49 protein-coding genes, 1 tRNA gene and 1 pseudogene are annotated in these 54,119 nt (G+C 63.0%); 39 read left to right on the top strand and 12 right to left on the bottom strand.

From position 1 onward, the window contains the following. Together FAS41_RS27740 and FAS41_RS31235 are read left to right on the top strand one after the other, a co-directional pair. Positions 1-94 (top strand): annotated as a pseudogene (locus FAS41_RS27740) (SCO family protein); the annotation flags it as partial. Positions 95-2,368: 2,274 nt separating this feature from the next. After that, positions 2,369-2,665, top strand: coding sequence for a site-specific integrase (locus tag FAS41_RS31235; protein WP_246084953.1), 297 nt, complete (start codon positions 2,369-2,371; stop codon positions 2,663-2,665). Positions 2,666-2,745: 80 nt separating this feature from the next. On the opposite strand, the gene FAS41_RS27725 is transcribed toward FAS41_RS31235, so the two are convergent. Next, a tRNA-Ser gene (locus FAS41_RS27725) sits at positions 2,746-2,833 on the bottom strand. A 134-nt stretch (positions 2,834-2,967) separates the two neighbouring features. On the opposite strand from FAS41_RS27725, the gene FAS41_RS27720 reads away from it, so the two are divergent. The 7 genes from FAS41_RS27720 to FAS41_RS27690 all read left to right on the top strand — a co-directional run bounded on the left by FAS41_RS27720 (position 2,968) and on the right by FAS41_RS27690 (position 7,220). Then, a complete protein-coding gene (locus tag FAS41_RS27720; protein WP_138526535.1) occupies positions 2,968-3,633 on the top strand; it encodes a Bax inhibitor-1/YccA family protein in 666 nt (221 codons plus the stop codon). A 115-nt stretch (positions 3,634-3,748) separates the two neighbouring features. Beyond that, entirely contained in the window at positions 3,749-4,141 is a 393-nt protein-coding gene (gene tusD / locus FAS41_RS27715; protein WP_138526534.1) for a sulfurtransferase complex subunit TusD, read from the top strand. Continuing rightward, positions 4,141-4,500, top strand: a complete 360-nt coding sequence (tusC, locus tag FAS41_RS27710; RefSeq protein WP_138526533.1) for a sulfurtransferase complex subunit TusC — start codon at positions 4,141-4,143, stop codon at positions 4,498-4,500. The genes tusD and tusC overlap by 1 nt, the downstream gene beginning before the upstream one ends. Beyond that, on the top strand, positions 4,500-4,802 hold the full coding sequence (tusB, locus tag FAS41_RS27705) for a sulfurtransferase complex subunit TusB (RefSeq protein ID WP_138526532.1): 303 nt from the start codon (positions 4,500-4,502) through the stop codon (positions 4,800-4,802). The genes tusC and tusB overlap by 1 nt, the downstream gene beginning before the upstream one ends. After that, on the top strand, positions 4,799-5,134 hold the full coding sequence (locus FAS41_RS27700; protein WP_138526531.1) for a TusE/DsrC/DsvC family sulfur relay protein: 336 nt from the start codon (positions 4,799-4,801) through the stop codon (positions 5,132-5,134). Before tusB ends, FAS41_RS27700 begins: the two co-directional genes overlap by 4 nt. Beyond that, positions 5,131-6,129 (top strand): glycosyl transferase family protein, encoded by a 999-nt coding sequence (locus FAS41_RS27695; protein ID WP_138526530.1) that lies wholly within the window; start codon positions 5,131-5,133, stop codon positions 6,127-6,129. The genes FAS41_RS27700 and FAS41_RS27695 overlap by 4 nt, the downstream gene beginning before the upstream one ends. 89 nt (positions 6,130-6,218) lie before the next feature. Continuing rightward, complete coding sequence (locus tag FAS41_RS27690; protein ID WP_138526529.1) at positions 6,219-7,220, top strand: glutathione S-transferase family protein; 1,002 nt, start codon at positions 6,219-6,221, stop codon at positions 7,218-7,220. A 40-nt stretch (positions 7,221-7,260) separates the two neighbouring features. On the opposite strand, the gene FAS41_RS27685 is transcribed toward FAS41_RS27690, so the two are convergent. Genes FAS41_RS27685 through ftsK form a run of 6 tightly spaced genes read right to left on the bottom strand, consistent with a single transcriptional unit; the run spans position 7,261 to position 14,752 of the window. Further along, complete coding sequence (locus FAS41_RS27685; protein WP_138526528.1) at positions 7,261-7,605, bottom strand: lysozyme inhibitor LprI family protein; 345 nt, start codon at positions 7,603-7,605, stop codon at positions 7,261-7,263. Then, positions 7,602-8,987, bottom strand: a complete 1,386-nt coding sequence (gene cysG, locus FAS41_RS27680; protein ID WP_138526527.1) for a siroheme synthase CysG — start codon at positions 8,985-8,987, stop codon at positions 7,602-7,604. The genes FAS41_RS27685 and cysG overlap by 4 nt, the downstream gene beginning before the upstream one ends. A gap of 1 nt (position 8,988) precedes the next feature. Continuing rightward, entirely contained in the window at positions 8,989-10,269 is a 1,281-nt protein-coding gene (gene serS, locus FAS41_RS27675; RefSeq protein WP_138526526.1) for a serine--tRNA ligase, read from the bottom strand. A gap of 46 nt (positions 10,270-10,315) precedes the next feature. Further along, positions 10,316-11,641, bottom strand: a complete 1,326-nt coding sequence (locus tag FAS41_RS27670; protein WP_081520470.1) for a replication-associated recombination protein A — start codon at positions 11,639-11,641, stop codon at positions 10,316-10,318. 56 nt (positions 11,642-11,697) lie between these two features. Further along, positions 11,698-12,321, bottom strand: coding sequence for an outer membrane lipoprotein periplasmic chaperone LolA (gene lolA / locus FAS41_RS27665; protein ID WP_138526525.1), 624 nt, complete (start codon positions 12,319-12,321; stop codon positions 11,698-11,700). A gap of 19 nt (positions 12,322-12,340) precedes the next feature. Continuing rightward, a complete protein-coding gene (gene ftsK / locus FAS41_RS27660; RefSeq protein ID WP_138526524.1) occupies positions 12,341-14,752 on the bottom strand; it encodes a DNA translocase FtsK in 2,412 nt (803 codons plus the stop codon). Positions 14,753-14,973: 221 nt separating this feature from the next. Here ftsK and trxB point away from each other — a divergent pair, with 221 nt between their 5' ends. From trxB to infA, 4 genes are all read left to right on the top strand, one after another. Beyond that, the gene (gene trxB / locus FAS41_RS27655; RefSeq protein ID WP_138526523.1) at positions 14,974-15,924 is read left to right on the top strand and encodes a thioredoxin-disulfide reductase; all 951 of its coding nucleotides are present in this window, start codon (positions 14,974-14,976) and stop codon (positions 15,922-15,924) included. Positions 15,925-15,960: 36 nt separating this feature from the next. Beyond that, positions 15,961-16,665: a leucyl/phenylalanyl-tRNA--protein transferase gene (gene aat, locus FAS41_RS27650; protein WP_138526522.1), complete on the top strand. Its 705-nt coding sequence runs from the start codon at positions 15,961-15,963 to the stop codon at positions 16,663-16,665. A 31-nt stretch (positions 16,666-16,696) separates the two neighbouring features. After that, positions 16,697-17,404, top strand: coding sequence for an arginyltransferase (locus FAS41_RS27645; protein ID WP_138526521.1), 708 nt, complete (start codon positions 16,697-16,699; stop codon positions 17,402-17,404). 104 nt (positions 17,405-17,508) lie between these two features. Beyond that, positions 17,509-17,727: a translation initiation factor IF-1 gene (infA, locus tag FAS41_RS27640; RefSeq protein WP_002553999.1), complete on the top strand. Its 219-nt coding sequence runs from the start codon at positions 17,509-17,511 to the stop codon at positions 17,725-17,727. Between the two features lie 86 nt (positions 17,728-17,813). Here infA and clpA read toward each other — a convergent pair whose 3' ends face one another. Beyond that, positions 17,814-20,087 carry an ATP-dependent Clp protease ATP-binding subunit ClpA gene (gene clpA / locus FAS41_RS27635; protein ID WP_081520476.1) on the bottom strand — a complete coding sequence of 758 codons (2,274 nt, stop codon included), beginning with the start codon at positions 20,085-20,087 and terminating at the stop codon, positions 17,814-17,816. 28 nt (positions 20,088-20,115) lie between these two features. Beyond that, entirely contained in the window at positions 20,116-20,478 is a 363-nt protein-coding gene (gene clpS, locus FAS41_RS27630) for an ATP-dependent Clp protease adapter ClpS (RefSeq protein WP_138526520.1), read from the bottom strand. Positions 20,479-20,706: 228 nt separating this feature from the next. Here clpS and cspD point away from each other — a divergent pair, with 228 nt between their 5' ends. Then, positions 20,707-20,982: a cold shock domain-containing protein CspD gene (gene cspD, locus FAS41_RS27625; protein WP_045214920.1), complete on the top strand. Its 276-nt coding sequence runs from the start codon at positions 20,707-20,709 to the stop codon at positions 20,980-20,982. Positions 20,983-21,055: 73 nt separating this feature from the next. On the opposite strand, the gene icd is transcribed toward cspD, so the two are convergent. Then, a complete protein-coding gene (icd, locus tag FAS41_RS27620) occupies positions 21,056-22,309 on the bottom strand; it encodes an NADP-dependent isocitrate dehydrogenase (RefSeq protein ID WP_138526519.1) in 1,254 nt (417 codons plus the stop codon). Between the two features lie 357 nt (positions 22,310-22,666). Here icd and FAS41_RS27615 point away from each other — a divergent pair, with 357 nt between their 5' ends. From FAS41_RS27615 to nuoN, 24 genes are all read left to right on the top strand, one after another. Continuing rightward, entirely contained in the window at positions 22,667-24,889 is a 2,223-nt protein-coding gene (locus tag FAS41_RS27615; RefSeq protein WP_138526518.1) for an NADP-dependent isocitrate dehydrogenase, read from the top strand. A 111-nt stretch (positions 24,890-25,000) separates the two neighbouring features. Then, complete coding sequence (locus FAS41_RS27610) at positions 25,001-25,444, top strand: NUDIX hydrolase (RefSeq protein ID WP_138526517.1); 444 nt, start codon at positions 25,001-25,003, stop codon at positions 25,442-25,444. A 71-nt stretch (positions 25,445-25,515) separates the two neighbouring features. After that, positions 25,516-26,643: a tRNA 2-thiouridine(34) synthase MnmA gene (gene mnmA, locus FAS41_RS27605; RefSeq protein WP_171049566.1), complete on the top strand. Its 1,128-nt coding sequence runs from the start codon at positions 25,516-25,518 to the stop codon at positions 26,641-26,643. Next, a complete protein-coding gene (gene hflD / locus FAS41_RS27600; RefSeq protein ID WP_138526516.1) occupies positions 26,640-27,260 on the top strand; it encodes a high frequency lysogenization protein HflD in 621 nt (206 codons plus the stop codon). Before mnmA ends, hflD begins: the two co-directional genes overlap by 4 nt. 95 nt (positions 27,261-27,355) lie before the next feature. After that, positions 27,356-28,726 (top strand): adenylosuccinate lyase, encoded by a 1,371-nt coding sequence (gene purB, locus FAS41_RS27595; protein ID WP_138526515.1) that lies wholly within the window; start codon positions 27,356-27,358, stop codon positions 28,724-28,726. Positions 28,727-28,786: 60 nt separating this feature from the next. After that, positions 28,787-29,962 carry a ribosomal protein uL16 3-hydroxylase gene (locus tag FAS41_RS27590; protein WP_138526514.1) on the top strand — a complete coding sequence of 392 codons (1,176 nt, stop codon included), beginning with the start codon at positions 28,787-28,789 and terminating at the stop codon, positions 29,960-29,962. Further along, positions 29,955-30,383, top strand: coding sequence for a GNAT family N-acetyltransferase (locus FAS41_RS27585; protein ID WP_017517103.1), 429 nt, complete (start codon positions 29,955-29,957; stop codon positions 30,381-30,383). The genes FAS41_RS27590 and FAS41_RS27585 overlap by 8 nt, the downstream gene beginning before the upstream one ends. A 22-nt stretch (positions 30,384-30,405) precedes the next feature. Beyond that, on the top strand, positions 30,406-31,032 hold the full coding sequence (locus FAS41_RS27580; protein ID WP_138526513.1) for a DUF7931 domain-containing protein: 627 nt from the start codon (positions 30,406-30,408) through the stop codon (positions 31,030-31,032). Next, on the top strand, positions 31,029-31,844 hold the full coding sequence (locus tag FAS41_RS27575; RefSeq protein WP_171049565.1) for a secretin N-terminal domain-containing protein: 816 nt from the start codon (positions 31,029-31,031) through the stop codon (positions 31,842-31,844). Before FAS41_RS27580 ends, FAS41_RS27575 begins: the two co-directional genes overlap by 4 nt. Positions 31,845-32,354: 510 nt before the next feature. Further along, positions 32,355-33,950 (top strand): isocitrate lyase, encoded by a 1,596-nt coding sequence (locus FAS41_RS27570; protein WP_138526512.1) that lies wholly within the window; start codon positions 32,355-32,357, stop codon positions 33,948-33,950. A gap of 186 nt (positions 33,951-34,136) precedes the next feature. Then, positions 34,137-34,628: a DUF4442 domain-containing protein gene (locus FAS41_RS27565; RefSeq protein ID WP_138526537.1), complete on the top strand. Its 492-nt coding sequence runs from the start codon at positions 34,137-34,139 to the stop codon at positions 34,626-34,628. 441 nt (positions 34,629-35,069) lie between these two features. Then, positions 35,070-35,483, top strand: coding sequence for an NADH-quinone oxidoreductase subunit A (locus FAS41_RS27560; RefSeq protein ID WP_017517108.1), 414 nt, complete (start codon positions 35,070-35,072; stop codon positions 35,481-35,483). A 10-nt stretch (positions 35,484-35,493) separates the two neighbouring features. Further along, positions 35,494-36,171 carry a NuoB/complex I 20 kDa subunit family protein gene (locus FAS41_RS27555; protein WP_045214755.1) on the top strand — a complete coding sequence of 226 codons (678 nt, stop codon included), beginning with the start codon at positions 35,494-35,496 and terminating at the stop codon, positions 36,169-36,171. A gap of 59 nt (positions 36,172-36,230) precedes the next feature. Next, on the top strand, positions 36,231-38,012 hold the full coding sequence (gene nuoC / locus FAS41_RS27550) for an NADH-quinone oxidoreductase subunit C/D (protein WP_138526511.1): 1,782 nt from the start codon (positions 36,231-36,233) through the stop codon (positions 38,010-38,012). After that, the gene (gene nuoE / locus FAS41_RS27545) at positions 38,009-38,509 is read left to right on the top strand and encodes an NADH-quinone oxidoreductase subunit NuoE (RefSeq protein ID WP_169887231.1); all 501 of its coding nucleotides are present in this window, start codon (positions 38,009-38,011) and stop codon (positions 38,507-38,509) included. Before nuoC ends, nuoE begins: the two co-directional genes overlap by 4 nt. Continuing rightward, positions 38,506-39,855 carry an NADH-quinone oxidoreductase subunit NuoF gene (gene nuoF, locus FAS41_RS27540; RefSeq protein ID WP_081520490.1) on the top strand — a complete coding sequence of 450 codons (1,350 nt, stop codon included), beginning with the start codon at positions 38,506-38,508 and terminating at the stop codon, positions 39,853-39,855. The genes nuoE and nuoF overlap by 4 nt, the downstream gene beginning before the upstream one ends. 128 nt (positions 39,856-39,983) lie before the next feature. Next, positions 39,984-42,698: an NADH-quinone oxidoreductase subunit NuoG gene (nuoG, locus tag FAS41_RS27535; protein WP_138526510.1), complete on the top strand. Its 2,715-nt coding sequence runs from the start codon at positions 39,984-39,986 to the stop codon at positions 42,696-42,698. Beyond that, complete coding sequence (gene nuoH / locus FAS41_RS27530; RefSeq protein ID WP_138526509.1) at positions 42,695-43,684, top strand: NADH-quinone oxidoreductase subunit NuoH; 990 nt, start codon at positions 42,695-42,697, stop codon at positions 43,682-43,684. The genes nuoG and nuoH overlap by 4 nt, the downstream gene beginning before the upstream one ends. A gap of 11 nt (positions 43,685-43,695) precedes the next feature. Then, on the top strand, positions 43,696-44,244 hold the full coding sequence (gene nuoI / locus FAS41_RS27525) for an NADH-quinone oxidoreductase subunit NuoI (protein ID WP_138526508.1): 549 nt from the start codon (positions 43,696-43,698) through the stop codon (positions 44,242-44,244). An 11-nt stretch (positions 44,245-44,255) separates the two neighbouring features. Further along, positions 44,256-44,756: an NADH-quinone oxidoreductase subunit J gene (nuoJ, locus tag FAS41_RS27520; protein ID WP_017517115.1), complete on the top strand. Its 501-nt coding sequence runs from the start codon at positions 44,256-44,258 to the stop codon at positions 44,754-44,756. 4 nt (positions 44,757-44,760) lie between these two features. Continuing rightward, on the top strand, positions 44,761-45,069 hold the full coding sequence (nuoK, locus tag FAS41_RS27515; protein WP_017517116.1) for an NADH-quinone oxidoreductase subunit NuoK: 309 nt from the start codon (positions 44,761-44,763) through the stop codon (positions 45,067-45,069). Further along, positions 45,066-46,913, top strand: coding sequence for an NADH-quinone oxidoreductase subunit L (gene nuoL / locus FAS41_RS27510; RefSeq protein ID WP_138526507.1), 1,848 nt, complete (start codon positions 45,066-45,068; stop codon positions 46,911-46,913). Before nuoK ends, nuoL begins: the two co-directional genes overlap by 4 nt. Positions 46,914-46,941: 28 nt before the next feature. Further along, on the top strand, positions 46,942-48,471 hold the full coding sequence (gene nuoM / locus FAS41_RS27505) for an NADH-quinone oxidoreductase subunit M (protein WP_138526506.1): 1,530 nt from the start codon (positions 46,942-46,944) through the stop codon (positions 48,469-48,471). Positions 48,472-48,478: 7 nt separating this feature from the next. Beyond that, positions 48,479-49,942, top strand: coding sequence for an NADH-quinone oxidoreductase subunit NuoN (gene nuoN / locus FAS41_RS27500; protein ID WP_138526505.1), 1,464 nt, complete (start codon positions 48,479-48,481; stop codon positions 49,940-49,942). Positions 49,943-50,109: 167 nt separating this feature from the next. Here the strand turns inward: nuoN and FAS41_RS27495 are convergent, their stop codons facing one another. Both FAS41_RS27495 and FAS41_RS27490 read right to left on the bottom strand, forming a co-directional pair. Then, positions 50,110-51,177, bottom strand: a complete 1,068-nt coding sequence (locus FAS41_RS27495; RefSeq protein WP_138526504.1) for an AI-2E family transporter — start codon at positions 51,175-51,177, stop codon at positions 50,110-50,112. A gap of 90 nt (positions 51,178-51,267) precedes the next feature. After that, a complete protein-coding gene (locus tag FAS41_RS27490; protein ID WP_138526503.1) occupies positions 51,268-52,587 on the bottom strand; it encodes a Na+/H+ antiporter family protein in 1,320 nt (439 codons plus the stop codon). Between the two features lie 281 nt (positions 52,588-52,868). On the opposite strand from FAS41_RS27490, the gene FAS41_RS27485 reads away from it, so the two are divergent. Then, on the top strand, positions 52,869-54,119 hold a 1,251-nt coding region (locus FAS41_RS27485; protein WP_138526502.1), incomplete at its 3' end, for a PDC sensor domain-containing protein.

The following is a 54,119-nucleotide window of genomic DNA, read 5'->3' as shown; positions in this document are numbered from 1 at the left end:
GGAATACCTCGGCTTCTTCAATGCCGGCTTCAAGGGCATCACCGGTTCGGAAGAAAACGTACAGAAGCTGGCCAACGCCATGAGCATCCCCTACAACCGTGCGCTCCCGCGAGCCGCGATACAGAAGCCTCCACCCCATCCGCAACCGTTTTCACAACTCCCAAAGACCATGCCACGCCACCCGGCGTAAGGACCATTCATGACTCATGCCCCAACCATCGTCACCGCCCCTACCGGGCGCCAGATAGGGCGGCGATTGCCCGCAACATCGAGTCTGCCGGCCACCTCGACACCTAGGTGTGCGCTCTGGACTGGCTCCCGATAATACCCCCACATGAATAGGGGCCACATGGAGCAGGCGCTGCCATAGCTGGGCGACGAATTCTGGTTGTGCGGGACTCTGGCCAAGATTGCGCGTGTCAAGGAAAAGCAACTGCCGATCCACCGGGCCGCCCACCTAGTGCCGCTCGCGGAGACGCTCCTGCAATGCCGGCAGGCGAAGGGGGCGCGCAGAGCACGAAAGAGCGCAGATTCCACTCGCGGGTCGATGGTCTGCGCCATCTTGGAAGGCCAGATGACGGTGGCACGGCGAGCTGCAAAACCTCAATCCAGCTCAGGTAATTGGTCCGCTCGAGCCGCTGAAGCGCCGCGGGGCGCTGATCACAACTGGTGGCTGCGAGACGCCATTCGGCCCAATTCAGCTCTGCCCCGTCCGCACCTTTGGGCCACCTGAAGCCAGGCTGCGGGACGCGAGTCCTAGCACGTCGGCAAGCCGCACGACAATACCGCGCCAGCGAAGATACTTCCGCCGCTGTTCGCCGAAGACCGAGGCGTCACCGTTTTTTACGATGCCGGCGGCTGGAAGGGCATGGGACCTGCTGGTCGAGCCGAGCCAATCTACCCCAAAGACCAGCCGCTGCAGGAGCGGTCTGGCAAAGGGTGGCCAGGCATCCACCTACCGCGGCGCCTCAGCCGCATCCTGCTGGAGATAACTGCGGTGCGCACCGAGCGCCTGCAGCACATTAGCGAGGAGCAGGCGATAGACGAGGGCACCCACTACAACAAGCGGCGATGGTTTCACCGATAAGGGTGGTCCCGGTTTCGTATGGCCGCAGCATGCCTTCCGGCATCTACTCCAGTCGGTAACCAGTGGCGATGAGTCCGATGCCAACTCCTGAGTCTAGGTGGTCGAGTTCGAGCGGGTGAAGCCATGGCGTCTTGCTACCCAAGGCCAGCCGCAGTCAGGACCTCAGCCCCTCAGCAATGCCTGCCGAGCGAAAGCTGAGTCCTGAGCACAAGAAAAGGTGGAGGCTGCCTCTGCTTCGCCCGAGCCGTATATCAGCTCGTGGAGGACAAGTTCTTCAGCGTCAGTGAGTTGGCGAGAAAGACTGAGCTCTGTAGCAGAGCGCAGTTCACACAGTTTATTGATTCGGATCATTGCGAGTACCGCAAATTAATGCAGGCGCCGATTCTATTCTCGCAGTCCTACTCCATCATCCGACTCAAGTCGCATTTCTGCGCACTTCTCGCCGATGCGCGATGAACGGCATCGATACACGCCACGTTCACCCCCATCAATCAAGGAAGAGCCGAGTGGCTGGCCGAACATAGCTGGAAGCACGAGTTCAACGTCGCGAGCAAGCCAATTGTCGGTCGTATCTACGCCATGGACCTGCCGTGGACTCTGGACCTGCCGAAGGTGAGCTGAATATGCACACCCCAAGGGACCTGGAAACAGGGATTTGCCGCCGCGTCCGGCGTTTGACGTCCAAGAAGCTCTGGGCCGGCTACTTTCACAACCAGACGACCATAGGGGGGGGACGGAAGCCAAAGCAACGGGACATTCCTCTGGGCAGCGATCTGGACTAGGTGAAGGCGGATGAGCCAGGCTTGAGCGGACTACCGTGCCGAAGTCGACGAAGCTGCTCGGGGGAGGTGTTTGATCGCTACGAAACCGAGATCATCCCTGCCAAGGCCCCGCCCCCCCCCCCCAGAAGGACAACCTTCCATCGCTGAAGTAACTCAGGAAGGCCCTCGCCGCGGTACCGATCGAGGCGATCACCCCGCAAGTCATTGCCCTATACCGCAACAAGCGCACGGCGAAGGTCCGCGCGAATCGGGAATTCGCCCTGCTCTCTCACATCTACAACATCGTCTGGGAGCGGGGGATCACCACCATGAGGCCCCCTGCCGAAGAGCCCGGAAGAACAAGGAGACGCCCCACGACCTCTATAACCTCGATGAAGTCCAGAACGCCGTCCATGCCGTTGCGGAGCCGGCCCTGCCTGATGCAATGGACCCGCCGCGCAACGCCCCAACGACGCACCTATAGCCCGCGAGGCTGACGCTCAAGACGAGCTCTTACAGGTTGCCCAGAAAAACGCCAAAGAAACTGCGCATCCGCTTCGATGAAGCTCGTAAAAATGCGGCGGCCAAGGCTCTGGACGAACAAATGGCCATCGCAGTGCACCAGTTTCAGTCCTATGACATTCGTCCGAAAGCAGCAACGGAAATCAACGACATGAAGGAAGTCAGCCGTTTGCTTAGCCACACCGAAGAGGAGATCACGAAGCGGGTGTATATGCGCGTCGGGGCAATCGCCAAGCCGTCGATTGAGCGAAAGTTTCGGAACGCGTTCCGGATCATTTCAGGACTCTACCCATGAAAGTTTCCCGGTAGAGCAACTCGATCGGATCGCCAGAAACGCGAAAGCCCCGCAGTGCGGGGCTTTCAACGTTGTAATAGTGGCGGAAGCGTAGAGATTCGAACTCTAGGACAGTTGCCCGTCGACGGTTTTCAAGACCGTTGCCTTAAACCACTCGGCCACGCTTCCACATGAGCGGGCGGCAATATTACCGGATCGCAACACACTGTCAAACTCTGATGATTCAGCGCGCTTTTCCCTCTGTTATGATGAGCACCACTACGGTCATGGATCCGTATCCCGCTTAACAGGAGTGTCTCGACATGCAAGAACGGCAATATCTCGACTCCACAGCCGTGGAGCAGAAAGAGGTCAGCGGCGTCCTGCGCAACACCTACGGCCTGCTGGCCCTGACCCTGGCCTTCAGCGGCCTGGTGGCTTTAGCCTCGCAGCAGATGCGTCTGCCCTACCCCAGCTTCTTCGTGGTGCTGCTGGGCTTCTACGGCCTGTTCTTCCTCACCGTGAAGCTGCGCAACAGCGCCTGGGGCCTGGTCAGCACCTTCGCCCTCACCGGCTTCATGGGCTACACCCTCGGTCCGATCCTGAACATGTACCTGGGCATGGCCAATGGCGCGAGCATTATCTCCTCGGCCTTCTTCATGACCGCGCTGGTGTTCTTCGGCCTCTCCGCCTACGTACTGACTACCCGCAAGGACATGAGCTTCCTGTCCGGCTTCATCACCGCAGGCTTCTTCGTGCTGCTGGGCGCCGTACTGGTCTCGTTCTTCTTCCAGATCAGCGGCCTGCAACTGGCCATCAGCGCCGGTTTCGTGCTGTTCTCCTCGGCGATGATCCTGTTCCAGACCAGCGCGATCATCCACGGTGGCGAGCGCAACTACATCATGGCCACCATCAGCCTGTACGTATCGATTTACAACCTGTTCATCAGCCTGTTGCAGATCTTCGGCATCATGGGCAGCGACGACTGATCCTCGCGCCACCCAGAAAAAAGCCCGTCGAGACGGGCTTTTTTCATTTTCGGCGCGGCAAATATCCGCATAGCGCCGTATCATCCTGCGAAAATTCGCCGATCAGGCCCGTTCCATGAAGTTCGTCATCGCCCTTTTCTCCCCGCCGCACTCTCCGGCAGCCCGACGCGCCCTGCGCTTTGTCGAAGCTGCATTGGCCGGCGGTCATGAAATCACTCGGCTGTTCTTCTATCAGGACGGCGTGCACAGCGCTTCGGCGAACACCGTCGCCAGCCAGGATGAGCTGGACGTCGCCGCCGCCTGGACGCGCCTCGTCACCGATCACCAACTGGACGGTGTGGTCTGCATTGCCGCCGCGCTGCGCCGGGGTGTTCTTAATCCAGAGGAAGCCAACCGCTATTCCCGTCCCGCCGCGAACCTGCAGGCGCCCTGGGATCTTTCCGGCCTAGGCCAACTGCATGAGGCGGCGCAACTGGCGGACCGCCTGGTCTGCTTCGGAGGCAACTGATGGCCAAGTCCCTGCTGATCATCAGCCGCCAGGCACCCTGGGCCGGCCCCGCGGCTCGCGAGGCGCTGGATATCGCGCTCGCCGGCGGCGCCTTCGATCTGCCAATCTCGATGCTCTTCCTCGATGACGGCGTATTCCAGCTCGCGCCAGATCAACGTCCCACTGCGGTGGAGCAGAAGGACCTGCAGGCCAATCTGCAAGCCTTGCCACTGTTCGGCGTGGAAGCGCTCTATACCAGCAGTCGCAGCCTTGCCGAGCGCGGCCTGGACAGCACCAGCCTGACGCTGCCCACCCAAGCGCTGGACGATATAGCGCTGCGCAATCTGCTGCAATCTCACGACCAGGTGATCACAATCTGATGGCTACTCTCCACCTGCTCTCGCACTCTCCTTTCAATGACGGCCGCCTCGACAGCTGCCTGCTGCTGCTGAGCGATGATGACGGCATCTTGCTGACGGGCGATGCCACTTATGCCCTGCAGCCAGGCAGCCAGCCGGCGCGAGCGTTGCAAGCGCTGCCCAACAGCAACACGCTGTTTGCGCTGCTGGAAGACCTGCAGGCGCGCGGCCTGGACGATCAGCCCGCCCGCATTGTGGTCGTGGATTACCCCGGTTTCGTCGAGCTCTGCACCCGTTTCGACAAGGTGAACGCCTGGCTATGAGCACCCTACTGGTCAACGGTCACGCCCTGCCGCTGGACAAGGACGGCTACCTCGCCGATCTGAACGACTGGAGCGACGTCGCCGCCGAGGCCCTGGCGCACAACGAGGGCATCCACCTGACACCCGAGCACTGGGAAATCCTCCTGCTGCTGCGCGAGTTCTATGGCGAATTCCAGCTCTCGCCAGCCAACCGTCCGCTGATCAAGTACGTGGCCCAGAAACTGGGCACTGAAAAGGGCAGCAGCCTGCACCTCAACCTCCTGTTCAAGGGCACTCCGGCCAAGCTTGCCGCCAAGCTCGCCGGCCTGCCAAAGCCGACCAATTGCCTATGACCATCGCCCCGCTTGTCCTGCAGACACCCGCCGAACATCCCTTCGCCCAGTTCGTCCGCATCCTGGGCAAAGGCAAGCGCGGCGCGCGCGGCCTGACCCGCGAGGAGGCCCGCGAAGCCCTCGGCATGATCCTCGACGACAAGATCGAGGAAGCCCAGCTGGGCGCCTTCCTGATGCTGCTGCGGCACAAGGAAGAAAGCGCCGAGGAGCTGGCAGGATTCACCGAGGCTGTGCGCGAGCGCCTGCAGACGCCGAAGATCGCCGTGGACCTGGACTGGCCCAGCTATGCCGGCAAGAAGCGCCACTTGCCCTGGTACCTGCTGGCAGCAAAATGCCTGGGCGGCAGCGGCACCCGCATCCTCCTGCATGGCGCCGGCGCGCATACCGCTGGCCGGGTCTACAGCGAACAGCTTCTGGATCAGTTAGGCCTGCCACTGTGCCGCAACTGGAACTCGGTCAGTGAAGCGCTGGATGCCAAGGGCATCGCCTTTGCTCCGCTGGTGGATTGGATGCCGCGCCTGCAGCGCATGATCGACCTGCGCAACACCCTCGGCCTGCGCTCCCCGATCCACTCATCGGTACGCCTGATCAACCCACTGGGCGCCACCTGCGTGCTGCAAAGCATCTTCCACCCCGGCTACCAGGAAGTGCACCGCGAGGGCAGCCGCCTGCTCGGCGACCACGCCATCGTCATCAAGGGCGAAGGCGGCGAGATCGAGATGAACCCCGACGCCACTTCGCACCTCTACGGCTGCCATGACGGCGAGGCCTGGGACGAGGAATGGCCTGCGTTGTCACCGCTGCGCCACGTCAAACCAGAAATGCTGGACCCGGCACATCTGGCCAACTTCTGGCGCGGAACAGCCGAGGACGCGTACGGCGAGCTGGCCGTACGCGCGACCATCGCACTCGCCTTACGCGCCATGGGGCTGCAGCGCGACGAAGCCTTCGCGGAAGCTGATAGACGCTGGGCTGCGCGGGACAAATCGATTTAGTCGATATCTGGGATCCTGTTTTTGCGCTAAACAATCGATCCTGAGCCGATAGACTGGTCCCATCTCCCCCGTTTTCTGGAGCAATCAAGATGGGACAGTTGATCGATGGCCGCTGGCATGACCAGTGGTATGACACCAGCAAAGACGGCCGCTTCCAGCGCGAGAATGCGCAGCGCCGCAATTGGGTCACCGCCGATGGCCAGCCCGGGCCGACTGGCGAGGGAGGCTTCCGAGCCGAAGCCGGCCGCTACCACCTCTACGTATCACTGGCCTGTCCCTGGGCCCACCGCACACTGATCTATCGCCAGCTCAAGGGCCTTGAGTCAGTGATCGACGTTTCGGTCGTCAGCTGGCTGATGCTGGAAAACGGCTGGACCTTCGACAAGGCCCTTGGGTCCACGGGCGATAAGCTCGACGGCCTGACCTTCCTCCATCAACGCTATACCAAGGACGATGCGAATTACACCGGCCGCGTGACCGTTCCGGTGCTGTGGGACAAGCACGAGCAGCGCATTGTCAGTAACGAGTCGGCGGAGATCATCCGCATGTTCAACGTGGCCTTCGACGGGATCACCGGCAACTCGCTGGACCTCTACCCGGAGCCTCTGCGCGCGCAGATCGACGAACTGAACGAACGTATCTACCCAGCCGTGAACAACGGCGTGTACCGCGCCGGCTTCGCCACGACACAGGACGCCTATGAAGAGGCCTTCAAGACGCTATTCAATGAACTCGACTGGCTGGAAGAGCGCCTGGGCCAGCAGCGCTATCTGGCGGGCGAATACCTGACCGAAGCCGATGTGCGCCTGTTCACCACGCTGATTCGCTTCGACGCGGTCTATCATGGCCACTTCAAGTGCAACCTGCGTCGCCTGGCGGACTATCCGAACCTGTCCGGCTGGCTGCGCGAGCTGTATCAGCTGGAGGGCGTTGCCGGAACCGTGGATTTCCAGCACATCAAGAACCACTACTACGCCAGCCACCGCACCATCAACCCGACCGGCGTCGTACCGCTCGGTCCGCTGCAGGATTTCACCGGGCCGCACGGGCGCGAACATCTACCGGGCAAGGGTATTTTCCGTCAGGGCTGAGGCAGTTGCTCGTCAGCAGACCTGTAGGAGCGAGCGGGGGTCAGATGGGCTTGTCGATACCGTCGTAGACCTTCTGCAGCGCGTCCAGGCGTTCCTGGTAGCGCTGCCTGAGGCAGGCCCTGTTGGCGCCGCAGGCGCGGCGCTGCTCCAGCCAAGCGAGCTGGGAGTCACCCAGGTTGCCGCGCATGCCCATGGCGAACAGACCACGCAGCAGGCGATAGGTTGTCGCCACCTGCACATCCATCTCGGAAAGCTGGCGATCTGCGCAGATGGCTTTCTCGTCGGCCTGCCTGGCCTTCTTGCAATCAAAGCTGGCCGCCGAGGCCGGCGCAGTGAACCCCAAGGCACATACTGCGCCCAGGATCACTACGTACAGGCCTTTCATTGCTGCCCTTCGAACCACGCCAGTTTCTCACGCAACTGCACGACTTCCCCCACAATCACCAGGGTCGGCGCATGCACCTCATGCTCCGCCACCAGCTCCGGCAGGTTGGCCAAGGTGCCAGTGAACACGCGCTGATGGACCGTGGTGCCCTGCTGGACGAGCGCTGCCGGCGTGTCGGCAGAACGGCCGTGACGTACCAGCTGCTCGCAGATAACCGGCAAGCCGACCAGCCCCATGTAGAACACCAGGGTCTGCCCGGGGGCGACCAGATCGTTCCACGGCAGGTCGGTGCTGCCGTCCTTCAGATGGCCAGTCACAAAGCGGACGGACTGCGCGTAGTCCCGGTGAGTCAGCGGAATGCCTGCGTAGGCCGCACAACCGCTGGCTGCCGTGATACCCGGCACGACCTGGAACGGGATGCCATTGGCCGCCAGCTCATCAATCTCCTCACCACCACGACCGAAGATGAACGGATCGCCGCCCTTCAGGCGCAGCACACGCTTGCCCTGCTTGGCCAGCTCGACGAGTTGGCGATTGATCTCATCCTGCGGCACGGCGTGATCCGCACGGCGCTTACCGACGTAGAGCCGGTCAGCGTCACGGCGGCACAGCTCGAGGATGGCCGGCGCAACGAGGCGGTCATAGAGCACCACGTCAGCCTGCTGCATCAGGCGAAGGGCGCGGAAGGTCAGCAGGTCGGGATCACCCGGGCCCGCGCCCACCAGATAGACCTCACCGCGAGACTCGGCCTGTGGCGACGCCAGCTTGTCAGCCAGCAGGCGCTCGGCTTCGCTCGGCTGGCCAGCGAGCATGCGCTCGGCGACCGGTCCCTGGAACACGTCTTCCCAGAATTTACGGCGCTGCTGCAGGTCCGGCAGGCGCTGCTTCACGCGCTCGCGGAAGCGGCTGGCCAGACCGGCCAACTGGCCGTAGGTCGCGGGAATCCAGGTTTCCAGCTTGGCGCGCAGCAGTCTTGCCAGTACTGGCGCATCGCCCCCACTGGAAACCGCCACCACCAGCGGCGAACGGTCGACGATGGCCGGGAAGATCACGCTGCAAAGCGACGGCGCATCGACCACATTGACCGGCACGCCACGCTCGTTGGCGTCGCGCGACACCTGGGCATTGAGCGGCTCATCATCCGTCGCAGCGATGACCAGCACGCAGTCCTGCAGGTCGCCTTGGGCGTAGGGACGCAGGAGCAATTCGCCCGCGCCCTCCTCGACTAGCTCACGCAGCTCCGAATGCACTTCCGGTGCCACGACTCGCAGCACCGCGCCGGCGTCGCTCAGCAGGCGCGCCTTGCGCAGTGCGACATCACCGCCGCCGACCAGTAGCGCGCGACGTCCGCGCAGGATGTGGAACAGCGGCAGGAAGTCCATCTCAGCCGATCACCTCGATGCCCGCCATGTACGGCTTGAGCACTTCCGGTACACGGATCGAACCGTCGGCCTGCTGGTAGTTCTCCAGCACGGCGACCAGGGTGCGACCTACCGCCAGACCCGAGCCGTTGAGGGTGTGGACCAGCTCCGGCTTGCCGGTTTCCGGGTTACGGTAGCGCGCCTGCATGCGGCGGGCCTGGAAGTCACCGCAGTTGGAGCAGGAGGAAATCTCGCGGTACTTGTCCTGGCTCGGCACCCAGACTTCCAGGTCGTAGGTCTTGGCCGCGCCGAAGCCCATGTCGCCGGTGCACAGCGCCAGGGCGCGGTACGGCAGTTCCAGGGCCTGAAGAACCTTCTCGGCGTTGCCGACCAGGCTTTCCAGCGCCTCCCAGGACTTCGACGGCTCGACGACCTGCACCATCTCGACCTTGTCGAACTGGTGCTGGCGGATCATGCCACGGGTATCACGACCCGAAGCACCGGCCTCACTGCGGAAGCAGGGAGTGTGGGCGACGAACTTAAGCGGCAATTCCTTCGCATCGAGGATCTGGCCAGCAACGATGTTGGTCAGCGACACTTCGGCGGTCGGGATCAGGTACAGGTCCGCTTCGTCTTCGCGCTGGATCTTGAACAGGTCTTCCTCGAACTTCGGCAGCTGGCCAGTGCCCTGCAGCGCCGGCGCCTGGACCAGGTAAGGGGTGTAGGCCTCTTCGTAACCATGCTCGCGGGTGTGCAGATCGATCATGAACTGCGCCAGGGCACGGTGCAGACGGGCGATCGGACCGCGCATCAGGGCGAAACGGGCACCGGACAGACGCGCGGCGGTCTCGAAGTCCAACCAGCCGTGCTGCTCGCCGAGGGCGACGTGGTCCTTGATCTCGAAATCGAAGGTGCGCGGGGTACCCCAGCGACGGACTTCGACATTGTCGTCTTCATCGGCGCCGACCGGCACGGACTCGTGGGGCAGGTTCGGGATGTTCAGCAGCAGGTTGTCCAGCTCGGCCTGGATGGCGTCCAGTTCGCGCTTGCCGGACTCCAGCTCTTCTGCCATGCGATTGACCTCGGCCTTCAGCGGGGCAACGTCCTCGCCATTCTTCATGGCCTGGCCGATGGCCTTGGAGCGCGAGTTGCGCTCGGCCTGCAGGGCCTCGGTGCGGGTCTGTACGGACTTGCGCTGGCTCTCCAGCGCTTCGATGCGCGCCACGTCCAGGGTGAAGCCACGGGTGGCAAGGCGTTCGGCCACTTCCTGCGGCTGGGTACGAACCAGTTTGGAATCGAGCATGGTGTCTTCTCGTGTCTAGTGTCGGGCGGCGCTCAAGGGCGCCACTTCAGGATTTTCTGCGACGGCGGGAACTGGCCTTGTCGAGGCTGGCCAGGTGGCGCAGCTTTTCGCCGATCTTCAGTTCGAGCCCGCGCGGCACGGGTTGGTAATACTGGCGCGGTTCCATGGACTCGGGGAAGTAGTCTTCTCCGGCCGCATAGGCATCCGGCTCATCATGGGCATAGCGGTACTCGTCGCCATAGCCCAGGTTCTTCATCAGCTTGGTCGGTGCATTGCGCAGATGCAGCGGCACTTCCAGCGAGCCGCTCTCCGCCACGTCCCGGCGCGCCGTGTTGTAGGCGTTGTAAACGGCATTGCTCTTCGGCGCGCAGGCCAGGTAAACAATAGCCTGCGCAATCGCCAGTTCACCTTCGGGACTGCCGAGGCGCTCCTGCACGTCCCAGGCGTGAAGGCACAGGGTCAGGGCGCGTGGATCAGCGTTACCGATGTCCTCGCTGGCCATGCGTACCACGCGGCGGGCGATGTACAGCGGATCGCAGCCGCCATCGAGCATGCGCGAGTACCAGTACAACGCGCCATCGGGACTGGAGCCGCGCACCGACTTGTGCAGCGCGCTGATCTGGTCGTAGAAGGCCTCGCCGCCCTTGTCGAAGCGTCGGCGCGAGTCGCCCAGCAGGTTCTGTAGCAATTCGGCGCTGATCTCGCCGTTGTCTTCGGCGAGGTCCGAAGCATTCTCCAGCAGATTGAGCAGGCGCCGGCCATCGCCATCGGCGGCAGCCATGAGGATGGCGAAGCTGTCGTCGGGTAGGCTGAGATTGCGCTTGCCCAGCCCCTTCTCTTCAGTCAGCGCGCGCTCGACCAGCCGCCGCAGGGCCGCTTCGTCCAGGCTTTTCAGCACATAGACCCGGGCGCGGGACAGCAGCGCGTTATTCAGCTCGAAGGACGGGTTCTCGGTAGTCGCCCCGATGAAAATCAGCGTGCCGTCTTCCACGTAGGGCAAGAAGGCGTCCTGCTGGCTCTTGTTGAAGCGGTGCACCTCGTCGACAAAGAGGATGGTGCGACGGCCGTATTGCGCAGCATGCTGCTTGGCCACTTCGACCGACTGGCGGATCTCCTTCACGCCCGAGAGCACCGCCGAGATGGTCTCGAAGTGGGCGTCGGTGACCTGGGCCAGCAGCTTCGCCAGGGTGGTTTTGCCTACTCCGGGCGGGCCCCAGAAGATCATCGAGTGCAGTGCGCCCTGCTCCAGCGCCTCGCGCAGCGGCTTGCCGCGGGCGAGCAGGTGCTCCTGGCCGACGTACTCGTCCAGGCTGGTCGCACGCAGGCGCGCGGCCAGGGGCTGGGAAACGGGGGCGGAGCGGAACAGATCCAAGGTCTTACCTATTCATTACTCAAAGCAGGGCACTCGACGCAGTCGCGTGGCCCCGGTCACTCCTGGATGACGTCGACGCCCTTGGGCACCTCGAAGACAAACTGCTTGGCATCCATCGGCTCGTTCATCTTCACATCGAAGAACAGAATGTTGGTGCGCTGGCCGACACTGTCGATCAGCTGCATATCGTTCACCACGCCGCTGCGGAAGGAAATCCGCAGGCTGTCGAACAGGGTGTCCTTGGACTTGGGCTTGAGGGTGAAGTCGACCACGTTGCCGCCGTCTTTGGCGGTGATGTCGAAGCTCTGGCCGATCTTCGACACGTCGCCGGAGAGCAGCAGCGCCGGGGTCTGGGTCAGGCGCTGGTCGAGCTTCTGGATAGTGACCTGCTCCAGGTCCGGGTCGTACAGCCAGATTTTCTCACCGTTGGAAATCAGCAGCTGCTCGTTCGGAGCATCGGTGTGCCAGCGGAACAGACCAGGGCGCTTGAGACCCAGGGTGCCAGCGGTTTCCTGCAGGCGGGTGCCACTGCCATCCAGGGTGAGCTGGGAGAAGCGAGCGGTCATTGTCTGGGCCTTGGTGAGCATCCCGCTCAGGCGCTGCGCAGCAGCTTCGTCGGCATGGGCCTGGACGCCGGCAACAGCCAGCGCAGCAACGAACAACAGGCGGATCAGACGCATCGAAATCCTCGAAGTCGAATCAATCACGGATCGGGGCCGGCGCGATGACTTCGCGCGAGCCATTGGTATTCATCGGGGTGACCACGCCGGCCATCTCCATCGCTTCGATCATCCGCGCAGCTCGGTTGTAACCGATCTTCAGCTTGCGCTGTACGGCGGAGATGGAAGCCCGGCGGCTTTCGGTTACAAAGCGCACGGCCTCGTCGTAGAGCGGATCGTCCTCGCTGCCTTCACTGCCTTCACCACCACCGCCACCTTCGAACGAACCGCCACCGCCCTCTTCGGCGCCGGCAAGGATGTCCTCGATGTAGTTAGGCGCGCCACGCAGCTTCCACGCCTCGACGACGCGGTGCACCTCATCGTCAGAGACGAAGGCGCCATGGACACGGATCGGCAGGCCGGTGCCCGGCGGCAGGTAGAGCATGTCGCCGTGGCCCAGCAGCTGCTCGGCGCCGCCCTGGTCGAGGATGGTGCGCGAGTCGATCTTGCTCGAAACCTGGAAGGCGATACGGGTCGGGATGTTCGCCTTGATCAGGCCGGTGATCACGTCCACCGACGGGCGCTGGGTCGCCAGGATCAGGTGAATGCCCGCCGCACGCGCTTTCTGGGCGATACGGGCGATCAGCTCTTCCACCTTCTTGCCGACGATCATCATCATGTCGGCGAATTCGTCGACCACCACCACGATGGTCGGCAGTGTCTGCAGCAGCGGGGCTTCGTCTTCCATGCTCTCGCGGCGGTACAGCGGGTCGGTCAGCGGGGTGCCGGCCTCCTCCGCGTCCTTCACCTTGCGGTTGAAGCCCGCCAAATTACGCACGCCCATGGCCGCCATCAGCTTGTAGCGGCGCTCCATCTCGGCGACGCTCCAACGCAGCGCGTTGGCTGCCTCCTTCATGTCGGTGACCACCGGACAGAGCAGGTGCGGAATGCCTTCGTAGATCGACAGCTCCAGCATCTTCGGGTCGATCATGATCAAGCGCGCCTCTTCGGGCGTGGACTTGAAGAGGATCGACAGCAGCATGGCATTCACGCCCACCGATTTACCGGAACCGGTGGTACCGGCCACCAGCAGGTGAGGCATCTTCGCCAGATCGGTGATGACCGGGTTGCCGCCAATATCGTGCCCCAGGGCGAGCGGCACGGTGGATTTGTGCTCGTCGTATTCCGGCGTCATCAGCACTTCGGAGAAGCGCACCATCTGCCGGTCTTCGTTGGGAATCTCGATACCGACAGTGGTCTTGCCAGGGATGACTTCCACGACGCGCACGCTGATCACGGCCAGCGAGCGCGCTAGGTCCTTGGCCAGGTTGGAGATGCGGCTGACCTTCACACCAGCGGCAGGCTGGATTTCGAAACGAGTGATCACCGGGCCCGGATGCACGGACTCGACGATGACTTCGACGCCGAATTCCTTGAGCTTGATCTCCAGCAGGCGCGACATGGCCTCGAGAGATTCAGGCGAGTAGCTCTGCTTCTTCTCCGAGGCCGGGTCGAGAATCGACAGCGGCGGCAGCGTACCTTCCACGGCGGTATCGACAAACAATGGAGCCTGCTTCTCTTTCAGCACGCGCTTGCTCGGCTCGACCGGTTTGCTGGGTGGCGGCGGGACGTCGATCTTCGGCGCCACGCGCTTCTCGCGCTCCTGCACGCTCTTGACCAGCGCTTCCTCGCGCTCGATCAGGCGCTCCTTGACCTTGGCCTGCTCGCGGCGGTCGGCAACGATCGGCGCGGCAACTTCAGCCACGCGCTCGTCGACTTCACGCAGTTGGGCGACCAGTTGCTTGTGCTCGCTACGGGCGCTCCACCAGCGGTTGGTGGCGTTGTGGATCAGCTCGAAAAGGTCAAGGGTGATCTTGCCGGTGACATCCATCACCTTGAACCAGGACAGGTCGGCGAACACGGTCATGCCGAACAGGAACAGCGCAAGGAACAGCAACGTGCTGCCCTGCACGTTCAGAGCATTGATGCCCAGCTGGCCCAGGCTCTCGCCCAGGGCACCGCCAGCCGTAGCCGGCATATGGGCACCGCTGGTGTGGAAGTGAATGTAGGCCAGCGCGGAACCGGACAGGACCAGGAACACCAGGCCGATCAGGCGCCAGGAGAACAACCAGCCGCTCCACTCCCAGGCCACATGGCGCTTGCGGAAGACCTGGTAGGTCTTCACTGCCAGCAGCAACGGGAACAGGTAGGCAAAGTAGCCCAGTACCATGAACAGGATGTCGGCGCTCAGCGCGCCCAGGCGGCCGGCAGCGTTCTGCACCTGCTCGACGTGACTGGAATGGCTCCAGCCCGGATCGGAGGAATCGTAGGTGAGCAGCGCCATCCACAGGTAAAGGCAGAGCGCGCCGAGCGCGATCAGGGCTCCTTCCTTCAGACGGTAGTGCAGTTGCTGACGCCAGGCGGCGGCATGGCTTGCTGTGGTGTCCTTCAAAACGCTTCTATTCCTGCGCTATGCGCGCTTCCGAGAGTCGTTGGGCCGCGAAACATGCCCATTGTACGGCTTTGGCCGGCCGATGCCAGCGACCCCGGGTGTGCCTGACTGCGCTTTTGCCGGCTTTCCGGGGTTCGGTGTAGCATAGCCCAACACCGATTTTCGGCTGCTCAATTGGAGCATGCATTCTCTTACGTGACAAAGGCTTATGGAGTCTTTTTATGAGTGAAGTCAAGCATTCGCGCCTGATCATCCTGGGCTCCGGCCCCGCGGGCTATACCGCGGCCGTGTACGCCGCGCGCGCCAACCTCAAGCCTGTTGTCATCACCGGCATCCAACCCGGCGGCCAACTCACCACCACCACCGAGGTGGACAACTGGCCCGGCGATGTCGAGGGCCTGACCGGCCCCGCCCTGATGCAGCGCATGGAGCAGCACGCCAAGCGTTTCGATACCGAGATCGTCTACGACCACATCCACACCGCCGAGTTGCAGCAGAAGCCCTTCACCCTCAAGGGTGACAGCGGCACCTATACCTGCGACGCGCTGATTATCGCCACCGGCGCATCCGCCCAGTACCTGGGCATGGCCTCGGAAGAGGCCTTCATGGGCAAGGGTGTTTCCGCCTGCGCTACCTGCGACGGCTTCTTCTATCGCAACCAGGTCGTCTGCGTAGTCGGCGGCGGCAACACCGCCGTGGAAGAGGCGCTATACCTGTCCAACATCGCCAAGGAAGTCCACCTGATCCACCGCCGCGACAAGCTGCGCTCGGAGAAGATTCTGCAGGACAAGCTGTTCGAGAAAGCCAGGAACGGCAACGTACGCCTGCACTGGAACACCACCCTGGACGAAGTCCTGGGCGACAACATGGGCGTCGTCGGCGTGCGTCTGAAGGACGCCGAGAGCGGCGAAACCCGCCAACTGGACCTCTCCGGCGTATTCATCGCCATCGGCCACAAGCCCAATACCGATCTGTTCAAGGGCCAACTGGACATGCATGACGGCTACCTGAAGATCAAGGGCGGCGCCGAAGGCAACGCAACCCTGACCAGCATCGATGGCGTATTCGCTGCCGGTGACGTGGCCGACCACGTCTACCGCCAGGCCATCACCTCCGCCGGCGCCGGCTGCATGGCCGCACTGGACGCCGAAAAGTTCCTCGACGACAACTGATCGGTCCAAGGGGAGGTTCGCCCTCCCCTCCTCCCTATGCTCAAGTGGCTCTCCCGCAGCAATTTTGACTTTCCGCCCCTCGACAAGGCCCTGCATGAGCCCAACGGCCTGCTCGCGGCCGGCGGAGACCTCAACCCGCAGCGCCTGATCCAGGCCTACCGCCATGGCTGCTTCCCCTGGTACCAGGACGGTCAACCGATCCTCTGGTGGTCGCCGGACCCGCGCACCGTACTGTTCCCCGAAGAACTGCACATCTCGCGCAGTCTTGCCAAGTTCATCCGCCAGCAGCAGTACCAGGTCACCATCGACCAGGCCTTCGAACAGGTCATCCGCGGCTGCGCCGGCCCGCGCGATTATGCGGACGGCACCTGGATCACCACGCCGATGCAGGACGCCTATTGCCAGCTGCACCACCTGGGCATCGCCCACTCGGCGGAAGCCTGGCAAGGCGATGAACTGGTTGGCGGACTTTACGGGCTGGCTATCGGCCGACTGTTCTTCGGCGAATCCATGTTCAGCCGCGCTGACAATGCCTCCAAGGTCGCCTTCGTCACCCTGGTGCAGTGCCTGAAGGCCGCCGGTTTTGTGATGATCGACTGCCAGATGCCGACCCAGCACCTGCACAGCTTCGGCGCCCGCGCCATTTCCCGCCGCGAATTCGCCAGCTACCTGCGTCGTCATCTCGACGAAACACCCTCGCAGGACTGGACTTCGCAGGCGGACCCGCTCAGCCTGTCTTAAACTTGCCTGAGGGACCTCGCAGGGGTTGAAGATGACCGAGCTCGCCCGCCTGAAGTTTTACGCCACGCAACCGCATCCATGCAGCTATCTGCCCGAGGAGCAGGCCACCACCCTGTTCCTCGACCCCAGCCAGCCCATGGACGCGCAGTTGTATGCCTCGCTGTCAGAGGTGGGCTTCCGGCGCAGTGGCGAACACCTCTACCGACCGCATTGCCAGCACTGCACCGCGTGCATCCCCGCACGCATCCCGGCCGCCAGCTTCCAGCCAAACCGTCAGCAGAAGCGCATCATCAAGCGCAACGCCGACCTGGAAGTCATCCGCAAGCGCCCCGCCTTCACCGAGGAGTACTACGCCCTCTATATGCGCTACATCGAGCAGCGCCATGCCGATGGGGACATGTACCCACCCAGCCGCGACCAGTTTGCCACCTTCCTGGTGCGCGACTTGCCGTTCAGCTGCTTCTTCGAGTTCCGCCTGCAGGGCCGTCTGCTGGCGGTTGCCGTCACCGACGTGCTGCCCAATGGCCTTTCTGCGGTCTACACCTTCTATGACCCGGACGAGGAGCGCCGCAGCCTGGGCCGATTCGCCATCCTCTGGCAGATCAGCGAAACCGAGCGACTCAACCTGCACGCCGTCTATCTGGGCTACTGGATCAAGAACTGCCGAAAGATGAACTACAAGACCCAGTACCGCCCGATCGAGCTGTTCGTTAACCAGCGCTGGGTGGCGTTGAACTGACGCGAAAACACCCATTGGCGTTGTGGGGCGATTTCAGGCACAATGTGTGCCTTTTTTAATGCCCTGAAACTTCAGGCAACCATAGATACCGAGGGTTCTACTGCATGTCGAAAGAAGACAGCTTCGAAATGGAAGGCACTGTCGTCGACACCCTGCCCAACACCATGTTCCGCGTGGAGTTGGAGAACGGGCACGTCGTTACCGCGCACATCTCCGGGAAGATGCGCAAGAACTACATCCGCATCCTGACCGGCGACAAAGTTCGCGTTGAACTGACGCCCTATGACCTGTCGAAGGGTCGCATCACCTACCGCGCTCGCTGATAGACGGTAGGTGCCGGTAAAAAACCGGCACACAGAAAAACGCCCGGCATTGCCGGGCGTTTTCGTTTGCGTCTGACTGATGCGCGTCAGGCCGGCTCTGCGGCGATCACCTCGAACTCGAAGGCCAGCTCGCCATCCTTCAGGTCCACATGTGCCACACCGCCATGCTCGGCCAGCTCACCGAACAGGATCTCTTCGGCCAGCGGCCGCTTGATCTTGTCCTGGATGAGTCGCGCCATAGGGCGAGCCCCCATCTGCGGGTCATAGCCCTTGTCAGCCAGCCAGCCGCGCGCCGAGTCGCTGACCTCGATCTGCACGTGCTTGTCCTCCAGCTGCGCCTGCAACTCGGTGAGGAACTTGTCGACGATGCTCTTGATGGTCTCGTGGCTCAGGCGGCCGAACTGGATGATGGTGTCCAGGCGGTTGCGGAACTCAGGCGTGAAGCTCTTCTTGATCACTTCCATCGCATCGGTGGAGTGATCCTGCTGCGTGAAGCCAATGGAGGCCCGCGCTGCGGTTTCCGCACCAGCGTTGGTAGTCATGATCAGGATGACGTTGCGGAAGTCCGCCTTGCGCCCGTTGTTGTCGGTCAGAGTGCCGTGGTCCATCACCTGCAGCAGCAGGTTGAAGACTTCCGGGTGCGCCTTCTCGATCTCATCCAGCAGCAGCACGCAGTGCGGCGTCTTGGTGATCGCCTCGGTAAGCAGGCCACCCTGGTCGAAGCCGACATAACCCGGAGGCGCGCCAATCAGACGAGAGACGGTATGCCGCTCCATGTACTCGGACATGTCGAAGCGCACCAACTCTACGCCCAGCGCCTTCGCCAACTGGCGAGCCACCTCGGTCTTGCCCACCCCGGTCGGACCGGAGAACAGGAAGGAGCCGACTGGTTTGTCCGGCGACTTGAGACCGGCGCGTGACAGCTTGATGGCAGTGGACAGCGACTCGATGGCCGCAGCCTGGCCAAACACGGTCAGCTTCAGATCACGCTCAAGGTTGCGCAGCAGCTCTTTATCGGAGCTGGACACGTGCTTGGGCGGAATCCGCGCGATCTTCGCGACGATGTCCTCGACCTGCGGCACCTCGATGCGCTTCACGCGCTTCTCTTCCGGCTGCAGGCGCTGGTAGGCACCGGCCTCGTCGATCACGTCGATGGCCTTGTCCGGCATGTGCCGGTCATTGATGTAGCGGGCAGCCAGCTCGGCGGCGGCACGCAGCGCTTCATCGCTGTACTCGATGTGGTGGTGCTGCTCGAAGCGCGGCTTCAGGCCTTTCAGGATGCCAAAGGTATCCTCGACGGACGGCTCGGTGACGTCGACCTTCTGGAAGCGGCGAGCCAGCGCGCGGTCCTTCTCGAAAATGCCGCGGAATTCCTGGAAGGTGGTCGAGCCGATGCAACGGATCTCACCGGACGACAGCAGCGGCTTCAGCAGGTTGGACGCATCCATCACCCCGCCCGAAGCCGCGCCGGCACCGATGATGGTGTGGATTTCGTCGATGAACAGTACTGCATGCGGGCGCTTGCGCAGTTCGTTGAGCAGCGCCTTGAAGCGCTTCTCGAAATCGCCGCGGTACTTGGTGCCCGCCAGCAGCGCACCCAGGTCCAGGGAGTAGACGACGCTGTCGGACAGCAGGTCCGGCACCTGGCCATCGACGATGCGCTTGGCCAGGCCTTCGGCAATGGCGGTCTTGCCGACACCCGCCTCACCCACCAGCAGAGGGTTGTTCTTGCGGCGACGAGCCAGGATCTGCGCGACGCGCTCGACTTCCGACTCACGCCCGACAAGCGGGTCGATACGCCCCTGGCGCGCCAGGTCGTTCAGATTGCTGGCATAGGCATCCAGTGGATGACTGGAAGTGGAAGACTCGCCGCCCTCCTCGTCCTGCATTTCCTGCTCGCTGTCCTGATGCTCGGCATGCCCCGGCACCTTGGAGATGCCATGGGCGATGTAGTTGACCACGTCGATCCGCGCAACGCTCTGCTGCTTGAGCAGGAACACCGCCTGGCTTTCCTGTTCGCTGAAGATGGCGACCAGCACGTTGGCGCCGGTGACTTCGCGCTTACCGGAACTCTGCACGTGGAATACGGCACGCTGCAGGACACGCTGGAAGCCCAGGGTTGGCTGGGTTTCTCGATCCTCGTCGTGCTGGGGAATCAGCGGCGTGGTGGAATCGATGAACTCCTGCAGGTCTCGCCGCAGCTTGTCCAGATTCGCACCGCACGCTTTCAGAACCGTCGCGGCAGCTTCATTATCCAGAAGCGCCAACAGCAAGTGCTCAACGGTCATGAACTCATGCCGCTTCGCCCGCGCCTCCTTGAAGGCGAGATTGAGGGTGACTTCGAGCTCTCGATTCAACATGACTTCACCTCGCTCCCAAACATCCGCATCAACCTTCTATCTCAATTTCGCACAACAGTGGATGTTGGCTCTCCCTCGCATATTGATTGACCTGCATGGCTTTGGTTTCCGCGACATCGCGGGTAAAGGTCCCGCAGTGCGCCTTGCCCTGGGTATGCACAGTCAACATGACCTTGGTTGCCTGCTCGCGGTTCATGTTGAAGTACAGCTCGAGCACCTCAACCACGAAATCCATCGGAGTGTAATCATCGTTGAACATGATGACCCGATACATGGACGGCGCCTTCAGGGCAGGCTTGGCTTCTTCAACCGCCAGCCCCGTCCCGTCGTCTTCCAATGGATCCGGGCGGTCCTGATTGAATGTTAGTCGAATCTGGCTACTTGCATGCATGCTGGAATAAAAGCTTTGCGAGTGGGTGAATGAGTGGGCCGGCCGGAGTTTGAATCGCCTCTCAGGCCCAGACGACGCCGCCTTGACTAACGGCAAAAGGGTGTTACAACCAAAGGATACCCCCCGGAGGGTATCAGGAGTTCCGGACGCCAGTCTTTAGAAAAAGGCATAGCGGAATAGTAGTGGATGATACTCCAGCGATGGAGTCCTTTGCAGAGGGATATCAGCATGCTTAGCGGTAAGGTCAAGTGGTTCAACAACGCCAAGGGCTACGGTTTCATCCTGGCTGATGGCCGAGATGAGGACCTGTTTGCTCATTACTCGGCAATCCAGATGGATGGCTACAAGACACTCAAGGCCGGCCAACCCGTCAGTTTCGAGATCCTGCAAGGTCCGAAGGGGTTGCACGCGGTGAACATCCAGCCCGTCAACGCCAATGCATCCACCCCGTCCGCGCAGACTGCTCCGAGCAGCGAGGTAGAGAACCTCACGGCGGAAGCCTGATTCGTCAAGGATCAGACGAAACGAAAAAGGCCGGCAGCAAGCCGGCCTTTTTCATGGGCGGAGAACCACCCGGTTACATCTTGGCGATGATCGCGTCGCCGAACTCGGAGCACGACAGCAGCTTGGCACCGTCCATCAGTCGCTCGAAGTCGTAGGTCACGGTCTTCGCGGCGATGGCACCATTAACACCATCGATGATCAGGTCGGCCGCCTCAGGCCAGCCCATGTGGCGCAGCATCATCTCCGCGGAGAGGATCACCGAACCCGGGTTGACCTTGTCCAGACCGGCGTACTTCGGCGCGGTGCCGTGGGTCGCCTCGAACATGGCCACCGAGTCGGACAGGTTGGCGCCCGGCGCGATGCCGATGCCGCCCACTTCCGCCGCCAGGGCATCGGATAGGTAGTCGCCGTTCAGGTTGAGGGTGGCGATCACGTCGTACTCGGCCGGGCGCAGCAGGATTTGCTGCAGCATGGCGTCGGCGATCACATCCTTTACCACGATATTCTTGCCGGTGGCCGGGTTCTTGAACTGCATCCAGGGACCGCCGTCGAGCAACTGCGCACCGAACTCGTCACGGGCGAGCTCATAACCCCAGTCCTTGAAGGCGCCCTCGGTGAATTTCATGATATTGCCCTTGTGGACGATGGTGACCGAGCTGCGGTCATTGTCCACGGCATACTGCAAGGCCTTGCGCACCAGGCGCTTGGTACCCTCCTGGGAAACCGGCTTGATGCCGATGCCGCAGTTTTCGGTGAAGCGGATCTTCTTGACGCCCATTTCCTCGGTGAGGAACTTGATGACCTTCTGCGCCTCAGGGGTGCCAGCCTTCCACTCGACGCCAGCGTAGATGTCTTCGGAGTTCTCGCGGAAGATCACCATGTCGACGTCGCCAGGCTTTTTCACCGGGCTCGGGACACCTTCGAACCAACGCACCGGGCGCAAGCAGACATAAAGGTCGAGTTGCTGGCGCAGGGCCACGTTCAGGGAGCGAATGCCACCGCCCACCGGAGTGGTCAGCGGGCCCTTGATCGATACGACGTAGTCGCGAACGGCATCCAGGGTTTCCTGGGGCAGCCAGGTGTCCTGGTCATAGACCTGCGTGGCCTTCTCGCCGGCGTAGACTTCCATCCACGCGATCTTGCGGTCGCCCTTGTAGGCTTTCTCGACGGCAGCGTCGACGACCTTGATCATGACCGGGCTGATATCGACGCCAATGCCATCGCCCTCGATGAAGGGGATGATCGGGTTCTTCGGTACATTCAAGGACATATCGGCGTTGACGGTGATTTTGTCACCGGCCGGCACCTGGATCTTTTGGTATCCCATGCTGAACTCCGCTTTTTGATTGAAACCCTCTTGCAGCCACAGAGGGTAGCTCACAAGTCGGTAATCGAACTACATCATTCCTTAGTCTAAAAAAGGGACACGCTTCACCCTGCCTTTAGGGTGGTATACTGGCCGGCATGACTTAATGGTCATCGAGGTCCGAGCAGTCTGGGACCAGACTCTCTCCTCGCAGCGGCGCACGTCCTCACCAGGATCCCGCCGTACAACGCTCTACTGGCGCCCCAATATCCCCGCGGCAAATCTCGAAGGTCGGTCAACCACTTCGCTGACCGCAAGCGTGTACCAACGCGATTCGAGACTCTGTGCGCGCCCAGCAAAGAAGAGAGTTAGAACGAGATGTCCATCCGCTCGAAGATCACCTACACCTTCACCGACGAAGCACCCGCCCTTGCCACCTATTCGCTTCTTCCTATCGTAAAAGCCTTTGCCGCTTCCGCCGGCATCGACGTCGAGACCCGCGACATCTCTCTTTCGGGCCGTATCCTGGCCTCCTTCGCTGACAAGCTCGGCGACAAGGCGATCGAAGACGATCTGGCCTACCTGGCCGTACTGGCCACTGACTCCAAAGCCAACATCATCAAGCTGCCGAACATCTCCGCTTCGGTACCGCAGCTCAAGGGCGCCATCGCAGAACTGCAGAAGCTGGGCTACGCCGTCCCGGACTTCCCGGAAGACCCGCAGACTGATGAAGAGAAAGACACTCGCGCCCGCTACGCCAAGGTCCTGGGCAGCGCCGTGAACCCGGTCCTGCGTGAAGGTAACTCCGACCGCCGTGCCCCGGCCGCCGTGAAAGCCTACGCCCGCAAGCACCCGCACAGCATGGGCAAGTGGAGCATGGCTTCGCGCTCCCACGCCGACTACATGCGCGGCGGTGACTTCTTCTCCAGCGAGCAGTCGGTCACCATCCCGAAGGCCGGTGAAGTCCGCATCGAGTTCGTCGGCAAGGACGGCAAGGTCGAGACCAAGAAGACCCTGAAGATGCAGGACGGCGAAGTCCTCGACAGCATGTTCATGAGCTGCAGCAAACTGCGCGCCTTCTTCGAGAAGACCCTGCAGGACTGCAAGGAAACCGGTGTCATGTGGTCCCTGCACGTCAAGGCCACCATGATGAAGATCTCCCACCCGATCGTCTTCGGCCACGCTGTCACCGTCTACTACAAGGACGTGTTCGAGAAGTATGGCCAGCTGTTCGAAGAGCTGGGCGTGAACCCGAACAACGGCATCTCCAGCGTCTACGACAAGATCAAGTCGCTGCCGGCCTCGCAGCAGGAAGAAATCCTCCACGACATCCACGAGGTGTACAGCCACCGTCCGGAAATGGCGATGGTCGATTCGGTCAAGGGCATCACCAACCTGCACATCCCCAGTGACGTGATCGTCGACGCGTCCATGCCGGCCATGATCCGCAACTCGGGTCAGATGTGGGGCAAGGACGGCAAGCAGAAAGACACCAAAGCGGTCATGCCGGAAAGCACCTACGCCCGCATCTACCAGGAAATGATCAACTTCTGCAAAACCAACGGCGCGTTCGACCCGACCACCATGGGCAGCGTACCGAACGTTGGCCTGATGGCGCAGAAGGCCGAAGAATACGGCTCCCACGACAAGACCTTCGAACTGGAAGCTGACGGCGTGATGCGCGTTGTCGACGCTGACGGCAAGGTCCTGATGCAGCACGAAGTGCAAGCCGGCGACATCTGGCGCGCCTGCCAGACCAAGGACGCCCCGATCCGCGACTGGGTCAAGCTGGCCGTTACCCGCGCCCGCGCTTCCAACACCCCGGCCATCTTCTGGCTGGACCCGGAACGCGCCCACGACAACGAGCTGCGCAAGAAGGTCGAGCTGTACCTGAAAGACCACGACCTGACCGGCCTGGACATCAGCATCAAGGGCTACAACGAGGCCATCCGTACCAGCATGGAGCGTCAGCTGCGCGGCCAGGACACCATCTCGGTGACCGGCAACGTCCTGCGCGACTACCTGACCGACCTGTTCCCGATCATGGAGCTGGGCACCTCGGCCAAGATGCTGTCCATCGTTCCGCTGATGGCGGGCGGCGGCATGTACGAAACCGGCGCCGGCGGCTCGGCTCCGAAACACGTACAGCAACTGGTTGAAGAAAACTACCTGCGTTGGGACTCCCTGGGCGAGTTCCTGGCCCTGGCCGTCTCCTTCGAGGAAGAAGGCATCAAGACCGATAACGCCAAGGCCAAGGTACTCGGCAAGACCCTGGACATCGCCACCGGCAAGCTGCTCGACAACAACAAGTCGCCGTCGCGCAAAATCGGTGAGATCGACAACCGCGGCAGCCACTTCTACCTGGCCATGTACTGGGCCCAGGCCCTGGCCGAGCAGAACGACGACGCCGAGCTGAAAGCTCACTTTGCCGGCCTGGCCAAAACCCTGACCGAGAAGGAAGCAGCCATCGTCGCCGAACTGAACGGCGTACAGGGCAAGCCGGCGGAAATCGGTGGCTACTACCGTTCCGATGCGGAGCTGACCAGCAAGGTCATGCGCCCGAGCGCGACCTTCAACGCCGCGATCGACGCACTGGCGTAAACCGCTTCGTGTGACACCAGAACCCCCGGCCCTGCCGGGGGTTCTGCTTTCTGCGCTCGACAAAGTTAAACTCGCGCCCTTTTACGCCATCTTCCGAAGGGGAATACACCCATGCGCTGGCTAGCACACGTCACCGTCGCCACTATCGTCGAAGACCAGGGCCGCTTCCTGCTCGTGGAAGAAATGTCCGCTGACAAAAAACAGGTCTTCAACCAGCCCGCCGGCCACCTGGAAGCCAACGAAACCCTGCTCGAGGCCGCCGTGCGCGAAACTCTCGAAGAAACCGGCTGGGACGTAGAGCTGACTGCCGTCACCGGCATCTACCTGTACACCGCGCCGAGCAACGGCGTGACCTACCAGCGCGTCTGCTTTGCAGCCCGCCCTGTGCGCCATCACCCCGAGCGCGCACTGGACGACGGCATCCTCGGCGCCCGCTGGATGACCCGCGAAGAGCTGGCCGCACAACCCGAGCGCTGGCGCAGCCACCTGGTTCTGCGCTGTATCGACGATTATCTGGAAGGCGAGCGCTTCCCGCTCGCTCTGATCCGCGACTGAGCCGAGCCCGAGCCTCTGCCGCTCGGCTCTGGTAGAATCCCCGCCTTTACCTGCACCCGTGATGCGCCACCATGTCTGATTCCCTGAAAGCCCCACAGAACACCCGCGTCATCGTCGGCATGTCCGGCGGCGTGGACTCCTCCGTCTCCGCCCTCCTCCTCAAGGAACAGGGCTACCAGGTGGAAGGCCTGTTCATGAAGAACTGGGAAGAGGACGACGGCACCGAATATTGCACCGCCATGACCGACCTGGCCGACGCCCAGGCGGTCTGCGACCGCATCGGCATCAAGCTGCACACGGCCAACTTCGCCGCGGAATACTGGGACAACGTCTTCGAGCACTTCCTCGAGGAATACAAGGCCGGCCGCACGCCAAACCCGGACATCCTCTGCAACCGCGAAATCAAGTTCAAAGCCTTCCTCGACTATGCCGTCGCCCTGGGCGCCGATCTGATTGCCACCGGCCACTACGTGCGCCGCCGTGACATCGACGGCCGCAGCGAACTGCTCAAGGGCCTGGATCCGAACAAGGACCAGAGCTACTTCCTTCATGCCGTGGGCGGCGAGCAGATCGGCAAGACCCTGTTCCCAGTCGGCGAGCTGGAGAAGCCCGAGGTCCGAGCCATCGCCGAGAAATACGGCCTGGCCACCGCGAAGAAGAAAGACTCCACCGGCATCTGCTTCATCGGCGAGCGCCGCTTCAGCGACTTCCTCAAGCAGTACCTGCCGGCCCAGCCGGGCAACATCGAGACGACCGACGGCACGGTCATCGGCAAGCACGTCGGCCTGATGTACCACACCATCGGCCAGCGCCAAGGTTTGGGCATAGGTGGCCTGAAGAATGCCGATGACAGCCCCTGGTACGTGCTGGAAAAGGACCTGGCACGCAACGTCCTGGTCGTCGGCCAAGGCAACGATCACCCCTGGCTGTTCTCCCGCGCCCTGCACGCTTCGCACATCTATTGGGTCAACCCCATCGATCTGGACCAGCCCAAGGCCCTGCGCGCCAAGGTGCGCTACCGCCAGGCAGATCAGGATTGTGTGCTGGAGCGCACCGAGAACGGCTACCGCGCCGTCTTCGACGAGCCGCAGCGCGCCGTCACCCCCGGCCAGTCCGTGGTCTTCTATGACGGCGAAATCTGCCTCGGCGGCGGCGTCATAGAATCGGCCGAACCCGCTTTCGCTAAGGAACCTGCATGAGCGATCTGCACGACCAGATCATCGCCCTCTCCGGCGTCTTCGAAGCCGCCTCCCTGGTAGACCGCCTGGCCCGCACGGGGCAGATTCCCGAGGCGCCGCTGGGCTGCATGCTCGGCAGCCTGCTGGTGCGCGACCCGAAGACCACCCTCGATGTCTACGGGGGCGACACCGCCAACCTGCGCGAGGGCTTCCGTGCCCTGGTCAGCGCCCTGGAGCGCGACCCCAACAGCCTGCAGCGCGAACCACTGCGCTACGCCCTGTCGCTGATCGGCCTGGAACGCCAGCTGAGCAAGCGCGACGACATGCTCGACATCATGGGCACCCGCCTGGACCAGATCCAGCAGCAGGTGCAGCACTTCGGCCTGGTCCACGAGAACGTCATCGCCTCCTGCGCCGGCCTCTACCAGGACACCCTGAGCACCTTCCGTCAACGTATCCAGGTGCATGGCGACATGCGCCACCTGCAGATCAACGCCAACGCCGCGCGCATCCGCGCCTTGCTGCTGGCCGGCATCCGCTCTGCGCGCCTGTGGCGACAGCTCGGCGGCAATCGCTGGCAGATGCTGTTCAGCCGGAAGAAAATGCTGAACGAACTGCGCCCCCTGCTGCGCAGCTGAAACACTTCCTTGCGGTCGCCGCAAGGGCGACCGGTTCGCGCCATTCGTGTATGATGTGCGCCCTTTTCGTTGACCGACAGCTACGAGAACGCCCCATGCAGCTTTCCTCCCTTACCGCGGTATCCCCCGTTGACGGCCGTTACGGCAGCAAAACCAGCGCCCTGCGTCCGATCTTCAGCGAGTACGGCCTGATCCGTTTCCGCGTCCTGGTGGAGGTTCGCTGGCTGCAGCGTCTCGCCGCCCATGCCGGCATCCCTGAAGTCGCCCCCTTCTCCGCCGAAGCCAACGCCCTGCTGAATCAGCTGGCCGACGACTTCCAGCTGGAGCACGCGCAGCGCATCAAAGACATCGAGCGCACCACCAACCACGACGTCAAGGCCGTGGAATACCTGCTCAAGGAACAAGCCGCCAAGCTGCCGGAACTGGCCAAGGTCAGCGAGTTCATCCACTTCGCCTGCACCTCCGAGGACATCAACAACCTGTCCCACGCCCTGATGCTGCGCGAAGGCCGTGATACCGTGCTGCTGCCGCTTATGCGCCAGATCGCCGATTCCATCCGTGAGCTGGCGGTAAAATTCGCCGACGTGCCGATGCTCTCGCGCACCCACGGCCAGCCGGCCTCCCCGACCACTCTGGGCAAGGAACTGGCCAACGTCGTCTACCGCCTGGAGCGCCAGATCAAGCAGGTCGCTTCCGTCGAGCTGCTGGGCAAGATCAACGGCGCCGTGGGCAACTACAACGCCCACCTGTCGGCCTACCCGCAAGTGGATTGGGAAGCCAACGCCCGCGAATTCATCGAAGGTGATCTGGGCCTGAACTGGAACCCCTACACCACCCAAATCGAGCCGCACGACTACATCGCCGAGCTGTTCGACGCCGTCGCGCGCTTCAACACCATCCTCATCGATTTCGACCGCGACGTCTGGGGCTACATCTCCCTGGGCTACTTCAAGCAGAAGACCGTTGCTGGCGAGATCGGCTCCTCGACCATGCCGCACAAGGTCAACCCGATCGACTTCGAGAACTCCGAAGGCAACCTGGGGATCGCCAACGCGCTGCTGCAGCACCTGGCCAGCAAACTGCCAATCTCCCGCTGGCAGCGCGACCTGACCGACTCCACCGTGCTGCGCAACCTGGGCGTCGGCTTCGCCCATAGCGTCATCGCCTACGAAGCCAGCCTCAAGGGCATCGGCAAGCTGGAGCTGAATGCTGCACGCATCGCCGACGACCTGGACGCCTGCTGGGAAGTCCTCGCCGAGCCGGTGCAGACCGTGATGCGCCGCTACGGCATCGAGAACCCCTACGAGAAGCTCAAGGAACTGACTCGCGGCAAAGGCATCAGCGCCGAAGCCCTGCAGGTGTTCATCGAGGGCCTCGACATGCCGGCAGAAGCCAAGGCCGAGCTGAAGCAACTGACCCCCGCGAACTACATCGGTAACGCTGCCGCCCAGGCCAAGCGCATCTGAGATTCGCCCCGACTTTGCACGCCCGGCTGTGCCGGGCGTTTTTGTTTCAAGGACTTAACGATGAATCCTGTTATTCCTCTTCAGCTTTTGGGCGGCATCAGCGCCGAAGAATTCCTCCGCGATTACTGGCAGAAAAAGCCTCTGCTGGTACGCCAGGCCATCCCCGACTTCAAGAGCCCGCTGGACCCTGACGAACTGGCCGGCCTCGCCCTGGAAGAGATGATCGAGTCGCGCATCGTCCTCGAACACGGCGACAGCCCGTGGGAACTGCGCCGCGGCCCGTTCCAGGAAGACACCTTCAGCCAGATGCCCGAGCGCGACTGGACCCTGCTGGTCCAGGCCGTCGACCAGTTCATCCCGGAAGTCGCCGAACTACTGGAACACTTCAAGTTCCTCCCCAGCTGGCGTATTGATGACGTAATGATCAGCTACGCCGCACCGGGTGGCGGCGTCGGCCCGCACTTCGACAACTACGACGTGTTCCTGCTGCAGGGCCACGGCCGTCGCCGCTGGAAAGTCGGCCAGACCTGCGACGCCACCAGCCCGATGCTGCCCCACGCCGACCTGCGCATCCTCGCGGAATTCGAGGAGAACGCCGACTGGGTCCTGGAACCCGGCGACATGCTCTACCTGCCGCCGCGCGTGGCCCACTATGGCATCGCCGAAGACGACTGCATGACCTACTCGGTCGGCTTCCGCGCACCCAGCGCCGCCGAAGTGCTGACCCACTTCACCGACTTCCTCGCCCAGTTCCTCTCCGACGAGGAGCGCTACAGCGACGCCGGCATGGCCGCAATGAAAGGCGACTCCGACCAGCACCAGATCCAGCGCGACGCCCTCGATCGCCTGAAGAATCTGCTGCAGGAGCACATGAGCGATGAACGCCTGCTGCTCACCTGGTTCGGCCAGTTCATGACCGAGCCACGCTACCCGGAACTCGTGGCTGGCGAGGAGATCGAGGAAGACGATCTGACAGCCGCCATCGAAGACGGCGAAGTACTGATCCGCAACCCCAGCGCCCGCATGGCCTGGAGCGAAGTGGACGTCGGCCTGCTGCTGTTCGCCAGCGGCCAGACCGTGGTGCTGCCGGAAAAACTGCGCGACCTGCTCAAGCTGGTCTGCTCGGCGGAGTCGCTGCACGAAGGGAATCTCGGCCAATGGCTGGCCGACGACGATGGGCGTAAGCTCATCGGAGAACTGATCAAACAGGGCAGTCTGGAGTTTGCCGATGAGTAGCAAGATCAGGGTTCGCGTCGCAGACTGGCAGAAGGATAATGCCGATCTGCGGCGCATTCGCGAGGCGGTTTTCATCGCCGAGCAATCGGTCCCGCCGGAACTCGAATGGGACGCCGAGGATGTCGAAGCCGTGCACTTCCTGGCCTTCGAAGGCGACTACGCCATCGGCACCGCCCGCCTCCTGCCGGACGGGCACATTGGCCGGGTGTCGGTCCTCAAGGACTGGCGCGGCCTGAAGGTCGGCGACCTGCTGATGCGTGCCGCCATCGAACAGGCGGAAAGCCAGGGCCTGCAGCGCCAGTTGCTGACAGCGCAGGTCTACGCCATCCCCTTCTACGAACGACTAGGCTTCCAGGTAGCCAGCGGCGAATTCCTCGACGCCGGCCTCCCCCACGTGGACATGGTGCGCGAAAGCGCCTGAGCAGCGACGAGCAAGGAGCGACATGGATAACGCCCCGGACCAAGACGACCTCCCGGTAGAACTGCCGGATATCGAGTTTCAGTCACCGGGGCGTTTTACTGTCCATAACCCGCCCAGCGAAGCGCTGCCGCCTGAAGTTCTGGAGCCCGCACCATTCAAGCTCGGCGAAGGCGACCAACTACAGCGTTTCAACAAGCCCGAACAGGCCCGCGCCCATGCGCTCGCACTGACCCAGCAGGCGCGCCGCACGCTCTATCTCTATACCCCCGACCTTGAGCCCTGGCTGTATCATCACAGCAGCATCCAGGAGGCCTGCACCCAATTGCTGCTGGGCAATCCGCGCAACCGCCTGATGATCCTGGTGCGCGACAGCACCCGTGCGGTGAAGGAAGGCCATCGCCTGCTCAACCTCAGCCGTCGCCTGTCCAGCTACTGCCAGATCCGCCGGATCAACCCTGACTATCCGAGCGAGGAGCACGCCTTCCTCCTCGCCGACGATTGTGGCCTGTTGCTGCGCCCTGAGCCCGGCGAATACGCTGGCTATGCGCACTACAACAACGCTGGGCGCGTCCGTCAGCTGATCGCGCAATTCGAACAGACCTGGAACACCAGCGTCCTCGACCCGAACCTGCGGAGCTTTCTGATTTGAGCCGACACTCACTCGCCTTGATTTTCGCCTGCGCGATCAGCTTGTCCGCCGTCGCGGCGCCTCGCACCGAGATCATTCCGCTCAACTACCGCACCGCCGAAGATGTACTGCCGGTGGCACAGCAGGTGCTGGGCAACGAAGGCCGGGTTACCGCCTATGGAAACCAACTGGTGGTGAACGCCGAACTGGCGAAGATCCGCGAACTGCAGCAGGTTCTCGAGCAGCTGGATACGCGCCCGCATCAACTACTGATCAGCGTCGATACGCTCGATGGCAGCCAGGGTAGCCAGAGCGGCTACTCGGTGAACGGCTCGGTCAGCGCCGGCAATGTGGACATCCAGGCTGGCCGCGGGGAAGTCAACGGCCGCGACCAGGTGCGCATCATCAATCGATCCACCAACAGTCGCGGCGGCGGCACACAGCAGGTGCGCACTACCGAAGGCTCCCCCGCCTTCATCCAGGTCGGCCAGAGCCAGCCAGTGACCAACGCCGGCATCGGCCCCTACGGCCAGGTCTACAGCCAGACCGAGTACCGTGATGCCAACCAGGGCATGTATGTGACCGCCAGTATCACCGGCAATCTGGTGCACATCACTCTGAGCACGCGCAACGACCGCTTCAACGGCAATTACCAGGGCTCGATGAATACCAGCTCGGCGGACACCAGCATCAGCGGGCCCATTGGCCAGTGGATCGAGATCGGTGGCGTCAGCCAGAGCAACCAGAGCACCCAGAACGGCTATACCCGCCAGTACAGTACCCAGGGACGTAGCGACAGCAGCCTGCGGGTGAAGGTCGAAGTGCTCGACTAATCCTTCCGCAGGTGACTTGCCAGTCCTCGTTAGACCTTCGTGTAGTAGTCCAAAAAAAACACTACAAAACGTTTGACGAACGCTCGTTTGAAAGTGCATGATGGCCTCGCTCCCGCTAACCAGAGGGCCTCAAAGCCCTTCGGACCGAGCCAGTGGCCCACCCGCCATGCAGGTCCGTGTTGTTAAGCCCACAAGGCGGATCGACGAGGTTGCGACTGGCAAGAGGTTGTCCTGAGGGACGGGGAAGCAAGCCTTAGCAACAGCACGAAGTGACGGATTCAGCCGTCCACCATTGCCCAACGGCTGCCACGAGCCGGCAAGCGATTCTGGATGTCACCGCTGCAGTCACCCGTCTGTACGCCGCTCTACCCCACTCCTCCAGCGTCATTCCTTCTTTCGGTCGCCCCTTCGCCATCCCGCGGCGAGCAACCCGCAGCCAATACCGTTTCGATACAGGTCTTGAGTGGGTAAGTCGGTGCTCAACCAAACACATACTTTGAAGGATTGACCATGTCCGCTTATCAAAACGACATCAAAGCCGTTGCCGCTCTGAAAGAGAAAACCGGTAACAGCTGGAGCGCTATCAACCCCGAGTCGGTTGCCCGCATGCGCGCTCAGAACCGCTTCAAGACTGGTCTCGACATCGCCAAGTACACTGCGGCCATCATGCGCAAGGACATGGCCGAGTATGACGCCGACACCTCCGTCTACACCCAATCCCTGGGTTGCTGGCATGGCTTCATCGGTCAGCAGAAGCTGATCTCGATCAAGAAGCACCTGAAGACCACCAACAAGCGCTACCTCTACCTGTCCGGCTGGATGGTTGCCGCGCTGCGTTCCGACTTCGGCCCGCTGCCCGACCAGTCCATGCACGAGAAAACCGCCGTTTCCGGCCTGATCGAAGAGCTGTACACCTTCCTGCGCCAGGCTGACGCCCGCGAACTGGACCTGCTCTTCACCGCCCTGGACAGCGCTCGCGCCGCCGGCGACAAAGTCAAGCAGGACGAAATCCAGGCCCAGATCGACGGCTACGAAACCCACGTAGTACCGATCATCGCCGACATCGACGCCGGCTTCGGCAACCCGGAAGCGACCTACCTGCTGGCCAAGAAAATGATCGAAGCCGGTGCCTGCTGCATCCAGATCGAGAACCAGGTTTCCGACGAGAAGCAGTGCGGCCACCAGGACGGCAAAGTGACCGTTCCGCACGAAGACTTCCTCGCCAAGATCAACGCCGTTCGCTACGCGTTCCTCGAACTGGGTGTTGACGATGGCGTGATCGTTGCCCGCACCGACTCCCTGGGCGCCGGCCTGACCAAGCAGATCGCCGTGACCAAAGAGCCGGGCGACCTGGGCGACCAGTACAACTCCTTCCTGGATTGCGAAGAAGTCTCCGCTGCCGAACTGCAGAACGGCGACGTGGTGATCAACCGTGGCGGCAAGCTGCTGCGTCCCAAGCGCCTGGCTTCCAACCTGTTCCAGTTCCGCAAGGGCACCGGCGAAGACCGCTGCGTCCTGGACTGCATCACCTCGCTGCAGAACGGCGCCGATCTGCTGTGGATCGAAACCGAGAAGCCGCACGTTGGCCAGATCAAGGGCATGGTTGACCGCATCCGCGAAGTCATCCCGAACGCCAAGCTGGTTTACAACAACAGCCCGTCGTTCAACTGGACCCTGAACTTCCGTCAGCAGGTGTTCGATGCATTCGTCGCCGAAGGCAAGGACGTTTCCGCCTACGACCGCGCCAAGCTGATGAGCGTCGAGTACGACGAGACCGAACTGGCCCAGGTTGCCGACGAGAAGATCCGTACCTTCCAGCGCGATGGCTCTGCCCACGCCGGCATCTTCCACCACCTGATCACCCTGCCGACCTACCACACCGCCGCTCTGTCGACCGACAACCTGGCCAAAGGCTACTTCGCCGACCAGGGCATGCTGGCCTACGTGAAAGGCGTTCAGCGTCAGGAACTGCGTCAGGGCATCGCCTGCGTCAAGCACCAGAACATGGCTGGCTCGGACATCGGCGACAACCACAAAGAGTACTTCGCTGGCGAAGCCGCTCTGAAAGCCTCGGGTAAAGACAACACCATGAACCAGTTCCACTAAGAACTGGCTCACCAGCCCCTCAGGGCTGGCAGGCTCCACGAAACCCCGGCCTCGGCCGGGGTTTTGCTTTTTTGTGCTTGGCCGAACCGCCAGACGTCTTCTCCCCGCCCGCCAAGGGCAGGCTCGCCTCGACCTGCCAGCCTCGCGCTTCCTTTATATGAATGGAAATGCCCCTCCATGAAAGGCATGCCCAAGCGCAACCGCCTCGCACTCGCCGCCCATCTCATCCAGCGCCTCCCGCGCTGTCTTCACGAGCCGCTGCTCAGCCGACTGTTCTGCTCCCAGGTGCGCTTCGCCGGCACGGCTGGCGTACGCATCCAGAAGCTCTCCGACAGCGAAGTGCGCATGAGCCTGGCCAACCACCGCCGCGCCCGTAATCACATCGGCGGCGTTCACGCTGCCGCCATGGCGCTGCTGGCCGAATCCGCCAGCGGCTGCATGGTTGGCATGAACCTGCCGGATCACAAGCTGCCGCTGATCAAGACCCTCAAGGTGGACTACCTGCGCCGGGCCAGCGGCAGCCTGCGCGCCATCGCCACGCTGACACCGGAACAGCGCCGCGCAATGCAGGAAGAAGATCGAGGCGAAGCACTGGTCCAGGTCACCCTTCTCGACGACTCCGGGGCCGAACCGGTGCGCTGCGAGATGCGCTGGGCGTGGGTCCGGAAAGGAAATTGAACCACCCGCAAGCCTGGACGACCAACGAATTCACAGAGGAATAATTCGAAGTCGGATACCAGGCGAAATAAAAGCCCCGGCGCTTATATGTAGTAAAGTTACGGATATACGACACTGCAAATGATAATATTTATCATTTATAGAATGCCGATTTATTGCGGGCAAATACCTCGAAAGTACTATTCGACCAAAGCCGAAGTGCCGCCACACTAGGCATCCAGAGCCGCGCAAACAGGGCGCTACGGGAAATGCAAAAGCCTTTTGCCCGAAATAGAAGCATCTGTTTGTGTTGGAAAAATTTACTTGCTGAAGGCTTTGGGCATAAAATTGGAAAGATGACCTGAACCCTTAGCTCACTATCCTTGAGTTGTCGGGTTCGCAGTAGTCAGGCGTTGCGCCTGGAACCCAAGACAATCGTTATTTGTAGGAAGGAGTATCGGCATGCCCAATCCAGCTGAACTTGCAGCTCAACACTGGGGACTCGCCGCCTTCCTTTTAGGAGTGCTGGGCCTGCTCGCCTTCATGCTAGGGGTTTCCAGCCTGCTTGGCAGTAAGGCATTTGGTCGCAGCAAGAACGAACCGTTCGAATCGGGGATCGTTCCTACCGGCAGCGCCCGCCTGCGCCTGTCGGCAAAATTCTATCTGGTCGCGATGCTCTTCGTGATCTTCGACGTCGAAGCCCTCTTCCTTTTCGCCTGGTCAGTGTCCGTCCGTGAAAGCGGCTGGGCCGGTCTGATCGAGGCAACCATTTTCATAGCAATTCTGTTGGCAGGTCTTGTCTACCTGTGGCGTATCGGCGCGCTCGATTGGGCGCCGGCGGCACGTCGCGCACGGCAGGCGAAGCTAAAACAATGAGGCTTTGGCGATGCAATACAAACTTACCCGGATCGATCCGGATGCGCCCAACGATCAATACCCGATCGGCGAACGCGAAACGGTAGAAGACCCGCTCATCGAAGGGCAGGTCCACAAGAACATCTTCATGGGCAAGCTCGAGGATGTTCTCAACGGTGCGGTGAACTGGGGTCGCAAGAACTCCCTGTGGCCGTACAACTTCGGGCTGTCCTGCTGCTACGTGGAGATGACCACGGCGTTCACCGCGCCACACGACATCGCCCGTTTCGGCGCCGAAGTGATCCGTGCATCGCCGCGCCAGGCTGACTTCATGGTCATCGCCGGCACCTGCTTCATCAAGATGGCCCCGGTCATCCAGCGCCTGTACGAGCAGATGCTGGAACCCAAGTGGGTGATCTCGATGGGGTCGTGCGCCAACTCCGGCGGCATGTACGACATCTACTCGGTCGTTCAGGGGGTCGACAAGTTCCTCCCCGTGGACGTGTACATCCCTGGCTGCCCGCCCCGTCCGGAGGCGTTCCTGCAAGGCCTGATGCTGCTGCAGGAATCCATCGGCCAGGAGCGTCGCCCGTTGTCCTGGGTTGTAGGCGATCAAGGCGTCTATCGCGCCGACATGCCTGCCCAGAAGGATCTCAAGCGCGAACAGCGCATTGCGGTCACCAACCTGCGCAGCCCCGACGAAGTGTGATCCGGCCCTCCACGAGAGGCCCGTTTTCACTCCACCGTTGACCGAGTGACTTAAAGACTATGAATGCAGACTCCGCTCTGTACATCCCGCCTTACAAGGCAGACGACCAAGACATCGTCGTCGAACTGAATTCCCGCTTTGGCGCCGAGACCTTCACCGTCCAGGCCACCCGCACCGGCATGCCGGTGCTCTGGGTTGCCCGTGAGCGCCTGATCGACGTCCTCACCTTCCTGCGCAATGTGCCCAAGCCGTACGTCATGCTCTATGACCTGCACGGTGTCGACGAGCGCCTGCGCACCCACCGTCGCAGCCTGCCGGGTGCCGACTTCAGCGTGTTCTACCACCTGATGTCGCTCGAGCGTAATAGTGACGTGATGATCAAGGTGGCCTTGTCCGAAGGCGACCTCAACGTACCCACCGCCACCCGTATCTGGCCGAACGCCAACTGGTACGAGCGCGAGGTCTGGGACATGTACGGGATCACCTTCAATGGTCACCCGCACCTGACCCGCATGCTGATGCCGCCGACCTGGGAAGGTCATCCGCTGCGCAAGGACTACCCGGCGCGCGCCACCGAGTTCGATCCCTACGCGCTGTCCGCCGCCAAGCAGGACCTCGAGCAGGAAGCCCTGCGTTTCAAGCCCGAAGACTGGGGCATGAAGCGCCACGGCGAGAACGAGGACTTCATGTTCCTCAACCTGGGTCCGAACCACCCTTCCGCGCACGGTGCGTTCCGCATCATCCTGCAGCTGGACGGTGAAGAGATCCTCGACTGCGTTCCGGAGATCGGCTACCACCACCGTGGCGCCGAGAAGATGGCCGAGCGCCAGTCCTGGCACAGCTTCATCCCCTACACCGACCGTATCGACTACCTCGGCGGCGTGATGAACAACCTGCCGTATGTGCTCTCGGTCGAGAAGCTCGCCGGCATCAAGGTGCCGCAGCGCGTCGACGTCATCCGCATCATGATGTCGGAGTTCTTCCGCATCCTGAACCACCTTCTGTACCTGGGTACCTACATCCAGGACGTGGGTGCGATGACCCCGGTGTTCTTCACCTTCACCGACCGTCAGCGCGCCTACAAGGTCGTCGAAGCCATCACCGGCTTCCGCCTGCACCCGGCCTGGTACCGCATCGGCGGCGTCGCCCACGACCTGCCGCGCGGCTGGGACAAGCTGGTTCGCGAATTCCTCGACTGGATGCCCAAGCGTCTGGACGAGTACGAAACCGCCGCCCTGAAGAACAGCATCCTGCGTGGCCGTACCATCGGCGTTGCCCAGTACAACACCAAGGAAGCGCTGGAATGGGGCACCACCGGCGCCGGCCTGCGCGCCACCGGCTGCGACTTCGACCTGCGCAAGGCCCGCCCCTACTCCGGCTACGAGAACTTCGAGTTCGAAGTACCGCTGGCGGCCAACGGCGACGCCTACGACCGCTGCATGGTCAAGATGGGCGAGATGCGCCAGAGCCTGCGCATCATCGAGCAGTGCCTGAAGAACATGCCCGAAGGCCCGTACAAGGCGGATCACCCGCTGACCACGCCGCCGCCCAAAGAGCGCACGCTGCAGCACATCGAGACCCTCATCACCCACTTCCTGCAGGTTTCCTGGGGCCCGGTCATGCCGGCCAACGAAGCCTTCCAGATGGTGGAAGCGACCAAGGGCATCAACAGCTACTACCTGACGAGCGATGGCAGCACCATGAGCTACCGGACCCGCATCCGGACGCCCAGCTTCCCGCACCTGCAGCAGATTCCGTCGGTGATCAACGGCAGCATGATTGCTGACCTGATCGCTTATCTGGGCAGTATCGACTTCGTTATGGCCGACGTGGACCGCTGATCATGAGTACCCTTATCCAGACTGATCGTTTCGAACTCAGCGAAACCGAGCGCTCGGCCATCGAGCACGAAATGCATCACTACGAGGACTCCCGCGCGGCGTCCATCGAAGCCCTGAAGATCGTTCAGAAGCAGCGCGGCTGGGTGCCGGACGGCGCCATTCCGGCCATCGCCGACATCCTCGGCATCCCCGACAGCGACGTCGAGGGTGTGGCTACCTTCTATAGCCAGATCTTCCGCCAGCCGGTCGGCCGCCACATCATCCGCGTCTGTGACAGCATGGTCTGCTACATCGGCGGTCACGAGTCCGTGGTTGGCGAGATCCAGAAGCAGCTGGGCATCGGCCTCGGCCAGACCACCGCCGACGGCCGCTTCACCCTGCTGCCGGTGTGCTGCCTGGGCAACTGCGACAAGGCCCCGGCGATGATGATCGACGACGACACCTTCGGCGACCTGCGTCCCGACGGCGTCGCCAAACTGCTGGAGGCCTACGCATGAGTCGCCTCACCTCCTACGGCACGCCCAACCGCACCGCGCGCGCGGCCGAAACCCATCCGCTGACCTGGCGCCTGCGTGACGACGGCGCCCCGGTCTGGCTGGAGGAATACCAGTCGAAGAATGGCTATGCCGCCGCGCGCAAGGCGCTGGCGCAGATGGCCACCGACGACATCGTCCAGACCGTCAAGGACTCCGGCCTCAAGGGCCGCGGTGGTGCGGGCTTCCCCACCGGCGTGAAGTGGGGCCTGATGCCCAAGGACGAATCCCTCAACATCCGCTACCTGCTGTGCAACGCGGACGAGATGGAGCCCAACACCTGGAAGGACCGCATGCTCATGGAGCAGCTGCCGCACCTGCTGGTGGAAGGCATGCTGATCTCCGCGCGCGCCCTCAAGGCCTACCGCGGCTACATCTTCCTGCGCGGCGAGTACGTCGACGCGGCCCGTAACCTGAACCGCGCCATCGATGAAGCCAAGGCCGCCGGCCTGCTGGGCAAGAACATCCTCGGCAGCGGCTTCGATTTCGAGCTGTTCGTCCACACCGGCGCCGGTCGCTACATCTGTGGCGAAGAGACTGCACTGATCAACTCGCTGGAAGGCCGCCGCGCCAACCCGCGCTCCAAGCCGCCCTTCCCCGCCGCCGTTGGCGTGTGGGGCAAGCCGACCTGCGTGAACAACGTCGAGACCCTGTGCAACGTGCCGGCGATCGTCGAGCACGGCGTCGACTGGTACAAGGGCCTCGCCCGTCCGGGCAGCGAAGACATGGGCACCAAGCTCATGGGCTTCTCCGGCAAGGTGAAGAACCCCGGTATCTGGGAACTGCCCTTCGGCCTTCCGGCCCGCGAGCTGTTCGAGGACTACGCCGGCGGCATGCGCGACGGCTACAAGCTCAAGGCCTGGCAGCCGGGCGGCGCCGGCACCGGCTTCCTCCTGCCGGAGCACCTGGACGCGCTGTTCTACGCCGGCGGCGTCGCCAAGGTCGGCACCCGTATGGGCACCGGTCTGGCCATGGCAGTGGACGACAGCGTCAACATGGTTTCCCTGCTGCGCAACATGGAAGAGTTCTTCGCCCGCGAATCGTGCGGCTGGTGCACGCCGTGCCGTGACGGCCTGCCGTGGAGCGTGAAGGTACTGCGCGCGCTGGAGAAAGGCGAAGGCGCCCAGGGCGACCTGGAAACCCTCGAGCAGCTTGTCAACTTCCTCGGCCCAGGCAAGACCTTCTGTGCCCACGCACCGGGTGCCGTCGAGCCGCTGGGCAGCGCACTGAAGTATTTCCGTCCCGAGTTCGAAGCGGGCATTTCCCGCCAGGCTCAGGCCGTACAAGCACCGCAGACTGTCGGCGCTTGATGCTTTGATCGCCGGGCACTGCGCCCGGCGTTGTTTCGTTGCAGTGCCGCGGCGTGCCGCCGGCCCGATGAAACCGTGATTTCTATTAGCCACGCCCGCTGACAACGGGCCAACGAAGACTTAGACCCATGGCCACGATCCACGTAGACGGCAAGACGTTAGAAGTCGACGGAGCGGACAACCTGTTGCAGGCCTGTCTCTCCCTCGGTCTCGACATCCCCTACTTCTGCTGGCACCCGGCGCTCGGAAGCGTCGGCGCATGCCGCCAGTGCGCGGTCAAGCAGTACACCGACGAGAACGACAAACGCGGTCGTCTCGTCATGTCCTGCATGACTCCCGCCACCGACAACACCTGGATTTCCATCGAGGACGAAGAGGCCAAGCAGTTCCGCGCCAGCGTCGTCGAATGGCTGATGACCAACCACCCGCACGACTGCCCGGTCTGCGAGGAAGGCGGTCACTGCCACCTGCAGGACATGACGGTGATGACCGGCCACAACCAGCGCCGGTACCGCTTCACCAAGCGCACCCACCAGAACCAGGAGCTCGGCCCGTTCATCGCCCACGAGATGAACCGCTGCATCGCCTGCTACCGTTGCGTCCGTTACTACAAGGACTATGCCGGCGGCACCGACCTGGGCGTCTACGGCGCGCACGACAACGTCTACTTCGGCCGTATCGAGGACGGTGTACTGGAGAGCGAATTCTCCGGCAACCTGACCGAGGTCTGCCCGACCGGCGTGTTCACCGACAAGACCCACTCCGAGCGCTACAACCGCAAGTGGGACATGCAGTTCGCCCCGAGCATCTGCCATGGCTGCTCCAGCGGCTGCAATATCAGCCCCGGTGAGCGTTACGGTGAAATCCGCCGCATCGAGAACCGCTACAACGGCTCGGTGAACCACTACTTCCTCTGCGACCGCGGCCGCTTCGGCTACGGCTACGTCAACCGCGAAGACCGCCCGCGCCAACCGCAGCTGATGCTGAGCAAGCAGAAGCTCTCGCTGGATGGCGCCCTCGACCAGACCGCTGCCCTGCTCAAGGGCCGCAAGGTCATCGGTATCGGTTCGCCGCGTGCCAGCCTGGAAAGCAACTACGCCCTGACCGAACTGGTCGGCGCGCAGAACTTCTACAGCGGCATCTCCGCTGACGAGCTGCAACGCCTGCAACTGGTGCTGAAAGTGATGCAGGACGGCCCGCTGCCGGTGCCGACCATCCGCGACATCGAAGACCACGACGCAGTGTTCGTGCTCGGCGAAGACCTGACCCAGACCGCTGCCCGTATCGCCCTGGCCCTGCGCCAGTCGGTGAAAGGCAAGGGCGAGGACATGGCCGCCGCGATGAAGATCCAGCCGTGGCTCGACGCCGCAGTGAAGACCATCGCCCAGCACGAGATGAACCCGCTGTTCATCGCCAGCCTGGATGAAACCCGCCTGGACGACGTGGCCGCCGAGTGCGTGCACGCCGCCACCGAAGACCTGGCCCGCCTGGGCTTCGCTGTGGCCCACGCCATCGACCCGAGCGCTCCGGCCGTCGTCGGCCTCGACACCGAAGCCGCCGCCCTGGCCCAGCGCATCGCCGATGCTCTGGTTGCCGCCAAGCGTCCGCTGGTGGTTTCCGGCACCTCGCTGGGCAGCAACGCCCTGATCGAAGCCGCCGCCAACATCGCCAGCGCACTGAAGAACCGCGAGAAGAACGGCTCCCTGAGCCTGGTGGTTCCGGAAGCCAACAGCCTGGGCCTCGCCCTCTTCGGCGGTGACTCCATCGAAGCCGCTCTCGAGCAGCTGACCTCCGGCGCCGCCGATGCCGTGGTGATCCTGGAGAACGACCTGTACCGCCGCGCCGACGCTGCCGCTGTCGATGCTGCACTGGCCACCGCGAAGATCGTAGTCGTCGCCGACCACCAGCAGACCGCCACCAGCGCCAAGGCCACCGTCCTGCTGCCGGCCGCCAGCTTCGCCGAAGGCGATGGCACCCTGGTCAGCCAGGAAGGCCGCGCCCAACGCTTCTTCCAGGTCTACGATCCGACCTACTACAACGCCGACAACCTGGTCCGCGAAGGCTGGCGCTGGCTGCACGCGCTGCACAGCACCCTGGAAGGCAAGCGTGTCGACTGGACCCAGCTGGACCACGTGATCGACGCCGTCGTCGCTGCCAAGCCGCAACTGGCTGGCATCCGCGAGGCCGCGCCGAACGCCGCGTTCCGCATCAAGGGCCTGAAGCTGGCGCGCGAGCCGCACCGCTACTCCGGCCGTACCTCGATGCGCGCCAACATCAATGTCAGCGAGCCGCGCCAACCGCAGGACATCGACTCCGCGTTCGCCTTCTCCATGGAAGGTTACGCCGGCAGCACCGAACCGCGTCAGCAGATTCCGTTCGCCTGGTCCCCAGGCTGGAACTCCCCGCAGGCCTGGAACAAGTTCCAGGACGAAGTGGGTGGTCATCTGCGCGCCGGCGATCCGGGCGTGCGCCTGATCGAGGCCAAGGGCGAAGCCCTGTGGTTCAGCGAGATTCCTGCACCGTTCCACACCGCCGCCAGCCAGTTCAAGGTGGTGCCCTTCTATCACCTGTTCGGCAGCGAGGAGAACTCCTCGAAAGCCGCTCCGGTGCAGGAACGCATCCCGCAGACCTACATCACTCTGGCCAAGGCCGAGGCTGACCGTCTGGGCGTCAACGAAGGTGCGATCATCCGCCTGACCGTCAAGGGCCAGGAGCTGCGCCTGCCGCTGCGTGTGAGCGAAGAGCTGGGCGCTGGCCTGGTCGCCCTGCCGATCGGTCTGCAAGGCATTCCCGCCGGTGTCATCGGCGCCGTCGCTGAAGGTCTGCAGGAGGCTGCGCAATGAGCTGGCTGACACCCGCCATCGTCGACATCCTGATCGAGGTCATCAAGGCCATCGTCATCCTGCTCGCCGTGGTCGTCTGCGGCGCGCTGCTCAGCTGGGTCGAGCGTCGTCTGCTCGGCCTCTGGCAGGACCGCTACGGTCCGAACCGGGTCGGCCCCTTCGGTGCCTTCCAGCTTGGCGCCGACATGCTGAAGATGTTCTTCAAGGAAGACTGGACCCCGCCGTTCGCCGACAAGATGATCTTCACCCTCGCGCCCATGATCGCCATGGGTGCGCTGCTGGTGGCCTTCGCAGTCATCCCGATCACCCCGACCTGGGGCGTCGCGGACCTGAACATCGGCATCCTGTTCTTCTTCGCCATGGCCGGCCTGACCGTTTACGCGGTGCTGTTCGCCGGCTGGTCGAGCAATAACAAGTTCGCCCTCCTCGGCAGCCTGCGCGCCTCGGCCCAGACCATCTCCTACGAGGTGTTCCTGGCCCTGTCGCTGATGGGCATCGTCGCCCAGGTCGGTTCGTTCAGCCTGCGCGACATCGTCGATTACCAGGCCGAGCACATGTGGTTCATCATCCCCCAGTTCTTCGGCTTCATGACCTTCTTCGTCGCCGGCGTCGCCGTGACCCACCGTCACCCGTTCGACCAGCCCGAAGCCGAGCAGGAACTGGCCGACGGTTACCACATCGAGTACGCCGGCATGAAATGGGGCATGTTCTTCGTCGGCGAGTACATCGGCATCGTGCTGGTGTCCGCGCTGCTGGCGACCCTGTTCTTCGGCGGCTGGCACGGTCCCTTCGGCATCCTGCCGCAGATCCCGTTCTTCTGGTTCGCCCTGAAAACCGGCTTCTTCATCATGATGTTCATTCTGCTGCGGGCTTCCATCCCACGCCCGCGCTATGACCAGGTGATGGCCTTCAGCTGGAAGTTCTGCCTCCCGCTGACCCTGATCAACCTGCTGGTGACCGGCGCTGTCGTGCTGGCGACCCAGTAAGGAGTACGACCATGATCAAGTACATTTTCGACGTGGTGCACGGCACCTACACCCAGCTGCGCAGCCTGGTGATGATCTTCGGTCACGCCTTCCGCAAGCGTGACACCCTGCAGTATCCGGAAGAGCCCGTGTACCTGCCGCCGCGCTACCGTGGCCGCATCGTGCTCACTCGCGACCCCGACGGTGAGGAGCGCTGCGTTGCGTGCAACCTGTGCGCCGTGGCCTGCCCGGTCGGCTGCATCTCCCTGCAGAAGGCCGAGATGGACGATGGCCGTTGGTACCCCGAGTTCTTCCGCATCAACTTCTCTCGCTGCATCTTCTGCGGCCTGTGCGAAGAAGCCTGCCCGACCACCGCGATCCAGCTGACACCGGATTTCGAGATGGGCGAGTTCAAGCGCCAGGACCTGGTCTACGAGAAGGAAGACCTGCTGATCTCCGGCCCCGGCAAGAACCCGGACTACAACTTCTACCGCGTTGCCGGCATGGCCATCGCCGGCAAGCCGAAAGGCGCCGCGCAGAACGAGGCCGAACCGATCAACGTCAAGAGCCTGCTGCCGTAAGGAGACGTCGCGTGGAATTCGCTTTCTACTTCGCCGCCGGCGTCGCCGTGCTGGCAACCTTCCGGGTCATCACCAACAGCAACCCGGTGCATGCCCTGCTCTACCTCATCATTTCGCTGCTGGCGGTATCGATGACCTTCTTCAGCCTCGGCGCCCCGTTCGCCGGCGCCCTGGAGATCATCGTCTACGCCGGCGCGATCATGGTGCTGTTCGTGTTCGTGGTCATGATGCTCAACCTCGGCCCGGCGATTGCCGAGCAGGAGCGCAAGTGGCTCAAGCCCGGTGTCTGGATTGGCCCCGGCGCCCTGGCTGCCGTGCTGCTCGTCGAGTTGCTGTGGATGCTCTCGCGCACCCCGAGCGGTATCGGCATCGGCCACACCACCGTGGACGCCAAGGCCGTGGGCATCAGCCTGTTCGGCCCGTACCTGCTGGTCGTCGAACTGGCCTCGATGCTGCTGCTGGCGGCACTGGTCGCCGCCTACCACCTCGGCCGCCACGAAGCGAAGGACTAACACCATGAATGCAATCCCTCTCGAACACGGACTGGCACTCGCCGGTGTGCTGTTCTGCTTCGGCCTGGTGGGCCTGATGGTACGACGCAACATCCTGTTCGTACTGATGAGCCTGGAAGTGATGATGAACGCCGCCGCCCTGGCCTTCGTGGTCGGTGGCGCCCGCTGGGGCCAGCCTGACGGCCAGGTGATGTTCATCCTGGTGCTCAGCCTGGCTGCGGCCGAGGCCAGCATTGGCCTGGCGATCCTGCTCCAGCTGTATCGCCGCTTCCATACCCTCGATATCGACGCTGCCAGCGAGATGCGCGGATGAACCTGCTGCCCCTTACTTTCCTGTTCCCCCTGGTCGGCTTCCTGCTGCTCTCGTTCTCGCGCGGCAAGTGGTCGGAAAATCTCTCGGCACTGGTCGGTGTCGGCTCCGTGGGCCTGGCGGCCCTCTCCGCCTTCTGGGCGATCTGGAGCTTCCACAGCAACCCGCCCGAAGGTGGCGCCTACAGCCTGGTGCTGTGGCAATGGATGAGCGTTGGCGACTTCAAGACCAACTTCACCCTGTACCTGGACGGCCTCTCGGTCACCATGCTCGGCGTGGTCACCGGCGTCGGCTTCCTGATCCACCTGTTCGCCTCCTGGTACATGCGCGGTGAAACCGGCTATTCGCGGTTCTTCGCGTACACCAACCTGTTCATCGCCAGCATGCTGTTCCTGGTACTGGGCGATAACCTGCTGTTCATGTACTTCGGCTGGGAAGGCGTGGGCCTCTGCTCCTACCTGCTGATCGGTTTCTATTACAACCACGTACCGAACGGCAACGCAGCGCTGAAGGCCTTCATCGTGACCCGCGTGGGTGACGTGTTCTTCGCCATCGGCATGTTCATCCTGTTCCAGCACCTGGGCACGCTGAACATCCAGGAGCTGCTGGTCCTGGCTCCGCAGCACTTCGCCAAGGGCGACCTGTGGATCAACCTGGCCACCCTGATGCTGCTCGGCGGCGCCGTCGGCAAATCCGCCCAGCTGCCGCTGCAGACCTGGCTGGCCGACGCGATGGCCGGTCCGACTCCGGTCTCCGCGCTGATCCACGCCGCCACCATGGTGACCGCGGGCGTCTACCTGATCGCCCGCTGCCACGGTCTGTTCGAGCTGGCTCCGAACGTTCTGGAGCTGGTTGGCATCATCGGCGCCGTGACCCTGGTGCTGGCGGGCTTCGCAGCCCTGGTGCAGACCGACATCAAGCGTATCCTCGCCTACTCGACCATGAGCCAGATCGGCTACATGTTCCTGGCCCTGGGCGTTGGCGCCTGGGGTGGCGCGATCTTCCACCTGATGACCCATGCCTTCTTCAAGGCCCTGCTGTTCCTTGCTTCGGGTGCGGTGATCGTCGCCTGCCACCACGAGCAGAACATCTTCAAGATGGGTGGCCTGTGGAAGAAGCTGCCGCTGGCCTACGCCAGCTTCGTGGTCGGTGGCGCGGCGCTGTCCGCCCTGCCCTTCCTGACCGCCGGCTTCTACTCCAAGGACGAGATCCTCTGGGAAGCCTTTGCCAGCGGTCACCAGAACCTGCTGATTGCTGGCCTGGTCGGCGCGTTCATGACCTCGCTGTACACCTTCCGTCTGATCTTCATCACCTTCCACGGCGAAGCGAAGACCGAAGCACACGCGGGCCACGGCATCAGCCACTGGCTGCCACTGGGTATCCTGATCGTACTCTCCACCTTCGTCGGTGCGCTGATCACTCCGCCGCTGGCCGGTGTCCTGCCGGAAAGCGCCGGTCACGCCGGGGGTGAAGCCAAGCACAGCCTGGAAATCGCCTCGGGCGCCATCGCCATCGCCGGTATCCTGCTGGCGGGCCTGCTGTTCCTCGGCAAGCGCCGCTTCGTCAGCGCCGTCGCCCAGAGCGCACCGGGCCGCTTCTTCGGCACCTGGTGGTACCACGCCTGGGGCTTCGACTGGCTGTACGACAAGCTGTTCGTGAAACCCTACCTGCTGATCTGCCGCCTGCTGGCCGCGGACCCGATCGACAAGACCCTGGTCCTGGTCCCGCTCACCGCCCGCGGTGGCAACAAACTCCTCAGCCTCACCGAGAACGGCCGCCTGCGTTGGTACGCCGCTTCCCTGGTGGGTGGCGCCGCGCTGCTCCTCGGCGCGCTGCTGCTGGCTTAATGAATTCACGAAAGAGATTGAGCCCGACATGATTCTGCCCTGGCTAATCCTGATCCCCTTCATCGGCGGCTTCCTTTGCTGGATCGCCGAGTACACCAGCAAGACCCTGCCCCGCTGGGTCGCCCTGGGATCGATGGTCCTCACCCTGGCCCTGAGCCTGTGGGTGTGGCACACCGGCGACTTCCAGCTGGCCCCGGCGCCGGGTGGCGAGCCGCAGTGGACCCTGCAGTTCCAGGTACCCTGGATCGAGCGTTTCGGCATCAGCGTGCATCTGGCAATGGACGGCCTGTCCCTGCTGATGGTCGCGCTGACCGGCCTGCTCGGCGTGCTGTCCGTCCTCTGCTCGTGGAACGAGATCCAGCGCCGCATCGGCTTCTTCCACCTGAACCTGCTGTGGATCCTGGGCGGCGTGATCGGCGTGTTCCTCGCCGTCGACCTGTTCCTGTTCTTCTTCTTCTGGGAAATGATGCTGGTGCCGATGTACTTCCTCATCGCGCTCTGGGGTCATAGCTCGGACGATGGCAAGAAGACCCGCATCTACGCCGCCACCAAGTTCTTCATCTTCACCCAGGCCAGCGGCCTGGTGATGCTGGTGGCGATCCTGGGCCTGGTGTTCGTGCACTACAACAGCACCGGCGTGTTGACCTTCAACTACGCCGACCTGCTGAAGACCCAGCTGCCGCCGCACACCGAGTGGATCCTGATGCTCGGCTTCTTCGTCGCCTTCGCGGTGAAGATGCCGGTAGTGCCGGTGCACTCCTGGCTGCCCGACGCCCACGCCCAGGCGCCGACTGCCGGCTCCGTGGACCTGGCCGGCATCCTGCTGAAGACCGCGGCCTACGGCCTGATCCGCTTTGCCCTGCCGCTGTTCCCCAACGCCTCGGCCGAGTTCGCCCCGATCGCCATGACCCTGGGTCTGATCGGCATCTTCTACGGCGCCTTCCTGTCGTTCGCACAGACCGACATCAAGCGCCTGGTGGCCTACTCCTCGGTGTCGCACATGGGCTTCGTGATGATCGGCATCTACTCCGGCAGCCCGCAGGCGCTGCAGGGTGTAGTGGTGCAAATGATCGCCCACGGCCTCTCCGCCGCCGCGCTGTTCATCCTGTGTGGCCAGCTGTACGAGCGCCTGCACACCCGTGACATGCGCAAGATGGGCGGCCTGTGGTCGCGCATCCCGTACCTGCCGGCCGTGGCCCTGTTCTTCGCCACCGCGTCGTTGGGCCTGCCGGGCACCGGCAACTTCGTCGGCGAATTCCTGATCCTGCTGGGCAGCTTCAAGGTCGTTCCGGTGATCACTGTGATCGCCACCTTCGGCCTGGTGTTCGGCTCGGTCTACTCGCTGATCATGATCCACCGCGCGTACTTCGGCCCGGCCAAGTCCGACACCGCCATCGCCGGCCTGAACGCCCGCGAGCTCTCCATGGTGCTCGGCCTGGCGGTGCTGCTGATCGTGCTCGGCGTCTACCCGCAGCCGGTCCTCGACACCTCCGCGGCAACCATGCACGGCGTCCAGCAATGGCTGGGTTCCGCCCTCTCCACTCTGGCAGCACGGTAAGCGCGAAATGACCTTCACGATTCAACACTTCATCGCGCTCCTGCCACTGCTCATCACCAGCGCCACCCTGGTGGTGGTGATGCTCGCGGTAGCCTGGAAGCGTAACCACTCGATGACCGCCACCCTCTCGGTGATCGGTCTGAACCTGGCCCTGCTGTCGATCATCCCGGTGCTGAAAGTCACCCCGATCGAAGTCACCCCGCTCATGGTGGTCGACAACTTCGCCTGCTTCTACATGGCCCTGATCCTGATCGGCGCCCTGGCCTGCACCACCCTCGCCCACGCCTACATGGAAAGCTTCCCAGGCAACCGCGAGGAGTTGTACCTGCTCCTGCTGCTGTCCACCGCGGGCGGCCTGGTACTGGTCAGCGCGCAGAACCTGGCCGGCCTGTTCATCGGCCTGGAACTGCTGTCGGTGCCGGTCTACGGCATGGTGGCCTACGCCTTCTTCAACAAGCGCACCCTGGAAGCGGGCATCAAGTACACCGTGCTGTCCGCCGCCGGCTCTGCTTTCCTGCTGTTCGGCATGGCCCTGCTCTACGCCGAGTCCGGCAACCTGGGCTTCTCCGCCCTGGGCGCCTCGCTGGCAGAGGGCACCAGCCATGGCCCGCTGCTGGCCATTGGCGTCGGCATGATGGTAGTCGGCCTGGGCTTCAAGCTGTCCCTGGCACCGTTCCACCTGTGGACCCCGGATGTCTACGAAGGCGCCCCGGCCCCGGTTGCCACCTTCCTGGCCACTACCGCCAAGGTCGCCGTGTTCGCCGTGCTGCTGCGCCTGTTCCAGATCGCTCCGGCGGCCCTGAACAACGGCCTGCTGCATGACGCCATCGCGGTCATCGCCATCGCCTCGATCCTGATCGGCAACCTGCTGGCGCTGACCCAGAGCAACATCAAGCGCCTGCTGGGCTACTCGTCCATCGCCCACTTCGGCTACCTGCTGATCGCCCTGGTGGCGAGCAAGGGCCTGGCCGTGGAAGCAGTCGGCGTCTACCTGACCACCTACGTCGTTACCACCCTGGGCGCCTTCGGCGTGGTCACCCTGATGTCCACTCCGTACAGCGGTCGCGATGCCGACGCGCTGTTCGAGTACCGCGGCCTGTTCTGGCGCCGTCCGGTGCTGACCGCGGTAATGACCGTGATGATGCTGTCCCTGGCCGGCATCCCGCTGACCGCCGGCTTCATCGGCAAGTTCTACATCGTCGCCACCGGCGTCGAGTCGCAGCACTGGTGGCTGGTCGGCGCCCTGGTACTGGGCAGCGCCATCGGCCTGTTCTACTACCTGCGTGTCATGGTGACCATGTTCCTGGTCGAACCGAACATGAAGCGCCACGACGCTCCCCTGGACTGGGCCCAGCGCGCCGGCGGCATCATGCTGGTAGCCATCGCCCTACTCGCCTTCTTCCTCGGCGTCTACCCGCAACCGCTGCTGGACATCCTCCAGCACAGCGGCCTGGTAGCCGTCGCCGGCTAAGGTCGACAGGCAACAAAAAACCCCGCTTCGGCGGGGTTTTTTGTTGGGCGGGAATCAGGAGATACCGGCTTTTCGTAGGATGGGTGGAGCGCAGCGATACCCATGCTGCTGGCGCACGTCATTGATGGGTATCGCTTCGCTCCACGCCATCCTACAAGGTTCGCGCCCTACTCTACCGGGTTGGGTGCTTCCTCTGCCCTGCCGGTGAACAGGTCCCACGACGCCATGAACAGCGCCGCGATCAGTGGGCCGATGACGAAGCCGTTGAGGCCGAACAGCGACATGCCGCCCAGGGTGGAGATCAGCACCACGTAGTCCGGCATCTTGGTGTCCTTGCCGACCAGGATCGGACGCAGGATGTTGTCCACCAGACCGATCACCACCACGCAGAACAGCGTCAGCACCACACCCTGCCAGATCGCCCCGGTGAGCAGGAAGTAAGCCGCCACCGGCACCCAGATCAGCCCCGCGCCGATGGCCGGCAGCAACGAGAGGAAGGCCATCAGCGTGCCCCAGAGCAACGAGCCCTGGATGCCGAGGAACCAGAAGATCAGGCCGCCCAACGCACCCTGAGTCGCGGCGACGGCGATGTTGCCCTTTACCGTGGCACGGATCACCGTGGTGAACTTGGCGAACAGATGCTGCTTGTGCTCCCCGCTCAGCGGCACCGCCTGCTTGATCCGCTTGCCCAGTGTCGGGCCATCGCGCAGGAGGAAGAACAGCAGGTACAGCATGATGCCGAAGCTGATGACGAACTCGAAGGTGTTCTGGCCGATGCTGAAGGCCTTGGTGGCCACCAGTTGGCTGGCCTGCATCGCGCCCGCCGAAAGCTTTTCCTGCAGGCTGGACAGGTCCGCCAGGTCGAAGCGCTCCAGCAACTGGTGCGCCCAGCCTGGCAACGCGGCGACTGCCTGCTGGTAGTAGGTGATGAAGTTCAGCTCGCCCGACTTCAACCGCTGGTAGACGGTCGCGCCCTCTTGTACCAGCGCACCGGCAATGAAGGTCACCGGCAGGATCACGATCAGAAAGCAGACGGCGAGGGAAATCAGCGCAGCGAGGTTGTTGCGCCCGTTGAGTTTCACCCGCAGGCGGCGCTGCAACGGGGCAAAGATGATCGCCAGGATGGTGCCCCAGAAGACTGCCCCGTAGAACGGCAGCAGGATCCAGCCGAAGGCCAGTGTGACGACCAGCAGCAGGGCGAGGAACGTCCGGTATTCCAGTTTCGATTCGAACATGAGCGGGTCCGTGGGTGGGAAACCTGCTCATTAGTCAGCAGTTGGCCTGCCGAGTGCAACTTTCCGTGCGCGATGGCCCGTTACAGAGCCCTACAACACCATCGCTGCGACCCAGCCGAAGACCAGCAGCGGCAGGTTGTAGTGCAGGAAGGTCGGCACCACGGTGTCCCAGATGTGATTGTGCTGGCCGTCCACATTCAGGCCGGAGGTTGGGCCCAGGGTGGAATCCGAGGCCGGCGAACCCGCGTCACCCAACGCGCCTGCCGTGCCAACGATGCTGACAATGGCCAGTGGACTGAAGCCCAGGTGCACCGCCAGCGGCACGAAGATCGCCGCGATGATCGGTACCGTGGAGAAGGATGAGCCGATGCCCATGGTCACCAGCAGACCCACCAGCAGCATCATGAAGGCTCCCAGCGCCTTGCTGCTGCCGATCCAACCGGCAGCGCTGTCCACCAGGCTGGAAACCTGTCCGGTAGCAGTCATCACTGCCGCAAAGCCCTGCGCAGCGATCATGATGAAGCCGATCATGGCCATCATCTTCATGCCTTCGGTGAACAGGTCGTCCGCTTCCTTCCAGCGCACCACGCCGGACAGCGAGAACACCAGGAAACCCACCAACGCACCGAGGATCATCGAGTCCAGCAGCAGTTGCACGGCAAAGGCCGCCGCGACCGCGACGCCGGCCACCAGCAGGCTCATCTTGCTGTAGGGCGTATCGACTCGCTCGGCCTGCTCGATACGCTCCAGATCGTACTCGCGCTTGCGCCGGTAGCTGAAGAGCACCGCGATCAGCAGGCCGCAAACCATGCCCAGCGCCGGGATCAGCATGGCGTGGGTGACATTGATGCCCTGCACATCGACACCCGCGCGGGCCACGTTGGCCAGCAGGATCTGATTCAGGAAGATGTTGCCGAAGCCCACCGGCAGGAACATGTAGGGGGTGATCAGGCCGAAGGTGATGACGCAGGCGATCAGCCGACGGTCGATCTGCAGGCGCGTGAGCACATAGAGCAACGGTGGCACCAGCAGTGGGATGAACGCGATGTGGATCGGCAGGATGTTCTGCGAGGAGATCGCCACCACCAGCAGCAGGGCGACCATCATCCACTTGAAGCCATTGGAGCCGTTCGCCTCGTGCCGGCCAAGCATGGCCAGGGCACGGTCAGCGAGCGCGTGCGCCATTCCGGAGCGCGCGATGGCTACGGCGAAGGCACCCAGCATGGCGTAGGACAGCGCCACGGTCGCACCGGCACCCAGCCCGTCGTTGAATGCCTTGAGCGTACCGTCCATGCCCAGGCCGCCCAGCAAACCACCCGCTACTGCGCCGGCGATCAGTGCGACCACCACGTGCACGCGACACAGGCTCAGCACCAGCATCAGGCCAATGGCGATCAGCACCGCATTCATATCCACACTCCCAGCTCATCGCCGCGCCAGCGCGCGGGCAAAAGGCGCGTACTCTGCCCAACACCGGACGGGCTGTCAAAAGTTGAGTCGAATCAAGAGGTTTCCGCTGGAACAAGCACGCTTCTTGCCTGTTTTCTGCTGCCTGGAGCCCTCTACCCGTCGGCCAGGCACGCCAGAATCGCCTGTTTTCTGGCGTTTCGTCCCGTCACGGGTCAAGAAGCTGCGGGAAAGGCCGATATACAGGGCATTCCCAGGCTTAGTTCAAACAAGGATTCCCCTCCATGCTCCTGCGCCGTCTCTCCATCCAGTGGAAGATCACGTTGCTTGCCGGGCTCTGCCTTCTCGGCGTCGTCTCGCTGCTCTCCGGCTTGTCCGTCTATCGCACGCAACACAGCACCTCGCTGGTCAAGCAATCGAGCACTGAAATGCTCAACGAGGCAGCGCAGGCCCGCCTGCAATCGCGCGGCGAAGTCCAGGCCATGCGCATCCAGCGCTACATCATGGATGCCTACCAATACGGCAAGGGCTTCTCGCGGCAGGTCCTGTTCCTGCGCGACCAGGCGCAGAAGCGCTTCCTCGACGCCTACGACCTGCGCGAGGACCTGACCCGCCAGGTGAAGACCGCACTGGAAGGCAACCCCGAGCTGCTGGGCCTCTATGTCGCCTTCGAGCCGGACGCGCTGGACGGCAAGGACAAGCTCTTCGCCGGCCAGGGCGAACTGGGCAGCAACGACGCGGGGCGCTTCTCCATCTACTGGTCGCAGGCTACGCCGGGCCATCTGGAGTCCGAAGCCATGGCCGAGTCGCTGCTGCAGGACACCAGCCCCGGCCCGAGCGGCAGCGCTTACAACGCCTGGTTCACCTGCCCCAAGACCACCGGCCAGCCGTGCGTGCTCGACCCGTACTTCGACGACGTCGGCAACAAGAAGATGCTGATGACCAGCATCGCCTTCCCGCTGGAGCTGGACGGCAAGGTCATCGGCGTCATGGGCCTGGACATCAGCATGGAGAAGCTGCAGGAAATCGCCGTGGAAGGCAGCCAGGAACTCTACGAAGGCCAGGGCCGAGTCAGCATCGTCAGCGCCGCCGGCCTGCTGGCCGGCCACAGCGCAGACGCCAGCAAGCTGAGCAAGAAGCTTCAGGAGGTCTACCCGAACCAGGGCACCGACCTGTTGCAGGCAATCGCCGCCAACCATGAGCAGGTCTTCCACCAGGACGATCAACTGCGCGTCGTCGAGCCACTGCAACCAATCCCCGGCTCCAAGCCCTGGGGCGTGCTGCTGGAGGTTCCGCAGAACGTCCTGCTCGGCCCGGCCATCGAACTGCAGAACGAACTGGATAACCAGAGCGTGCAGGGTACCGTCTCACAACTCGGCTTCGGCTTGGTCGCCATCCTGATCGGCCTGTTCGCCATGTGGCTCACCGCCCGTGGCGTAACCCGCCCGATCCTCAACGTTGCTGCCATGCTGCGCAACATCGCCAGCGGCGAGGGCGACCTGACCAAGCGCCTGGACTACAGCGGCAAGGACGAG

This window comes from Pseudomonas nicosulfuronedens, from assembly GCF_005877905.1.
Lineage (GTDB): Bacteria > Pseudomonadota > Gammaproteobacteria > Pseudomonadales > Pseudomonadaceae > Pseudomonas > Pseudomonas nicosulfuronedens.
The sequence above is the reverse complement of the archived record's forward strand: the minus strand, read 5'-3'. Positions and strand labels throughout refer to the sequence as shown.

Bases quoted from the DNA above. Each gene is read 5' to 3' on its own strand.
- FAS41_RS27720 (WP_138526535.1), top strand. From the start codon at position 2,968: ATGCAAGAACGGCAATATCTCGACTCCACAGCCGTGGAGCAGAAAGAG.
- tusD (WP_138526534.1), top strand. From the start codon at position 3,749: ATGAAGTTCGTCATCGCCCTTTTCTCCCCGCCGCACTCTCCGGCAGCC.
- tusC (WP_138526533.1), top strand. From the start codon at position 4,141: ATGGCCAAGTCCCTGCTGATCATCAGCCGCCAGGCACCCTGGGCCGGC.
- tusB (WP_138526532.1), top strand. From the start codon at position 4,500: ATGGCTACTCTCCACCTGCTCTCGCACTCTCCTTTCAATGACGGCCGC.
- FAS41_RS27700 (WP_138526531.1), top strand. From the start codon at position 4,799: ATGAGCACCCTACTGGTCAACGGTCACGCCCTGCCGCTGGACAAGGAC.
- FAS41_RS27695 (WP_138526530.1), top strand. From the start codon at position 5,131: ATGACCATCGCCCCGCTTGTCCTGCAGACACCCGCCGAACATCCCTTC.
- FAS41_RS27690 (WP_138526529.1), top strand. From the start codon at position 6,219: ATGGGACAGTTGATCGATGGCCGCTGGCATGACCAGTGGTATGACACC.
- FAS41_RS27685 (WP_138526528.1), bottom strand. From the start codon at position 7,605: ATGAAAGGCCTGTACGTAGTGATCCTGGGCGCAGTATGTGCCTTGGGG.
- cysG (WP_138526527.1), bottom strand. From the start codon at position 8,987: ATGGACTTCCTGCCGCTGTTCCACATCCTGCGCGGACGTCGCGCGCTA.
- serS (WP_138526526.1), bottom strand. From the start codon at position 10,269: ATGCTCGATTCCAAACTGGTTCGTACCCAGCCGCAGGAAGTGGCCGAA.
- lolA (WP_138526525.1), bottom strand. From the start codon at position 12,321: ATGCGTCTGATCCGCCTGTTGTTCGTTGCTGCGCTGGCTGTTGCCGGC.
- trxB (WP_138526523.1), top strand. From the start codon at position 14,974: ATGAGTGAAGTCAAGCATTCGCGCCTGATCATCCTGGGCTCCGGCCCC.
- aat (WP_138526522.1), top strand. From the start codon at position 15,961: ATGCTCAAGTGGCTCTCCCGCAGCAATTTTGACTTTCCGCCCCTCGAC.
- FAS41_RS27645 (WP_138526521.1), top strand. From the start codon at position 16,697: ATGACCGAGCTCGCCCGCCTGAAGTTTTACGCCACGCAACCGCATCCA.
- infA (WP_002553999.1), top strand. From the start codon at position 17,509: ATGTCGAAAGAAGACAGCTTCGAAATGGAAGGCACTGTCGTCGACACC.
- clpA (WP_081520476.1), bottom strand. From the start codon at position 20,087: ATGTTGAATCGAGAGCTCGAAGTCACCCTCAATCTCGCCTTCAAGGAG.
- clpS (WP_138526520.1), bottom strand. From the start codon at position 20,478: ATGCATGCAAGTAGCCAGATTCGACTAACATTCAATCAGGACCGCCCG.
- cspD (WP_045214920.1), top strand. From the start codon at position 20,707: ATGCTTAGCGGTAAGGTCAAGTGGTTCAACAACGCCAAGGGCTACGGT.
- icd (WP_138526519.1), bottom strand. From the start codon at position 22,309: ATGGGATACCAAAAGATCCAGGTGCCGGCCGGTGACAAAATCACCGTC.
- FAS41_RS27615 (WP_138526518.1), top strand. From the start codon at position 22,667: ATGTCCATCCGCTCGAAGATCACCTACACCTTCACCGACGAAGCACCC.
- FAS41_RS27610 (WP_138526517.1), top strand. From the start codon at position 25,001: ATGCGCTGGCTAGCACACGTCACCGTCGCCACTATCGTCGAAGACCAG.
- mnmA (WP_171049566.1), top strand. From the start codon at position 25,516: ATGTCTGATTCCCTGAAAGCCCCACAGAACACCCGCGTCATCGTCGGC.
- hflD (WP_138526516.1), top strand. From the start codon at position 26,640: ATGAGCGATCTGCACGACCAGATCATCGCCCTCTCCGGCGTCTTCGAA.
- purB (WP_138526515.1), top strand. From the start codon at position 27,356: ATGCAGCTTTCCTCCCTTACCGCGGTATCCCCCGTTGACGGCCGTTAC.
- FAS41_RS27590 (WP_138526514.1), top strand. From the start codon at position 28,787: ATGAATCCTGTTATTCCTCTTCAGCTTTTGGGCGGCATCAGCGCCGAA.
- FAS41_RS27585 (WP_017517103.1), top strand. From the start codon at position 29,955: ATGAGTAGCAAGATCAGGGTTCGCGTCGCAGACTGGCAGAAGGATAAT.
- FAS41_RS27580 (WP_138526513.1), top strand. From the start codon at position 30,406: ATGGATAACGCCCCGGACCAAGACGACCTCCCGGTAGAACTGCCGGAT.
- FAS41_RS27570 (WP_138526512.1), top strand. From the start codon at position 32,355: ATGTCCGCTTATCAAAACGACATCAAAGCCGTTGCCGCTCTGAAAGAG.
- FAS41_RS27565 (WP_138526537.1), top strand. From the start codon at position 34,137: ATGCCCAAGCGCAACCGCCTCGCACTCGCCGCCCATCTCATCCAGCGC.
- FAS41_RS27560 (WP_017517108.1), top strand. From the start codon at position 35,070: ATGCCCAATCCAGCTGAACTTGCAGCTCAACACTGGGGACTCGCCGCC.
- FAS41_RS27555 (WP_045214755.1), top strand. From the start codon at position 35,494: ATGCAATACAAACTTACCCGGATCGATCCGGATGCGCCCAACGATCAA.
- nuoC (WP_138526511.1), top strand. From the start codon at position 36,231: ATGAATGCAGACTCCGCTCTGTACATCCCGCCTTACAAGGCAGACGAC.
- nuoF (WP_081520490.1), top strand. From the start codon at position 38,506: ATGAGTCGCCTCACCTCCTACGGCACGCCCAACCGCACCGCGCGCGCG.
- nuoG (WP_138526510.1), top strand. From the start codon at position 39,984: ATGGCCACGATCCACGTAGACGGCAAGACGTTAGAAGTCGACGGAGCG.
- nuoH (WP_138526509.1), top strand. From the start codon at position 42,695: ATGAGCTGGCTGACACCCGCCATCGTCGACATCCTGATCGAGGTCATC.
- nuoI (WP_138526508.1), top strand. From the start codon at position 43,696: ATGATCAAGTACATTTTCGACGTGGTGCACGGCACCTACACCCAGCTG.
- nuoK (WP_017517116.1), top strand. From the start codon at position 44,761: ATGAATGCAATCCCTCTCGAACACGGACTGGCACTCGCCGGTGTGCTG.
- nuoL (WP_138526507.1), top strand. From the start codon at position 45,066: ATGAACCTGCTGCCCCTTACTTTCCTGTTCCCCCTGGTCGGCTTCCTG.
- nuoM (WP_138526506.1), top strand. From the start codon at position 46,942: ATGATTCTGCCCTGGCTAATCCTGATCCCCTTCATCGGCGGCTTCCTT.
- nuoN (WP_138526505.1), top strand. From the start codon at position 48,479: ATGACCTTCACGATTCAACACTTCATCGCGCTCCTGCCACTGCTCATC.
- FAS41_RS27495 (WP_138526504.1), bottom strand. From the start codon at position 51,177: ATGTTCGAATCGAAACTGGAATACCGGACGTTCCTCGCCCTGCTGCTG.
- FAS41_RS27490 (WP_138526503.1), bottom strand. From the start codon at position 52,587: ATGAATGCGGTGCTGATCGCCATTGGCCTGATGCTGGTGCTGAGCCTG.